The sequence below is a fragment of the Streptomyces sp. NPDC058195 genome (assembly GCF_042883525.1).
In the GTDB taxonomy this organism is placed as follows: domain Bacteria; phylum Actinomycetota; class Actinomycetes; order Streptomycetales; family Streptomycetaceae; genus Streptomyces.
In genome coordinates this window covers 55,848-112,769 of the sequence record NZ_JBHVVM010000009.1, presented here as the reverse complement: position 1 = coordinate 112,769, position 56,922 = coordinate 55,848, and the positions used below count along the sequence as shown (strand labels likewise).

48 protein-coding genes and 1 pseudogene (2 of these 49 running past the window's edge) are annotated in these 56,922 nt (G+C 71.4%); 28 read left to right on the top strand and 21 right to left on the bottom strand.

Features of this window, described 5'->3' with window-relative positions; translation table 11 throughout:
- A protein-coding gene (locus tag ACFVWY_RS14095; RefSeq protein ID WP_389871440.1) for a zinc ribbon domain-containing protein crosses the window boundary here: on the top strand, positions 1–1,278 show its 3' portion. It extends 60 nt beyond the left edge of the window; only the last 1,278 of its 1,338 coding nucleotides appear in the window; its start codon lies beyond the left edge, outside the window; the stop codon is at positions 1,276–1,278.
- A gap of 454 nt (positions 1,279–1,732) precedes the next feature.
- Here ACFVWY_RS14095 and ACFVWY_RS14090 read toward each other — a convergent pair whose 3' ends face one another.
- Positions 1,733–2,284: a GNAT family N-acetyltransferase gene (locus ACFVWY_RS14090; RefSeq protein ID WP_389871153.1), complete on the bottom strand. Its 552-nt coding sequence runs from the start codon at positions 2,282–2,284 to the stop codon at positions 1,733–1,735.
- A gap of 97 nt (positions 2,285–2,381) precedes the next feature.
- On the opposite strand from ACFVWY_RS14090, the gene ACFVWY_RS14085 reads away from it, so the two are divergent.
- Both ACFVWY_RS14085 and ACFVWY_RS14080 read left to right on the top strand, forming a co-directional pair.
- A complete protein-coding gene (locus ACFVWY_RS14085) occupies positions 2,382–3,668 on the top strand; it encodes a geranylgeranyl reductase family protein (RefSeq protein ID WP_389871150.1) in 1,287 nt (428 codons plus the stop codon).
- 131 nt (positions 3,669–3,799) lie between these two features.
- A pseudogene (locus ACFVWY_RS14080) lies at positions 3,800–4,183 on the top strand (serine hydrolase); the annotation flags it as partial.
- A gap of 57 nt (positions 4,184–4,240) precedes the next feature.
- On the opposite strand, the gene ACFVWY_RS14075 reads toward ACFVWY_RS14080, so the two are convergent.
- The 4 genes from ACFVWY_RS14075 to ACFVWY_RS14060 form a co-directional block, all read right to left on the bottom strand.
- On the bottom strand, positions 4,241–5,395 hold the full coding sequence (locus ACFVWY_RS14075) for an abortive phage infection protein (RefSeq protein ID WP_389871148.1): 1,155 nt from the start codon (positions 5,393–5,395) through the stop codon (positions 4,241–4,243).
- Between the two features lie 220 nt (positions 5,396–5,615).
- Positions 5,616–6,833 (bottom strand): MraY family glycosyltransferase, encoded by a 1,218-nt coding sequence (locus ACFVWY_RS14070; RefSeq protein ID WP_389871145.1) that lies wholly within the window; start codon positions 6,831–6,833, stop codon positions 5,616–5,618.
- An 86-nt stretch (positions 6,834–6,919) separates the two neighbouring features.
- Complete coding sequence (locus ACFVWY_RS14065; protein ID WP_389871143.1) at positions 6,920–8,392, bottom strand: acyltransferase; 1,473 nt, start codon at positions 8,390–8,392, stop codon at positions 6,920–6,922.
- Positions 8,393–8,583: 191 nt separating this feature from the next.
- A complete protein-coding gene (locus tag ACFVWY_RS14060) occupies positions 8,584–9,387 on the bottom strand; it encodes a C40 family peptidase (RefSeq protein ID WP_389871140.1) in 804 nt (267 codons plus the stop codon).
- Between the two features lie 824 nt (positions 9,388–10,211).
- On the opposite strand from ACFVWY_RS14060, the gene ACFVWY_RS14055 reads away from it, so the two are divergent.
- The 15 genes from ACFVWY_RS14055 to recQ all read left to right on the top strand — a co-directional run bounded on the left by ACFVWY_RS14055 (position 10,212) and on the right by recQ (position 28,444).
- Positions 10,212–10,571, top strand: coding sequence for an NADH-quinone oxidoreductase subunit A (locus tag ACFVWY_RS14055; protein ID WP_003967084.1), 360 nt, complete (start codon positions 10,212–10,214; stop codon positions 10,569–10,571).
- Positions 10,572–10,589: 18 nt separating this feature from the next.
- Entirely contained in the window at positions 10,590–11,144 is a 555-nt protein-coding gene (locus tag ACFVWY_RS14050) for an NADH-quinone oxidoreductase subunit B family protein (RefSeq protein ID WP_352276005.1), read from the top strand.
- Positions 11,141–11,866 (top strand): NADH-quinone oxidoreductase subunit C, encoded by a 726-nt coding sequence (locus tag ACFVWY_RS14045; protein ID WP_389871135.1) that lies wholly within the window; start codon positions 11,141–11,143, stop codon positions 11,864–11,866. The genes ACFVWY_RS14050 and ACFVWY_RS14045 overlap by 4 nt, the downstream gene beginning before the upstream one ends.
- On the top strand, positions 11,866–13,188 hold the full coding sequence (locus ACFVWY_RS14040) for an NADH-quinone oxidoreductase subunit D (protein WP_389871133.1): 1,323 nt from the start codon (positions 11,866–11,868) through the stop codon (positions 13,186–13,188). Before ACFVWY_RS14045 ends, ACFVWY_RS14040 begins: the two co-directional genes overlap by 1 nt.
- A gap of 29 nt (positions 13,189–13,217) precedes the next feature.
- Positions 13,218–13,940, top strand: coding sequence for an NADH-quinone oxidoreductase subunit NuoE (gene nuoE, locus ACFVWY_RS14035; protein ID WP_389871420.1), 723 nt, complete (start codon positions 13,218–13,220; stop codon positions 13,938–13,940).
- The gene (nuoF, locus tag ACFVWY_RS14030; RefSeq protein WP_389871130.1) at positions 13,940–15,316 is read left to right on the top strand and encodes an NADH-quinone oxidoreductase subunit NuoF; all 1,377 of its coding nucleotides are present in this window, start codon (positions 13,940–13,942) and stop codon (positions 15,314–15,316) included. The genes nuoE and nuoF overlap by 1 nt, the downstream gene beginning before the upstream one ends.
- A complete protein-coding gene (locus ACFVWY_RS14025; RefSeq protein ID WP_389871129.1) occupies positions 15,313–17,844 on the top strand; it encodes an NADH-quinone oxidoreductase subunit G in 2,532 nt (843 codons plus the stop codon). The genes nuoF and ACFVWY_RS14025 overlap by 4 nt, the downstream gene beginning before the upstream one ends.
- A complete protein-coding gene (gene nuoH / locus ACFVWY_RS14020; protein WP_389871126.1) occupies positions 17,841–19,244 on the top strand; it encodes an NADH-quinone oxidoreductase subunit NuoH in 1,404 nt (467 codons plus the stop codon). The genes ACFVWY_RS14025 and nuoH overlap by 4 nt, the downstream gene beginning before the upstream one ends.
- Positions 19,237–19,902, top strand: coding sequence for an NADH-quinone oxidoreductase subunit NuoI (gene nuoI, locus ACFVWY_RS14015; protein WP_389871123.1), 666 nt, complete (start codon positions 19,237–19,239; stop codon positions 19,900–19,902). Before nuoH ends, nuoI begins: the two co-directional genes overlap by 8 nt.
- Positions 19,899–20,726 (top strand): NADH-quinone oxidoreductase subunit J, encoded by an 828-nt coding sequence (locus ACFVWY_RS14010; protein WP_389871122.1) that lies wholly within the window; start codon positions 19,899–19,901, stop codon positions 20,724–20,726. The genes nuoI and ACFVWY_RS14010 overlap by 4 nt, the downstream gene beginning before the upstream one ends.
- Complete coding sequence (gene nuoK, locus ACFVWY_RS14005) at positions 20,723–21,022, top strand: NADH-quinone oxidoreductase subunit NuoK (RefSeq protein WP_389871120.1); 300 nt, start codon at positions 20,723–20,725, stop codon at positions 21,020–21,022. Before ACFVWY_RS14010 ends, nuoK begins: the two co-directional genes overlap by 4 nt.
- Before the next feature lie 14 nt (positions 21,023–21,036).
- Complete coding sequence (gene nuoL, locus ACFVWY_RS14000) at positions 21,037–22,932, top strand: NADH-quinone oxidoreductase subunit L (protein WP_389871118.1); 1,896 nt, start codon at positions 21,037–21,039, stop codon at positions 22,930–22,932.
- A 4-nt stretch (positions 22,933–22,936) separates the two neighbouring features.
- Positions 22,937–24,508, top strand: a complete 1,572-nt coding sequence (locus ACFVWY_RS13995; RefSeq protein WP_389871115.1) for an NADH-quinone oxidoreductase subunit M — start codon at positions 22,937–22,939, stop codon at positions 24,506–24,508.
- Complete coding sequence (gene nuoN, locus ACFVWY_RS13990; protein WP_389871112.1) at positions 24,505–26,208, top strand: NADH-quinone oxidoreductase subunit NuoN; 1,704 nt, start codon at positions 24,505–24,507, stop codon at positions 26,206–26,208. The genes ACFVWY_RS13995 and nuoN overlap by 4 nt, the downstream gene beginning before the upstream one ends.
- 172 nt (positions 26,209–26,380) lie before the next feature.
- Positions 26,381–28,444: a DNA helicase RecQ gene (gene recQ, locus ACFVWY_RS13985; RefSeq protein ID WP_389871417.1), complete on the top strand. Its 2,064-nt coding sequence runs from the start codon at positions 26,381–26,383 to the stop codon at positions 28,442–28,444.
- Positions 28,445–28,781: 337 nt separating this feature from the next.
- Here recQ and fahA read toward each other — a convergent pair whose 3' ends face one another.
- From fahA to ACFVWY_RS13970, 3 genes are all read right to left on the bottom strand, one after another.
- Positions 28,782–30,011 carry a fumarylacetoacetase gene (fahA, locus tag ACFVWY_RS13980; RefSeq protein WP_389871109.1) on the bottom strand — a complete coding sequence of 410 codons (1,230 nt, stop codon included), beginning with the start codon at positions 30,009–30,011 and terminating at the stop codon, positions 28,782–28,784.
- 260 nt (positions 30,012–30,271) lie between these two features.
- Positions 30,272–32,266, bottom strand: coding sequence for a CocE/NonD family hydrolase (locus ACFVWY_RS13975; protein ID WP_389871107.1), 1,995 nt, complete (start codon positions 32,264–32,266; stop codon positions 30,272–30,274).
- Positions 32,267–32,275: 9 nt separating this feature from the next.
- Positions 32,276–33,775 carry a peptide MFS transporter gene (locus tag ACFVWY_RS13970; protein ID WP_389871104.1) on the bottom strand — a complete coding sequence of 500 codons (1,500 nt, stop codon included), beginning with the start codon at positions 33,773–33,775 and terminating at the stop codon, positions 32,276–32,278.
- A gap of 156 nt (positions 33,776–33,931) precedes the next feature.
- Between ACFVWY_RS13970 and ACFVWY_RS13965 the strand changes: the two genes are divergently transcribed.
- From ACFVWY_RS13965 to ACFVWY_RS13940, 6 genes are all read left to right on the top strand, one after another.
- On the top strand, positions 33,932–34,942 hold the full coding sequence (locus tag ACFVWY_RS13965) for a polyprenyl synthetase family protein (RefSeq protein WP_389871103.1): 1,011 nt from the start codon (positions 33,932–33,934) through the stop codon (positions 34,940–34,942).
- A 264-nt stretch (positions 34,943–35,206) separates the two neighbouring features.
- Positions 35,207–36,493 (top strand): outer membrane lipoprotein carrier protein LolA, encoded by a 1,287-nt coding sequence (locus ACFVWY_RS13960; protein ID WP_389871100.1) that lies wholly within the window; start codon positions 35,207–35,209, stop codon positions 36,491–36,493.
- Between the two features lie 110 nt (positions 36,494–36,603).
- Positions 36,604–37,587 carry an ATP-binding cassette domain-containing protein gene (locus ACFVWY_RS13955; protein ID WP_389871097.1) on the top strand — a complete coding sequence of 328 codons (984 nt, stop codon included), beginning with the start codon at positions 36,604–36,606 and terminating at the stop codon, positions 37,585–37,587.
- Positions 37,574–38,488, top strand: coding sequence for an ABC transporter permease (locus ACFVWY_RS13950; protein ID WP_389871094.1), 915 nt, complete (start codon positions 37,574–37,576; stop codon positions 38,486–38,488). Before ACFVWY_RS13955 ends, ACFVWY_RS13950 begins: the two co-directional genes overlap by 14 nt.
- A gap of 194 nt (positions 38,489–38,682) precedes the next feature.
- Positions 38,683–39,276, top strand: a complete 594-nt coding sequence (locus ACFVWY_RS13945; RefSeq protein WP_389871093.1) for a TetR/AcrR family transcriptional regulator — start codon at positions 38,683–38,685, stop codon at positions 39,274–39,276.
- Between the two features lie 62 nt (positions 39,277–39,338).
- The gene (locus tag ACFVWY_RS13940; RefSeq protein ID WP_389871090.1) at positions 39,339–39,785 is read left to right on the top strand and encodes a hypothetical protein; all 447 of its coding nucleotides are present in this window, start codon (positions 39,339–39,341) and stop codon (positions 39,783–39,785) included.
- Positions 39,786–39,814: 29 nt separating this feature from the next.
- Here ACFVWY_RS13940 and ACFVWY_RS13935 read toward each other — a convergent pair whose 3' ends face one another.
- Positions 39,815–40,621: an HAD family hydrolase gene (locus tag ACFVWY_RS13935; RefSeq protein ID WP_389871089.1), complete on the bottom strand. Its 807-nt coding sequence runs from the start codon at positions 40,619–40,621 to the stop codon at positions 39,815–39,817.
- Between the two features lie 152 nt (positions 40,622–40,773).
- Between ACFVWY_RS13935 and ACFVWY_RS13930 the strand changes: the two genes are divergently transcribed.
- Positions 40,774–41,418, top strand: coding sequence for a dihydrofolate reductase family protein (locus tag ACFVWY_RS13930; protein WP_389871086.1), 645 nt, complete (start codon positions 40,774–40,776; stop codon positions 41,416–41,418).
- A gap of 92 nt (positions 41,419–41,510) precedes the next feature.
- On the top strand, positions 41,511–42,035 hold the full coding sequence (locus tag ACFVWY_RS13925) for a hypothetical protein (protein ID WP_389871084.1): 525 nt from the start codon (positions 41,511–41,513) through the stop codon (positions 42,033–42,035).
- 276 nt (positions 42,036–42,311) lie between these two features.
- On the opposite strand, the gene ACFVWY_RS13920 is transcribed toward ACFVWY_RS13925, so the two are convergent.
- Genes ACFVWY_RS13920 through ACFVWY_RS13910 form a run of 3 tightly spaced genes read right to left on the bottom strand, consistent with a single transcriptional unit; the run spans position 42,312 to position 43,780 of the window.
- A complete protein-coding gene (locus ACFVWY_RS13920; protein ID WP_389871081.1) occupies positions 42,312–42,773 on the bottom strand; it encodes a pyridoxamine 5'-phosphate oxidase family protein in 462 nt (153 codons plus the stop codon).
- A gap of 49 nt (positions 42,774–42,822) precedes the next feature.
- Positions 42,823–43,035, bottom strand: coding sequence for a hypothetical protein (locus tag ACFVWY_RS13915; protein ID WP_389871079.1), 213 nt, complete (start codon positions 43,033–43,035; stop codon positions 42,823–42,825).
- A 4-nt stretch (positions 43,036–43,039) separates the two neighbouring features.
- Positions 43,040–43,780, bottom strand: coding sequence for a hypothetical protein (locus tag ACFVWY_RS13910; RefSeq protein WP_389871077.1), 741 nt, complete (start codon positions 43,778–43,780; stop codon positions 43,040–43,042).
- 474 nt (positions 43,781–44,254) lie between these two features.
- On the opposite strand from ACFVWY_RS13910, the gene ACFVWY_RS13905 reads away from it, so the two are divergent.
- The gene (locus ACFVWY_RS13905; protein WP_389871074.1) at positions 44,255–44,554 is read left to right on the top strand and encodes a hypothetical protein; all 300 of its coding nucleotides are present in this window, start codon (positions 44,255–44,257) and stop codon (positions 44,552–44,554) included.
- A 28-nt stretch (positions 44,555–44,582) separates the two neighbouring features.
- Here ACFVWY_RS13905 and ACFVWY_RS13900 read toward each other — a convergent pair whose 3' ends face one another.
- The 3 genes from ACFVWY_RS13900 to ACFVWY_RS13890 form a co-directional block, all read right to left on the bottom strand.
- A complete protein-coding gene (locus ACFVWY_RS13900; RefSeq protein ID WP_389871071.1) occupies positions 44,583–46,166 on the bottom strand; it encodes an FAD-dependent monooxygenase in 1,584 nt (527 codons plus the stop codon).
- Positions 46,167–46,243: 77 nt separating this feature from the next.
- Positions 46,244–47,332: an EamA family transporter RarD gene (rarD, locus tag ACFVWY_RS13895; protein ID WP_389871069.1), complete on the bottom strand. Its 1,089-nt coding sequence runs from the start codon at positions 47,330–47,332 to the stop codon at positions 46,244–46,246.
- Between the two features lie 120 nt (positions 47,333–47,452).
- On the bottom strand, positions 47,453–48,316 hold the full coding sequence (locus ACFVWY_RS13890) for an SDR family oxidoreductase (protein WP_389871066.1): 864 nt from the start codon (positions 48,314–48,316) through the stop codon (positions 47,453–47,455).
- A 115-nt stretch (positions 48,317–48,431) separates the two neighbouring features.
- Between ACFVWY_RS13890 and ACFVWY_RS13885 the strand changes: the two genes are divergently transcribed.
- Positions 48,432–48,818: a winged helix-turn-helix transcriptional regulator gene (locus tag ACFVWY_RS13885; RefSeq protein WP_389871064.1), complete on the top strand. Its 387-nt coding sequence runs from the start codon at positions 48,432–48,434 to the stop codon at positions 48,816–48,818.
- A gap of 190 nt (positions 48,819–49,008) precedes the next feature.
- Here ACFVWY_RS13885 and ACFVWY_RS13880 read toward each other — a convergent pair whose 3' ends face one another.
- From ACFVWY_RS13880 to ACFVWY_RS13855, 6 genes are all read right to left on the bottom strand, one after another.
- Positions 49,009–50,964, bottom strand: coding sequence for an APC family permease (locus tag ACFVWY_RS13880; protein WP_389871061.1), 1,956 nt, complete (start codon positions 50,962–50,964; stop codon positions 49,009–49,011).
- Between the two features lie 102 nt (positions 50,965–51,066).
- Positions 51,067–52,134 (bottom strand): 2-oxoacid:ferredoxin oxidoreductase subunit beta, encoded by a 1,068-nt coding sequence (locus ACFVWY_RS13875; RefSeq protein WP_389871059.1) that lies wholly within the window; start codon positions 52,132–52,134, stop codon positions 51,067–51,069.
- Positions 52,127–54,082: a 2-oxoacid:acceptor oxidoreductase subunit alpha gene (locus ACFVWY_RS13870; RefSeq protein WP_389871057.1), complete on the bottom strand. Its 1,956-nt coding sequence runs from the start codon at positions 54,080–54,082 to the stop codon at positions 52,127–52,129. Before ACFVWY_RS13870 ends, ACFVWY_RS13875 begins: the two co-directional genes overlap by 8 nt.
- Before the next feature lie 422 nt (positions 54,083–54,504).
- Positions 54,505–55,179, bottom strand: a complete 675-nt coding sequence (locus ACFVWY_RS13865) for a LuxR C-terminal-related transcriptional regulator (protein WP_389871055.1) — start codon at positions 55,177–55,179, stop codon at positions 54,505–54,507.
- A gap of 135 nt (positions 55,180–55,314) precedes the next feature.
- Positions 55,315–56,670, bottom strand: a complete 1,356-nt coding sequence (locus ACFVWY_RS13860; protein WP_389871052.1) for a sensor histidine kinase — start codon at positions 56,668–56,670, stop codon at positions 55,315–55,317.
- A 55-nt stretch (positions 56,671–56,725) separates the two neighbouring features.
- Positions 56,726–56,922, bottom strand: partial view of a sensor histidine kinase gene (locus ACFVWY_RS13855; RefSeq protein ID WP_389871050.1) — the final stretch only. 1,012 nt of this gene lie beyond the right edge of the window; the window shows 197 of its 1,209 coding nt (coding positions 1,013–1,209); the start codon falls outside the window, past its right edge; the stop codon is at positions 56,726–56,728.

The following is a 56,922-nucleotide window of genomic DNA, read 5'->3' as shown; positions in this document are numbered from 1 at the left end:
GCACCGCCTGTTCCGGTCGGCCCCTCGCCGGTCGGCGCCTTCCTCGGCCGGACCTTCCGCGGCGACTGGGCGGGAGCGGTGAAGGCCGCCGCGTGGCCCAGCGGAGTGATCCTCGCCCTCGCGGTGGTCCTCTCCATCCCCTCGTACGGGCAGGGCGACGAGACCGTCGTCGGCTGGAGCGACCGGCTGCGGATCGCCCTCGCGCTGCTGCTCCAGGCCCTCGGCGGCGGCTTCGAACTGCGCCCCACGGACCCGGCCGACACCGGATACGGCTACGGCTACGGGGACGGGGGGTACGGCTACGACGGGGCCGCGCAGCAGGGCGGGGCCGCGCTCTCCATGGTCCCGCTGACCGTCACCGTGCTGTGGGTGGCGGCGCTGTACCTGGGCGCCCGCACGGTCCGCGCGCGGGGCGGCGGGGCGGAGGCGGCGGTGCGGATCGGCCTGCTGTCCTCGGCCGCCGTGCTGATCCTCGGGCTGTTCGCCCAGCCGGAGGTCGCGGGCGTGTCGGTCTCGTCCTCCCCGCTGCTCGCCGCGCTGGGCGCGCTGGTCGTCTCCCTGCTCGTCACCGGCGGGGTGCTGGGGAGCGCGGCCGGGGCCCGGTGGCTGGCGACGCGCCCCGCGGCGCTGATCGCGGTCCGGGCGGCGGGGACGGCGGTACGGGTGCTCGGCGCGGTGCTTCTGCTCTGCGGCGTGGTCGGCTACCTCGCGTACGCCGCCCTCGACGGCGTGGACGGCCAGGCGCTGCTGATCGCGCTGCCGCTGCTGCCGAACATCGGCCTGGCGGTGCTCGGGCTGAGCTGGGGCGCCCCGGTCGAGTACGACGTGCGCGGTGAGACGTTCTTCTTCGGCTCGGGTGTGGAGCGCGGTGCCTTCGGGCTGTCCGAGCTGGGCGAGGCCGTGAACGGCTGGGCGGTGACGGGCGCGGTGGTCCTCGGGATCGTCTGCGCGCTGGCCGTGGGAGCGGGGGCCGCGCGGCGTTCGGCGGGCCGGGGCGAACAGGCCCTGGCGGGTGCGCTGTTCCTCGTGCTGTTCCTGGTCCTGACCGGGATCGGCGGGGTGTCCACGGAACTGTCCGGCGGGGTCGAGGAGATGGGCGGCCGGGGCACGTTCGGACTCGCGACCGGCTTCGCGGACGCGCTGCTGTTCGGGCTGTTGTGGGTGGGCGGCGCGGTGCTCGTGGCGCCGCACCTGCCGCGCCTGCGGGGCCGGGGCGGGGCGACGCCCCCGGCACCGCCGGCTTCGCCTCCACGCCCCCCATGGTCCGGGACCGGCTGAGCGAGGAGGACCACCGGACCACCCGCCGCGGGCTCCACCGGCCGGGCCCGCGGCCGTCCCCGACGTCCCGAACACCGCGCAGGACGGCTCGTGCCGATGGAGCGCGCCGCCGACGCGGACCGGAAGAGCCGCCGACGGCCCCCCGACGGCCCCCGCCCGCCAGGGACGGCCGGGCGCGATCGGGGAGTGCACCGTCGCGGGCAGACGGGCAGACGGGCAGACGGGCAGACGGGCAGACGGGCAGACGGGCAGACGGGCAGGCAGGGCGGTGGGACGGCAGGGCGGTGGGACGGCCTCCGCGACGGAGCGCCGGAGCGCCGGAGCTCCGTCGCGGACGACGGCATCGCGTACGCCGTCCGCGCCTCCGCACGTGACAGGCCGGCCGGACACCCGGCGGGCCTGCGCCACCGTGCCGCCCGGCCGGGCCCTCAAAGGCCTCGGCCGGGCCCCGTGTTCACAGGGTCGGCGCCGACGCGGAGGCCGACGCCGTCAGCGCCAGCCGGAAGCAGACCACCTCCTGGCCCGGCACCGACGTCGTCAAGCGCTCCGCCCGCTCCATACCCAGCCGCCGGGCCACGGCGATCGACCGCTCGTTGCCCGCGTCGATCACCGCCACCACCCGCTCCACCCCGGCCGCGCGCAGCCGCTCCAGCGTGAGGCGCGCGGCGGCGGTGGCGTACCCCCGGCCCCAGGCGGCGCGGGCCAGCCGCCAGCCGATCTCGATCTCGCCGACCGGCCCGTAATCCGTCCGGGACCACGGCTGGGCACCGGTGAACCCGGCCACCGCGCCGTCCTCGCCGATCACCGTCCAGAGGCAGTAGCCGCGTTCGGCGTCGAGCCTGCGCTGCCGGGCGGTCCACTCCTCGTACAGCGAGAGTTCCTCCGATACACCGCCGAAGAACTCCATCACCTCGGGGTCATCGAAAGCGCGGTGCCAGGACAGCGCGTCCTCGTCGGTCGGGACACGCAGCTGTACGGAGGGAGCGCCGGGGAGCACGGTCGACATCGGGGAGCCCTTCGGGAAGTCGATCAGCCAACCCCCCTAGACTGCATGGGACAGGTGCCGCGCGGCACGCGAATTCGAGTCTTCGGGAGATCCGACCGTGACCGAGCAGCTCCTCTCCGAGCACAGCGCGGATGTGATCGTCGTCGGTGCGGGCCCGGCCGGTTCCACCACGGCGTACTACCTCGCCAAGGCGGGGCTGGACGTCCTTCTCCTGGAGAAGACGGCCTTCCCCCGGGAGAAGGTCTGCGGCGACGGCCTCACCCCGCGTGCCACCAAGCAGCTCGTCTCCATGGGCGTCGACATCTCCGAGGAAGCCGGCTGGCTGCGCAACCGGGGCCTGCGCATCATCGGTGGCGGCGTCCGTCTCGAACTGGACTGGCCCGACCTCGCCTCGTACCCGAACTACGGACTGGTCCGCAAGCGCGACGACTTCGACGAGCAGCTGGCCCGCCAGGCGCAGAAGGCGGGCGCCCGGCTGTACGAGCGCTGCAACGTCGGCGCCCCCGTGGTCGACGACCGCACCGGCCGCATCACCGGCGTCCACGCCAAGCTCGGCGAGGAGAAGACCCCGGTCACCTTCCACGCCCCGCTCGTCGTCGCCGCCGACGGCAACTCCACCCGGCTCTCCCTCGCCATGGGCCTGCACCGGCGCGAGGACCGCCCGATGGGCGTGGCCGTGCGTACGTACTTCACCTCGCCCCGCCACGACGACGACTACCTGGAGTCCTGGCTGGAGCTGTGGGACCGCCGCGGCCCCCAGGACCGGCTGCTGCCCGGTTACGGCTGGATCTTCCCGATGGGCGACGGCACGTCCAACGTCGGCCTCGGCATCCTCAACTCCTCCTCCGCCTTCAAGGAGCTGGACTGGCGCGAGGTCCTCAAGGCGTGGTGCGCCTCGATGCCCGAGGACTGGGGCTACACCCCGGAGAACATGACGCAGCCGATCCGCGGCGCAGCCCTCCCGATGGCCTTCAACCGCCAGCCGCACTACACCCGGGGCCTGCTGCTCGTCGGCGACGCGGGCGGCATGGTCAACCCGTTCAACGGCGAGGGCATCGCGTACGCCATGGAGTCGGGCCAGATCGCCGCCGACGTCATCGTCCAGGCCCACGCCCGCGCGACCCCCGCCCAGCGCGAACTGGCGCTGAACAACTACCCGAAGGTCCTCAAGGACACCTACGGCGGCTACTACACGATGGGCCGCGCCTTCGTGAAGCTGATCGGCAACCCGAAGGTCATGAAGATCGCCACCCAGCGCGGTCTGACGCACCCCCTGCTGATGAAGTTCACCCTCAAGATGCTCGCCAACCTCACCGATCCCACCGGCGGCGACGCGATGGACCGCATCATCAACGGCCTCTCCAAGGTGGCCCCGAACGCCTGAACGGGCGGTTCGTGCCCTCGCGGCCTTCGTGCCGGTCACCTGCCCCGCCTGCCGGGGCAGGTGACCGGCACGAAGACCGCGTTCACCGGCTCTGGCCCGTCGGCGGACCGGGATCCGGGCGCTGGCGGTGGCCGCACGTCGTGGCGCGGCTGAGCGCCCTCGACCCGGCCCGCTCCAGCCACAGCACCCCGCGGGACATGACCCGGTTGCTGCGTGCCATCTGGCGCGACGAGGCGTGCCTGCCCGGACACGGGGCCGCCATCCGGCGGATGACGGGTCTCCAGGTGTGGCCGCACCGGCTGGCCTCCGGCTTCCCGTTCGACGATGTGCACGTCGCGGGGAAGACCGGATCGCTGCCGACACTGCGCAACGAGGTGGGCGTCGTCGAGTACCCCGACGGCGGCCGGTACGCCATCGCCGTCTTCACCCGTACCGCCCGCACCGCGGCCACCCTCCCCGCGGCCGACGCCGTCATCGGCACGGCCGCCCGCACCGCCGTGGACGCGCTGCGCAGCCGGTGGCACGCCGCACACCGGCCGCCGCCTGCCACGCACCGCACCGGCCGCCGCCCGTCAGCGGCGGTGCCCCGCCCGCCCGTAGCACCGGGCCAGGGCGTGGAAGGCCTGCTTCGGCTCCCAGTGCCAGTCGGACGCCGGGTCGTCGAACCGGTCCTTGACCGGCTTCACCACGGCGTAGCTCGCCAGGTCCAGGTCGTAGCGCGGAACGGGTGAGTGCGGGGCGTCGGGGGTGACGAACTCGAAGGCCATCGCGGCGTACAGGCCCAGCTCCTCGAAGACGCCGAGGAGCTCGGTGAGGTACGCGGCCTGGGTGCGCTCACTGCGCACCAAGCCGCCCTTGACCTCCGCCGGCTGCTTGGAGTGATCGACCGTGTCCCAGCCCATCCCGCCCAGTTCGGGCGCCCCCGCGTACGTGCACGTGCCGAACTCCGTGATCGCCACCGGCTTGCCCCAGCGCAGGTACGAGCGCAGCTCGCGCAGGTAGTCCGCGCGGCCGGGGAAGTACGAGTAGTAGTCGATGCCCACGATGTCGAAGAGGTTCCAGTCGACCTCGTCGTCCTGGGCGGCCGCGTACGACAGCTTGCCGCCGAAGACCGACCGTCCGACCGCCGCGGCCCGTGCCGTGAACGCCGTCAGGCGGCGCATCATCTGTTCCGGGTCGACGTTCCCGTCCATCAGGTTGCGGATCCGCTCCTGTGCGTCGGCGCCGGGCACGATGCCCGGTACGAACAGCCAGAACTCGCACCCCACGCTCAGGTCGGCCCGCGCGCCCTGGCGCCGCAGCCGCTCCAGATGCCGTCCGGTCTCCGCGAGGTGGTCGAGGATCTCCGGGGCGGGGCGGTCGCCCAGGGTCGGCTGGAGCCAGACGTGCAGGCCGAGTTCGGCGGCCTCGGACGCGGTCGCGTTGAGGCGGTCGGCCCCGTCGCCCGTCACCTCGACCGATGTGGCGTGCAGTTCGTCCCTGATGGCCCGCAGATCCGCGCGCATGCGGGCGGTGCTCCAGGCGGTGCCGGGGGTCTCACCCGCGCCGACCGTGTAGCAGACCCCTCGGTGCGTCAGGCCCGTACGGGGCCTCTTCCGGCCGGCCGTGGCTGCCGAGGCGGGCGGACCGGCCAGGAACGACCCGGCCGCCGCCGCGGCCCCGGCCGCCCCCGCCCCGGCCAGGAACCCCGCCCGGCTGATTCCCCTGCTGCGCTCGTCGCGATGCACTCTGACTCCCCGGATGATCGGCGGTTCGTGTGGTGCCGCCAGTCTGCGGAGAGCGTGCGGGCGCGGGCGTCCGCCGAAAGTCTGCGGGGGCCCGCCGAAAGTCTGCGGGTGCGCGGCCGAAGGACGGACCGACGGGCCGGGCGTCCGGTACGGAGGCCCGGGAGTCATCCCGTGCGGTACGGCCGGGGGTTCGCGGTGCCGGACAGGCGGAGCGCCCCGGTCATCGGGTCGGCACCCGGTGCTCCTCCTCGGCCCCGGCGCGCTGTCCGCCGGAGGCGATCACGCGGCCCCTGGACCTGCGGGGCAGGAGCCGACGGGTGAGGCGGGCCTCGTAGCGGGGCTGGAGCAGCAGGAACAGGCCCAGGGCGCAGACGAACGCGATCCCGTACAGCATCCAGGACTTGGCGCCCCGGGCCGAGTAGGCCACGATCCCGAACGAGAACAGGGCCGACCAGAAGTACATGAGCAGCACGGCCCGGCGGTGGGAGTGGCCGAGCTGGAGCAGCCGGTGGTGGAGGTGGCCCTTGTCGGCGGCGAAGGGGGACATCCCGTTCCAGGTGCGCCGTACGACGGCCAGCACCAGGTCCGCGACGGGCAGCGCGATGACGGACAGCGGCAGCAGCAGCGGAATGTAGACCGGCACCATCGCGGCCGAGCCGGACGAGCCGTCCATCGACTGGTTGAGGAGGCTCGGGTCGACGTCCCCGGTGACGGAGACGGCGCATCCGGCGATGAGCAGACCGAGGAGCATGGAGCCCGAGTCACCCATGAAGATGCGCGCCGGGTGGGAGTTGTGGATCAGGAAGCCGAGGCACATGCCCGCGATGATCGCGGAGATCAGTGTGGTGGACGCGGCGGCCTCGATCCCGTAGCCGTACCAGAGCCGGTACGCGTACAGGAAGAACGCCGTGGCCGCGATGCCCATCGTGCCGGCGGCCAGTCCGTCGAGGCCGTCGACGAAGTTGACCGCGTTGATGGAGACGACGACGAGCCCGACGGTCAGCAGGGTGCTCTGCCAGTCGGAGAGGTAGATCCCGTCGGTGCCCGGCACCGGGAGCCAGGGGATGGTCAGCCCCTGGAAGACCATGACCCCGGCGGCGAGCACCTGCCCGCCGAGCTTGACCAGGGCGTCGACGCCCCATTTGTCGTCGAGCACGCCGAGCAGGCAGATCAGCGTCGCCCCGGACAGCAGGGCCCGGGGCGTGGAGCTCTGGGTGAAGATCTCTTCCAGCTGCGGCAGGTGCGAGGCGACCAGCAGACCGGCCAGCAGCCCGCCGAACATGGCCATTCCGCCCAGCCGGGGGGTGGGCTCGCGGTGGACGTCACGTGCCCGGACCTCGGGGACCACGCCGATCGCGATGGCGAACTTCCGTACCGGCGCGGTCAGGAGATGGGTCACTGCCGCGGTGACGAACAGCATCAGCAAGTAGTCCCGCACGGGCGGCCTCACATCCTGGCCCAACAGGCCGGTACCTCAACAGGCGCCCGGTTCGAGGCCCCTCATTGCACCCCGGCGAGCCTAGCTCATGCCGATTTCCGTGCGGCGGGGAGCGGCGCGGCCAGGACGGCGGCGGGGCGCGGGGCGGGGCGCGGGACCGGCAACCGTACGAGTGTTCCGTCCGCGGACGTCTTCACGGCGGGACTCTCCTGCACGGGACTCTCCTGCGCGGGCTTCTCCTGCGCGGGCTTCTCCTGCGCGGGACTCTCCTGCGCGGGCTCCTTCCGTACGGGCTTCTCCCGTGCGGCGAAGAGGGCCACCAGCACCAGCAGCACCCAGAGCACCGGGGTCGGGACGCTCCCGGGTGAGACGAACCCCTGGGCGGCCAGGCCGAGGAGACCGGCGGCGGAGAGCACCGCGGCGACGGCGACCCTGCCGGGGCTCGTGCGCGCCACCACACCGGAAACGGAGGGACGGCGCCGGAATTCGAACCGGCCGAATACCCGCGTGAAACACATCAGGAAGAACCCGGCGGTGCCGACCCATACCGGAGCCACCGCGAACCACATCGGGCTGCCGGGCGCCGGAGTCGCGAAACCGAATCCGACCACGGCGATTCCCGCCGTCATGACGAGGGCCGGCATGTGCCAGAGATACAGGGTCATGAAACGCGCCCCGCACCAGTGCAGAACGGCCGTGACGCGGGGGCGTCCGGCGCATCGCGTGATCAGCGGCCTGAGAGCCAGCCAGAGCCCGAGCTGTCCGGCGGCCAGCGAGAGCATCACCGCGGTCGGCGGGCTCATGTTGGAGACGGGGGCACCGGGCATTCCGATCATGGAGGCCGGATAGGGGCCGAAGAACACCGCGGCGGCGGTGAGCCCGAAACCGGCGGCGGCCAGGGCCGGGGCCGCCCAGCCGCGCCGCATGCGCAGACCGCCGTCGGCGTAGTGGAAGCCGAGCTGGTGGACGGCGAGCCAGACGAACAGGGCGTTCACGAAACCGACCGCGGGGCCCGCCTGGAACCGCAGCACATCGACGGCCACGGCACACGCGGCAAGGACCCCGAGCACCCGCCAGCCGTGGCGGCGGTACCACCGGAACATCAGCGGGGTGACCGCGACGACCAGCACGTAGACCGCGAGGAACCAGAGCAGTTGCCCCGCGATTTTGCCCGCCAGCATCACCGGCTGCCGGGGCACGCCCGCGCCGGTCAGCAGATGGGGCAGCAACAGCCAGACTCCGGCCAGCGGTACGACCGGCACCAGAAGACGCGCGATCCTGCTCCGGAGCCATTCGGGCACCGAGGTCACCGAGCGGAACGAGTAGAAATTCGCCGCGCCACCGGCGAAGAAGACCATCGGCATGACCTGGGTCAGCCAGGTGACGATCCACCAGCCGGGGCTGGCGAGTGCGTTGCCGGTGCTCAGTCGGCCGTTCTCATAGGCCAGGACCGGCATGAGCCAGTGCTGGGAAATCACGGCCAGCACGCACAGTGCTCTGATGATGTCTATGAACGGATCGCGGGCGCGACCGGGCGAATGAGCGGGCGTTGGCTGCATGAATTCATCGTGCTGTCAGCCATGGAGCCAGGCAGTAAAGCGGCCCCCCGAATAGTCCGGGGGGCCAGCACCGAGTCCGTGGTGGTGCTGTCCCCACCATCCGGCCGGACACGGCGAAGGGCCGCGGCTCCCGAGCGGGGGAGCGGCGGCCCTTCGCCTGCGACGCGGCGGTGTACCGGTGCGCGGGTGGATCAGAGAACGCGGACCGCGCCCGACGGCGGGTCGTAGGAGAGCGGACGCTGCACCACACCGGTGCCGGAGTTCTGCGCACCGACGAACTGGCCGCCGCCCACGTAGACACCGACGTGGTACGCGCTGCCCGCGCCGCCCCAGTACAGGATGTCGCCCGGCTGGAGGTTGTTCAGCGAGACCTGGGTGCCCACGGTGGACTGGGACTGCGAGACGCGCGGCAGGTCGACGTTGACGGTGCGGAACGCGGCCTGGACCAGGCTGGAGCAGTCCCACGAGTTGGGGCCGGTGCTGCCGAGCACGTACGCGTCGCCGACCTGGGCCTTGACGAAGGCGATGACGGACGCGGCGGAGCCGGTCGCGTTCGACGAGACGGAGGTGGAGCCCATGGACGCGCTGAGCGTTGTGCGCTCGGCGGTGCGGGAGGCGCGCTCGGCGGCCTCGGCCTTCGCCTTGGCGGCGGCCTCCGCCTTCTTCTTGGCCTCGGCCTTGCGGACCGCCTCGGCCTTGGCCTTCTTCGCGGCCTTCGCGGCGGTGGTCGCCGCGGCGTCCTCCTGGGCCTGCGTCTGCAGGTCCTGGGCCACCTGCTGGGTGGCCTCGGCCGACGCGGCGACAGCGGTGGAGAGCCCAGAGGTGAGGGTGGGCATCTCGATGGTCTGGGTCACCGGCTCGGCCTGAGCCGTTCCGGCGGTGCCCGCGACGGCGATGGTGCTGAGGACGCCACCGGCAACTCCGGCCCGCAGCGCCGTCTTCGGGGCGTTCCGGCGGGGCTTCCGGTGGCTGGGTATGTGAGCGGTGTGGGACATGAGTACTAGCGCTATCAGGGCTCCGGGCCTCCCATCAAGAAACGTGTGTTGCGACACAGTTACGTTCGGAATCTATGAATCCGCTTTCCGAGGGGCCTTATTGACGCCGTAACGGGCAAAACGGGCATGCTCGATCACCGCTGTGATCACGGACTTTCGGCAATACGCCCGAATTGCCCGCCACCTACCATCCGCTCGTACTGATGGCCAAGCCCGCTTTTGTCGCGGCTTCGGTGGTGTGATGCAGGTCACAGCGTGATCAGGGCAGGGGAGGCGGTTATGCGCCATGCGCCCAAGGTGGCTCCCGGTGCGGGGAGATGCTCTGTTCATCCGGAAGGACGTAAATGTTCGCGTACGTCCACTTCGCTCCTCGCGCCGCCACGGGCGGGTGAGATCCGGTGGCGCGGGTGACGGCTCCGGGGGCGGGGTGGTGAGGGGCCGGAGCGGACCGGGGGTGGCGGGTGGGTGCGGACAGGGTCTCTATCACCCCGTGTCGTCCATCGCCAATTTGCTTGGTATGGCCATCTCTTGATAGGGCGGCACCCGTTTGACCAGCGGTAACAGCCATGGATGTCACGTCTCGTGATCACTCGGCCGCTTCGCGTGTGAAGATCACCGCTCATCCGACTTCATGATCCTTCGTCAGGTGGTGGAGATCACAAAGACGTTGTCGCACCCCGTGTCGCAGATCACAGGATGGCAGGCATAGGATGCGGGGCAGTCGGGCTTGTGAACTGCCTCACATGAGCACGATCTTGGTGAGGCGGTGAGCCGGTCGCCCGATGCGGTCCAACGGTCAAGGACGACTGGAAGGAGCGAGGAGCGTGAATGCCTACGCGCCCATCCTCGTGCTCGGCGCCCTCGGGGCAGGGTTTGCGATCTTCTCCGTGGTCATGGCCACGCTTATCGGCCCCAAGCGGTACAACCGGGCAAAGCTCGAAGCGTACGAGTGCGGGATCGAACCGACCCCCACTCCGGCCGGAGGCGGCCGCTTTCCCATCAAGTACTACCTGACGGCGATGCTCTTCATCGTCTTCGACATCGAGATCGTCTTCCTCTATCCCTGGGCGGTCTCCTTCGACGCCTTGGGGATCTTCGGGCTCGTGGAGATGCTGCTCTTCGTGCTCACCGTCTTCGTCGCCTACGCCTATGTGTGGCGTCGCGGCGGCCTGGAATGGGACTGAGGGGCTGAGGGGCACACCATGGGACTCGAAGAGAAGCTGCCCAGCGGCTTCGTGCTGACCACTGTCGAACAGGCCGCCGGATGGGTGCGGAAGTCCTCCGTCTTCCCCGCCACCTTCGGCCTCGCCTGTTGCGCCATCGAGATGATGACGACCGGAGCCGGGCGGTACGACCTGGCCCGTTTCGGGATGGAGGTCTTCCGCGGATCGCCGCGGCAGGCGGATCTGATGATCGTGGCGGGACGGGTCAGCCAGAAGATGGCTCCCGTCCTGCGGCAGGTCTACGACCAGATGCCCAACCCCAAGTGGGTCATCTCGATGGGTGTTTGCGCGTCATCGGGCGGAATGTTCAACAATTACGCCATTGTGCAGGGTGTTGATCACATTGTTCCGGTTGACATCTATTTGCCGGGCTGTCCGCCCCGGCCCGAAATGCTGATGGACGCGATCCTCAAGCTCCACCAGAAGATCCAGGGCTCCAAGCTCGGGGTCAACGCACAGGAGGCCGCCCGCGAGGCGGAGGACGCCGCGCTCAAGGCCCTGCCCCTGATCGAGATGAAGGGGCTGCTGCGGTGAGCGAGAGCCGTAACCAGGACGAGCAGAACCAGAACGGCGTGCCCGCCCCCCGCGCGGACACCGGCGAGGTCATCGGCGTACGCAAGGGCATGTTCGGCGCCGCCAACGGCGGCGACACCTCCGGCTACGGCGGCCTCGTCCGCACCGTGACCCTGCCCGGCGCCGCCTCCCGCCCGTACGGCGGCTGGTTCGACGAGGTCGCCGACGAGCTCGAAGGCGCCCTGGAGGAGCAGGACCTCCTCCCCGGCAACGCCATCGAGAAGACCGTCGTCGACCGGGGCGAGCTCACCTTCCACATCGCCCGCGAACACCTGGTCCGGGTCGCCCGGACCCTGCGGGACGATCCGGCACTGCGCTTCGAGCTCTGCACGGGGGTGAGCGGCGTCCACTTCCCCGGCGACAAGGGCCGCGAACTGCACGCCGTCTACCACCTGCGCTCGCTCACGCACGGCCGGCTGATCCGGCTGGAGGTGTCGGTCCCGGACGAGGAACCGCATCTCCCGTCCCTCGTCGCGGTCTACCCGACCAATGACTGGCACGAGCGCGAGGCCTACGACTTCTTCGGGCTCGTCTTCGACGGGCATCCCGCCCTCACCCGGATCATGATGCCGGACGACTGGCAGGGCTTCCCGCAGCGCAAGGACTACCCGCTCGGCGGCATCGCCGTCGAGTACAAGGGCGCCCAGATCCCGGCTCCGGACCAGCGGAGGTCGTACTCCTGATGACCACTCCACACGCAACGCCCCGTGCCACGACCGAAGGCACCGTATACACGGTCACCGGCGGCGACTGGGACGAGGTCGTCGAATCCGCGGTCAAGTCCGACGACGAACGCATCATCGTCAACATGGGCCCCCAGCACCCCTCCACGCACGGAGTGCTGCGGCTGATCCTGGAGATCGACGGCGAGACCGTCACCGAGGCCCGCTGCGGCATCGGCTACCTCCACACCGGCATCGAGAAGAACCTCGAATACCGGAACTGGACCCAGGGCACCACCTTCGTCACGCGCATGGACTACCTGACGCCGTTCTTCAACGAGACGGCGTACTGCCTCGGCGTCGAGAAGCTCCTCGGCATCGAGGACCAGATCCCCGACCGGGCCACCGTCCTGCGCGTCCTGCTGATGGAGCTGAACCGGCTCTCCTCGCACCTGGTGTGCATCGCCACCGGCGGCATGGAGCTCGGCGCCACCACGATCATGATCTACGGCTTCCGCGATCGTGAACTGGTTCTCGATCTCTTCGAGCTGATCACCGGCCTGCGCATGAACCACGCGTTCGTCCGCCCCGGCGGACTCGCCCAGGACCTGCCGCCCGGCGCGATCGACCAGCTGCGCGAGTTCGTGAAGACCATGAAGAAGAACCTGCCGGAGTACGACAAGCTCGCCACCGGCAACCCCATCTTCAAGGCCCGCATGCAGGACGTCGGTTACCTCGACCTGACCGGCTGCATGGCCCTCGGCGCCACCGGTCCGATCCTGCGCTCGGCCGGACTCCCGCACGACCTGCGCAAGACCGACCCCTACTGCGGGTACGAGACCTACGACTTCGACGTCCCGACCGCCGACAGCTGCGACGCCTACGGCCGCTTCCTCATCCGGCTGGAGGAGATGCGCCAGTCGCTGCGGATCGTCGAGCAGTGCATCGACCGGCTCGCCCCCGGACCGGTGATGGTCGCCGACAAGAAGATCGCCTGGCCCGCGCAGCTCGCGCTCGGACCGGACGGACTGGGCAACTCGCTCGACCACATCAAGAAGATCATGGGCACCTCCATGGAGGCCCTGATCCACCACTTCAAGCTGGTGACCGAGGGCTTCCGGGTTCCGGCCGGACAGGCGTACACCGCCGTCGAGTCGCCCAAGGGCGAGCTCGGCGTGCACGTCGTCTCGGACGGCGGCACCCGCCCCTACCGGGTCCACTTCCGCGACCCGTCCTTCACCAACCTCCAGGCCATGGCGGCGATGTGCGAGGGCGGCCAGGTCGCCGACGTCATCGTCGCCGTCGCGTCCATCGACCCCGTGATGGGAGGCGTCGACCGGTGACCGAAGCACAGAGGGAAGTCAGTCTGGGGATGCCGCAGCTCCCCGCCCCCGCCTACCCGGCCGAGGTGCGCGCCAGGCTCGAAGCGGACGCGAAGGAGGTGGTCGCCCGCTACCCCGACAGCCGCTCCGCCCTGCTGCCCCTGCTCCACCTGGTGCAGTCCGAGGAGGGCTTCGTCTCCCGTACGGGCATGGCGTTCTGCGCCGACACGCTCGGCCTCACCACCGCCGAGGTCACCGCCGTCGCCACCTTCTACACGATGTACCGGCGCCGTCCCAGCGGCGACTACCAGGTCGGCGTCTGCACCAACACCCTGTGCGCGGTGATGGGCGGGGACGCCATCTTCGAACGGCTTCAGGAGCACCTCGGCGTCGGCAACGACGAGACGACCGAGGACGGGAAGATCACCCTCGAACACATCGAGTGCAACGCCGCCTGCGACTTCGCCCCCGTGGTGATGGTCAACTGGGAGTTCTTCGACAACCAGACGCCCGAGAGCGCGACCCGCATGGTCGACGACCTCATCGCCGGGCGCACCGTCGAACCCACCCGCGGCGCCCCGATCTGCTCGTACAAGGAGACCGCCCGCATCCTGGCCGGATTCCCCGACGAGCGCCCCGGCGCCGTCGAGGCCACCGGCGGCGCGGGCCCCGCCTCGCTGGTCGGCCTCCGGCTCGCCAAGGGCGAGGAGCCGCACGCGCGCGTCGTCGCCCCGCGCGGCGGCGAACGGCCGACAGCCGAGGAGGGGGAGTGATGACGTTGACGACCGAGATCAACGACAACGGAAACGGTAACGGGGACAGTCCGGAGAAGCTCCTCGCCCCCGTCCTCTCCGCCTTCTGGGACGCGCCGGAGTCCTGGACCCTGGAGACCTACCGGCGCCACGACGGATACGAGGGACTGCGCAAGGCCCTCGCCATGACGCCGGACGACCTCATCGCCTACGTCAAGGACTCCGGCCTGCGCGGCCGCGGCGGCGCGGGCTTCCCCACCGGGATGAAGTGGCAGTTCATCCCGCAGGGCGACGGCAAACCCCACTACCTGGTGGTCAACGCCGACGAGTCGGAGCCGGGCACCTGCAAGGACATCCCGCTCCTCTTCGCCAACCCGCACAGCCTCATCGAGGGCATCGTGATCGCCTGCTACGCGATCCGCTCCTCGCACGCCTTCATCTACCTGCGCGGCGAGGTCGTCCCCGTACTGCGGCGGCTCCACGAGGCCGTGCGCGAGGCGTACGCGGCGGGCTTCCTCGGCAAGGACGTCATGGGCTCCGGGCTCGACCTGGAACTCACCGTGCACGCGGGCGCGGGCGCGTACATCTGCGGTGAGGAGACCGCACTGCTCGACTCGCTGGAAGGACGACGCGGCCAGCCCCGGCTGCGGCCCCCCTTCCCCGCCGTCGAAGGTCTGTACGCCTGCCCCACCGTGGTGAACAACGTCGAGTCCATCGCCTCGGTTCCCGCGATCCTGAACCGGGGCAAGGAATGGTTCAAGTCGATGGGCAGCGAGAAGTCCCCCGGCTTCACCCTGTACTCGCTCAGCGGGCACGTCTCGACCCCGGGCCAGTACGAGGCGCCGCTCGGCATCACGCTGCGCCAGCTGCTCGACATGAGCGGCGGCATGCGCCCCGGCCACCGGCTGAAGTTCTGGACCCCGGGCGGCTCGTCCACCCCGATGTTCACCGACGAACACCTCGACGTACCCCTCGACTACGAGGGCGTCGGCGCCGCCGGTTCCATGCTCGGCACCAAGGCGCTCCAGTGCTTCGACGAGACCACCTGCGTCGTGCGCGCCGTCACCCGCTGGACCGAGTTCTACGCCCACGAGTCCTGCGGCAAGTGCACGCCCTGCCGCGAGGGCACGTACTGGCTCGTGCAGCTGCTCCGCGACATCGAGGCCGGCCAGGGAAAGATGTCCGACCTCGACAAGCTCCACGACATCGCCGACAACATCAACGGCAAGTCCTTCTGCGCCCTCGGCGACGGCGCCGCCTCGCCGATCTTCTCCTCGCTGAAGTACTTCCGCGAGGAGTACGAGCAGCACATCACGGGCAAGGGCTGCCCCTTCGACCCCGCCAGGTCCACCGTCTGGGCCGACGACAAGAACGCTCACCAGGAGGTGAACGCATGACAGTCACCACGAGTGCGCCCTCCGGGGGCGGCGAGGCGGCGCTCCCGCCCGAGGACCTGGTCACGCTGACCATCGACGGCATCGAGGTCAGCGTGCCCAAGGGCACCCTGGTCATCCGGGCCGCCGAACTCCTCGGCATCGAGATCCCGCGCTTCTGCGACCACCCGCTCCTCGACCCGGCCGGTGCCTGCCGCCAGTGCATCGTGGAGGTCGAGGGCCAGCGCAAGCCGATGGCGTCCTGCACCATCACCTGCACCGAGGGCATGGTGGTCCGCACGCAGCTCACCTCACCCGTCGCCGACAAGGCCCAGAAGGGTGTGATGGAGCTGCTGCTCATCAACCACCCGCTGGACTGCCCCGTCTGCGACAAGGGCGGCGAGTGCCCGCTGCAGAACCAGGCGATGTCGCACGGCGAGGCGGATTCCCGCTTCGAGGGCAAGAAGCGTACGTACGAGAAGCCCGTCCCGATCTCCACCCAGGTGCTGCTGGACCGCGAGCGGTGCGTGCTCTGCGCGCGCTGCACCCGGTTCTCCAACCAGGTGGCGGGCGACCCGATGATCGAGCTGATCGAGCGCGGCGCGCTCCAGCAGGTCGGCACCGGTGAGGGCGACCCCTTCGAGTCGTACTTCTCCGGGAACACCATCCAGATCTGCCCGGTCGGCGCGCTGACCTCGGCGGCGTACCGGTTCCGCTCCCGCCCCTTCGACCTGGTGTCCTCGCCGTCGGTCTGCGAGCACTGCGCGGGCGGCTGCGCCACCCGCACCGACCACCGGCGCGGCAAGGTCATGCGGCGGCTCGCCGCCAACGACCCCGAGGTCAACGAGGAGTGGGTCTGCGACAAGGGCCGCTTCGGCTTCCGTTACGCCCAGCAGCGCGACCGGCTCACCACCCCGCTGGTCCGCAACGCCGAGGGCGTCCTGGAACCGGCGAGCTGGCCCGAGGCGCTGGCCGCCGCCGCCACCGGACTGGCCGCCGCGCGCGGCCGGACGGGCGTGCTCACCGGCGGCCGCCTGACCGTCGAGGACGCCTACGCGTACGGCAAGTTCGCCCGGGTCGCGCTGGACACCAACGACGTCGACTTCCGGGCCCGCGTGCACAGCGGCGAGGAGGCCGACTTCCTGGCCGCCCGGGTCGCCGGCCGCGGCCGGGACCTGGACAACACGGGCGTCACGTACACCTCGCTGGAGCAGGCGCCGACGGTGCTGCTGGTCGGCTTCGAGTCGGAGGAGGAAGCCCCCGGCGTCTTCCTGCGGCTGCGCAAGGCCCACCGCAAGCACAAGCAGCGCACGTACGCGATCGCCTCGCACGCCACCCGCGGCCTCACCAAGGCGGGCGGCACACTGCTGCCCGCCGCCCCCGGCACCGAGACCGAGTGGCTGGACGCGATCGCCGGCGGCGTCGGACTCGACGGCGAGGGCGCGGCTGCCGCCGAGGCGCTGCGCGCCGGGGGCTCCGTGATCGTGGTCGGCGAGCGGCTGGCCGGGGTGCCGGGCGGGTACACCGCCGCGCTGCGGACGGCCACCGCGACCGGGGCGGCGCTGGTGTGGATCCCGCGCCGGGCCGGGGAACGCGGAGCGGTGGAGGCGGGCGCGCTCCCCTCGCTGCTGCCCGGCGGCCGTCCGGCGACCGACCCACGGGCCCGGGACGAGGTGGCGTCCGTCTGGGGCGTCGCCGAACTCCCCTCCCGCTTCGGCCGCGACACCGGCCAGATCATCGAGGCCGCCGCCACCGGCGAACTGGCCGCGCTGCTCGTCGCCGGGGTCGAGACCGCGGACCTGCCGGACCCGGCGCGGGCCCTGGAAGCCCTGGACCACGTGGGCTTCCTGGTCTCGCTGGAGCTGCGGCCGAGCGAGGTCACCGAGCGCGCCGACGTGGTGCTGCCGGTCGCCGCGGTGGCCGAGAAGCCCGGCACGTTCCTCAACTGGGAGGGCCGGGTGCGGATGTTCGACGCCGCGCTGAAGCCCGAGCAGATGACCCGTACGCTCGCCCCGGCCGATGCCCGGGTGCTGCACATGCTGGCCGACGCCATGGTCCGTACCGGGAACGTGGAGGCCGCCGCCCGCTTCGCCCTGCCGGACCTGAAGTCCGTACGCCGTGAGCTGGACCGGTTCGGCGGCTGGACCGGGGCGCACGGCACCGAGCCGGACGAACCGGCGCGCCCCCTGCCCCGTCCCGGCGACGGCGAGGCCGTCCTCGCGGGCCACCGGATGCTGCTCGACCGGGGCCGGCTCCAGGAGGGCGACGAGGCGCTGGCCGGTACGCGGCACGCCGCGGTCGCCCGGCTCTCCGCGGCCACCGCCGCCGAGACCGGGGTGAAGGACGGCGACCTGCTGGCCGTCACGGGCCCGGCGGGCAGCGTCACCTTCCCGCTGCAGGTCACCGACATGCCGGACCGGGTGGTCTGGGTGCCGCTGAACTCCGCCGGGCGGGGCGTGACGGCCGACACCGGCTCCCGGCCCGGGGGCCTGGTCCGGATCGGCCCCGCCGCGCCGGGGACTCCCGACGTCACACCGGAGGTGGGGGCGTGAGTGCCTTCGCACAACTGGCCGCGGCACCGCACAGTGCCGTGCTCGCCGCCGAGGACCTGTCGATGTTCGGCACCGACCCGTGGTGGCTCGTCGTCATCAAGGCGGTGTTCTGCTTCGCGTTCCTGATGGTGACCGTGCTCTTCTCGATCGTGTGGGAGCGCAAGGTCGTCGCCTGGATGCAGCTGCGCATCGGCCCCAACCGGCACGGTCCCTGGGGCATGCTCCAGTCGCTCGCCGACGGCATCAAGCTGATGCTGAAGGAGGACGTGATCGTCAAGCGCGCGGACAAGGTGGTCTACGTCCTCGCGCCGATCGTCGCCGCCATCCCGGCGTTCATGGCGATCGCGGTCATCCCGTTCGGCCCGTCCGGCAACGAGGTCTCGATCTTCGGGCAGCGCACCACGATGCAGCTGACCGACCTGCCGATCGCGATGCTCTACATCCTCGCGGTCGCCTCGGTCGGGATCTACGGCATCGTGCTCGCCGGCTGGTCGTCCGGATCGACGTACCCGCTCCTGGGCGGTCTGCGCTCCTGCGCGCAGATGATCAGCTACGAGATCGCGATGGGCGCCGCGTTCGCCTCGGTCTTCCTCTACTCCGGGTCGATGTCGACCTCGAAGATCGTGGAGGCGCAGCAGGACCGGTGGTTCATCATCCTGCTGCCGGTGTCGTTCCTCATCTACATCGTCACGATGGTCGGTGAGACCAACCGGGCCCCGTTCGACATGCCGGAGTCCGAGGGCGACCTGGTCGGCGGCTTCAACACCGAGTACTCGTCGATCAAGTTCGCGATGTTCATGCTCGCCGAGTACGTCAACATGGTCACCGTCTCGGCCGTCTCCACGACCCTGTTCCTGGGCGGCTGGAGGGCCCCGTACCCGATCAGCACCTTCTGGGAGGGCGCGAACCACGGCTGGTGGCCGATGCTCTGGTTCGTCATCAAGGTCCAGCTGCTGCTGTTCTTCTTCATCTGGCTGCGCGGCACGCTGCCCCGCGTCCGTTACGACCAGCTGATGAAGCTCGGCTGGAAGGTCCTGATCCCGGTCTCGGTGGTCTGGCTGATGCTGGTCGCCACCGTGCGCGCGCTGCGCAACGAGGGCTACGACTTCACGCGGATCGTGCTGTACGTGGCCGGGGCGGTGATCGCGATCCTGCTGATCTCCTTCGTCGCCGACATCTTCCGCGACAAGAAGGACCGGGCCGCCGAGGCGGACGCCGGACCGGAGCCGGCCTTCGACCCGATGGCGGGCGGGTTCCCGGTGCCGCCGCTGCCCGGACAGACCCTGCCGCCGGTGCCGCGCCGCAGGCGCAGGGACGAGCGGGAGCTCGTTGTCAGTGGCGGACCGGATACTCAGAGTGACGGAAACGCGAGTGACGGAAAGGAGGCCGACGGTGCCTGAGTCACCTAAATCCTCGGGGGCTTCGGGGGCTTCGGAATCCTCGGGGTCCTCGGAAGAGAAATTCCTGAACCCCGTCGCCGGCTTCGGCGTGACCTTCAAGGCCATGTTCAAGAAGCGGCTGACCGAGCAGTACCCGGAAACGCCGAAGGTGACGGCGCCGCGCTTCCACGGCCGGCACCAGCTCAACCGTCACCCGGACGGGCTGGAGAAGTGCGTCGGCTGCGAGCTGTGCGCCTGGGCCTGCCCGGCCGACGCGATCTACGTCGAGGGCGCGGACAACACCGACGAGGAGCGCTACTCCCCGGGTGAGCGCTACGGCCGCGTCTACCAGATCAACTACGCGCGCTGCATCCTGTGCGGACTGTGCATCGAGGCCTGCCCGACCCGGGCGCTGACGATGACCAACGAGTTCGAGCTCGCCAACACCACCCGCGAGAGCCTCATCTACACCAAGGACGAGCTGCTCGCGGGCCTGGAGGAGGGCATGGTCGACACCCCGCACGCGATCTTCCCGGGGATGGACGAGCAGGACTACTACCGGGGCCTGGTCACCGAGGCCGCCCCCGGCACGGAGCGTCAGGCCGCCGTCTCCAAGGGCGAGAAGCCGGACGACGCGCACCGCGGGAACAACGGCTCGGCGCAGGAGGTGGACGCATGACCGCCCTGGCCGCTGCGGCTTCCCAGACCTCGACCGGTGAGGCCGTCCAGTTCTGGGTGCTCGGCATCGTCGCCGTGATTGGCGCGCTGTCCACCGTACTGATGAAGAAGGCCGTGCACAGCGCGCTGAGCCTCGCCGGGACCATGATCGTCCTGGCGGTGTTCTACCTCGCCAACGGTGCGTACTTCCTGGGCGTCGTCCAGATCGTCGTCTACACCGGCGCGATCATGATGCTGTTCCTCTTCGTGGTCATGCTGGTCGGTGTCACCGCGGCGGACTCGTTGAAGGAGGCCCTGAAGGGCCAGCGATGGCTGGCCGCGGGCTGCGGGCTCGGCTTCGGTGTCCTGCTGATCGCGGGCATCGGGAACGCCTCGCTGAACAGCTTCAACGGGCTCGCCACCGCCAACACCGAGCACGGCGGAAACGTCGAGGGGCTCGCGAGCCTCATCTTCACCAAGTACGTCTTCGCCTTCGAGATCACCGGCGCCCTGCTGATCACGGCGACGGTCGGCGCGATGGTGCTCACCCACCGGGAGCGCACCGAGCGGGCCAAGACCCAGCGCGAGCTGTCCGAGGCCCGGGTGCGCGGTACGCAGCTCCCGCCGCTGCCCGCCCCCGGCGTCTACGCCCGGCACAACGCGGTGGACATCCCCGGTCTGCTCCCGGACGGCACGCCCTCCGAGCTCACCGTCATGGGAACCCTGCGCGACCGCGGCCAGATCCGCGACGTGTCGCACGAATCGCTGGACCGGCTCAAGGCGCTGGAGCAGCGCTCCGAGGAGCGGCTCGGCCGTGACAACGAAGAAGAGGAGGTCGCCAAGTGAACCCGGTCTACTACCTCTATCTCGCCGCCCTGCTGTTCACCATCGGCGCGTCCGGGGTGCTGATCCGGCGGAACGCGATCGTGCTGTTCATGTGCGTGGAGCTGATGCTCAACGCCTGCAACCTCGCGCTCGTGACCTTCTCCCGGATGCACGGCAATCTCGACGGCCAGGTCCTGGCGTTCTTCACGATGGTCGTCGCCGCCGCGGAGGTCGTGGTCGGGCTTGCGATCATCGTGTCGGTGTTCCGTTCCCGCCACTCGGCCTCGGTCGACGACGCCAGCCTGATGAAGCTGTAAGGGGACGTTGAATCGTGGAGAACCTGATCGCGCTGCTCGTGGCGGCGCCCCTGCTCGGAGCGGTGGTCCTGCTCTGCGGCGGCCGACGGCTGGACCGCGCCGGACACTGGCTCGGCACCCTGCTCGCCGCCGCGTCCTTCGTCATCGGTGCCGTGCTCTTCCTCGACATGGTCGGGAAGGGCGCGGAGGACCGGGCGCTGCACCAGAAGCTGTTCAGCTGGATCCCGGTCGAGGGCTTCCAGGCCGACGTGGCCTTCCAGCTCGACCAGCTGTCGATGACGTTCGTCCTGCTGATCACCGGTGTGGGCACCCTGATCCACATCTACTCGATCGGCTACATGGAGCACGACGAACGCCGCCGTCGCTTCTTCGCCTATCTGAACCTGTTCCTCGCGGCGATGCTGCTGCTGGTCCTCGCCGACAACTACCTTCTGCTGTACGCCGGGTGGGAGGGCGTAGGTCTGGCGTCGTACCTGCTCATCGGTTTCTGGCAGCACAAGCCCAGCGCGGCCACCGCCGCCAAGAAGGCGTTCCTGGTCAACCGGGTCGGCGACATGGGCCTGTCGATCGCGATCATGCTGATGTTCACCACCTTCGGCACCTTCGCCTTCGGCCCCGTCCTCGAAGCGGCCGGGGAGACCGGCGAGGGCAAGCTGACGGCGATCGGCCTGATGCTGCTCCTCGCGGCCTGCGGCAAGTCGGCCCAGGTGCCGCTGCAGTCCTGGCTCGGTGACGCGATGGAGGGCCCGACCCCGGTCTCGGCCCTCATCCACGCCGCGACCATGGTGACCGCGGGCGTCTACCTCATCGTCCGCTCCGGCGCGATCTTCAACGAGGCGCCGAACGCGCAGCTGGTCGTCGTGGTCGTCGGCGCGGTCACCCTGCTGTTCGGGGCGATCGTCGGTTGCGCGAAGGACGACATCAAGAAGGCCCTCGCCGGTTCGACGATGTCGCAGATCGGCTACATGATCCTGGCCGCCGGGCTCGGCCCGATCGGCTACGTCTTCGCGATCATGCACCTGGTGACGCACGGCTTCTTCAAGGCCGGGCTCTTCCTCGGCGCCGGTTCGGTCATGCACGGCATGAACGACGAGGTCGACATGCGGAAGTTCGGCGGCCTGCGGAAGTACATGCCGGTCACCTTCATCACCTTCGGCCTCGGCTATCTGGCGATCATCGGCTTCCCCGGCCTGTCCGGCTTCTTCTCCAAGGACAAGATCATCGAGGCGGCCTTCGCCAAGGGCGGCACCGAGGGCTGGATCCTCGGCTCGGTGGCCCTGCTGGGCGCCGGGATCACCGCGTTCTACATGACGCGCGTGATGCTGATGACGTTCTTCGGAGAGAAGCGCTGGCAGCCCGACGCGGAGGGCAACGAGCCGCACCCGCACGAGTCCCCGAAGTCGATGACCCTCCCCATGATCGTCCTCGCGTTCGGCTCGGTCTTCGCCGGATTCCTCTTCTCCTTCAACGACCGCTTCCTGAACTGGCTGGAGCCGGTCACCGCGCACAGCCACGGGCACGCACCCGTCAGCGCCACCACGGTCACCGCCGCCACCATGGTGGTGCTCGTCATCGGCGTCGCCATCGCCTGGGCGATGTACGGACGCAAGCCCGTGCCGGTCACCGCCCCGCGCGGCTCGCTGCTCACCCGGGCCGCCCGCCGCGACCTCCTCCAGGACGACTTCAACCATGTGGTCCTGGTCCGCGGCGGCGAGCACCTCACCCGCTCCCTGGTGTACGTCGACCACACCCTGGTCGACGGTGTCGTCAACGGCACCGCGGCCTCGGTGGGCGGTCTCTCCGGACGGCTGCGCAAGCTGCAGAACGGCTACGCCCGCTCCTACGCGGTCTCGATGTTCGGCGGTACGGCGGTTCTCATCGCCGCGACCCTGCTGATGAGGGCGGTCTGATCACATGTCCTTTCCCCTCCTGACAGCGACCGCGGCACTCCCGGCGATCGGCGCGATCGCCACCGCCGCCGTCCCGGCCGCGAAGCGCACCGTCGCGAAATGGACGGCGCTGGTCTTCGCGCTGGCCACGCTGGTCCTGGCGGGCCTCGCGCTCGCCCGCTTCGAGCCCGGCGGCGAGCGCTACCAGCTCACCGAATCGCACGCCTGGATCAAGGACTTCGGCGTCCGCTACGAGCTGGGCGTGGACGGCATCGGCGTGGCGCTCATGGCGCTCACCGCCCTGCTGATCCCCTTCGTCATCCTGGCCGGCTGGCACGACGCCGATCCCCTGGAGACGAAGTCCTCGCGCTGGCGCCCGACCCAGGGCTTCTTCGCCCTGATCCTGATGGTCGAGGCGATGGTGATCCTCTCCTTCGAGGCCACCGACGTCTTCCTCTTCTACATCCTCTTCGAAGCCATGCTCATCCCGATGTACTTCCTCATCGGCGGCTTCGGGGACCGGGCGCACGCCGGGAGCGACGAGAACGCGGCGGCGCAACGCTCGTACGCCGCGGTCAAGTTCCTCCTCTACAACCTGGCCGGCGGGCTCATCATGCTGGCCGCCGTGATCGGCCTCTACGTCGTCGCGGGGACGTTCTCGCTCTCCGAGATCGCCGAGGCCCGCGCGAACGGCTCGCTCTCCATGGCGACCGGTACCGAGCGCTGGCTCTTCCTCGGGTTCTTCTTCGCCTTCGCGGTGAAGGCCCCGCTGTGGCCGCTGCACACCTGGCTGCCGAACGCGATGGGTGAGGCGACCTCCCCGGTCGCCGTGCTGATCACCGCGGTCGTCGACAAGGTCGGCACCTTCGCGATGCTCCGCTTCTGCCTCCAGCTCTTCCCGGAGGCCAGCAAGTGGGCGACGCCGGTGATCGTCGTACTGGCGCTGATCAGCATCGTGTACGGGGCGCTGCTCGCCGTCGGCCAGCGCGACATCAAGCGCCTGATCGCCTACGCGTCGATCTCGCACTTCGGTTTCATCATCCTGGGCATCTTCGCGATGACCAGCCAGGGCCAGTCCGGCGCCACGCTCTACATGGTCAACCACGGCATCTCGACCGCCGCGCTGATGCTGGTGGCGGGCTTCCTGATCACCCGGCGCGGATCCCGGCTCATCGCCGATTACGGCGGGGTCCAGAAGGTGGCCCCGATCCTGGCCGGCACCTTCCTGATCGGCGGTCTGGCCACCCTGTCACTGCCCGGACTCGCGCCGTTCGTCAGTGAGTTCCTGGTCCTGGTCGGCGCGTTCAGCGCCTACCCGGCGGCGGGCATCATCGCCACGACCGGCATCGTGCTCGCCGCGCTCTACGTCCTCGTCCTCTACCAGCGGACGATGACGGGCCCGGTGAAGGCCGAGGTCCAGGGCATGGCGGACCTGAAGGTCCGGGAGCTGGTGGTGGTCGTGCCGCTGATCGGGCTGCTGCTCTTCCTGGGTGTCTATCCGAAGCCGCTGACCGAGATCGTCAACCCGGCGGTGCAGCACACCATGTCGGATGTCCAGAAGAAGGACCCCCAGCCTGAGGTGGAGGCCGCCAAGTGAGCGCAACAGCTGTCCACAGCTTGTGGACGACGGCGGGCGGGGTGACATCGGCCGCCCCCGTCGAGAGGTTCAAGGCGCCGGTCATCGAGTACACCCAGCTGATGCCGGTCCTCATTGTGATCGGTGTCGCCGTCGTGGGCGTACTCGTCGAGGCCTTCGTGCCGCGCCGGGCCCGCTACTTCACGCAGGTCTTCCTCACCGTCGTCGCGCTGGCCGCCGCGTTCGCCGCGGTGGTCGGCCTGGCGGCCAGCGGCTACGCGACGACGAAGGCGCACATCGCCGCGATGGGCGCCCTCGCGATCGACGGGCCGACGCTGTTCCTGCAGGGCACCATCCTGCTGACGTCCCTGGTCGCCGTCTTCACCTTCGCCGAGCGCAGGCTCGACCCCGCCCCGCATGGCGAGGGGGCATCCTCTGACCGGACGAAGCCGAGCGCTTGGGGCAGGGCCGACTCCTTCGCCGCCCAGGCCGCCTCGGTCCCCGGCAGCGACAGCGAGAAGGCCGCGGTCAAGGCCGGATTCACCACCACCGAGGTCTTCCCGCTGGTGCTGTTCTCGGTGGCCGGGATGCTGGTCTTCCCGGCGGCCAACGACCTGCTGACGCTCTTCGTGGCCCTGGAGGTCTTCTCCCTCCCGCTCTACCTCCTCTGCGCCCTCGCCCGCCGCAAGCGGCTGATGTCCCAGGAGGCCGCGGTGAAGTACTTCCTGCTCGGCGCCTTCTCCTCGGCGTTCCTGCTCTTCGGGATCGCCCTGCTCTACGGGTACGCGGGCTCCGTCTCGTACGCCCGGATCGCCCAGGTCGTCGACGGCTCGGTCGTCCAGATCGACCCGGCGCTCGCCGCCACCATGGGCAACGACGCGCTGCTGCTGACCGGCGGCGCGCTGATCCTCACCGGCCTGCTCTTCAAGGTCGGCGCGGTGCCCTTCCACATGTGGACCCCGGACGTCTACCAGGGCGCCCCGACCCCGGTCACCGGCTTCATGGCCGCGGCCACCAAGGTCGCCGCGTTCGGCGCCCTGCTGCGCCTGCTGTACGTGGTGCTGCCGGGCCTCGCCTGGGACTGGCGCCCGGTCCTGTGGGGCGTCGCGGTCCTCACGATGCTGGGCGGGGCGATCGTCGCGATCACCCAGACCGACATCAAGCGGCTGCTGGCCTACTCCTCGATCGCCCACGCCGGGTTCATCCTCGCCGGTGTGATCGCGACGACCCCGGACGGCGTCTCGTCGGTCCTCTTCTACCTTGGGGCGTACTCCTTCGTGACGGTCGGCGCCTTCGCCGTCGTCACCCTGGTGCGCGACGCGGGCGGCGAGGCCACGCACCTGTCGAAGTGGGCCGGGCTCGGCCGCCGCTCGCCGCTGGTCGCCGCGGTCTTCGCGGTGTTCCTGCTCGCCTTCGCCGGCATCCCGCTCACCTCCGGCTTCTCCGGGAAGTTCGCCGTGTTCAAGGCGGCGGCGGACGGCGGCGCGGGCGGACTGGTCGTGGTCGGTGTGATCTCCTCGGCGATCGCCGCGTTCTTCTACATCCGGGTCATCGTGCTGATGTTCTTCAGCGAGCCCAAGGCGGACGGCCCCACGGTCGCCGTCCCGTCCCCGCTGACGATGACGACGATCGCGGTGGGAGTCGCGGTCACCCTGGTGCTGGGCCTGGCCCCGCAGTACTTCCTGGACCTGGCGAGCCAGGCGGGAGTCTTCGTGAGGTAGCGCGGTGGCGCACCGCACACCCCGGCAACGACGGGTGGCGCACCGCACACCCCGGCAACGGCGCCGGACGGGCCCTGGAAGTCAAGCCCGTCCGGCGCTGTCGTATGCGGCGCCTATCGTGGCAGGGAGACGGCAACACGGAGCAGGCAGAGCGATGGGCACGGGCGGAACGATGGATGTGACCGAGAGCGACGCACGGCGGACGCTGCACAAGGTATTCGGCTACGAGGCGTTCCGCGGTGAGCAGGAAGCGATCGTCGACCATGTGGTGACGGGCGGCGACGCTGTCGTGCTCATGCCGACCGGTGGCGGCAAGTCCCTCTGCTACCAGATCCCGGCCCTGGTCAGAGCGGGTACGGGCGTGGTGGTCTCCCCGCTGATCGCCCTCATGCAGGACCAGGTCGACGCGCTGCGGGCGCTCGGCGTGCGCGCTGGGTTCATCAATTCGACGCAGGACGCCGACGAGCGCCGCTCGATGGAGGCGCAGTACGTCGCCGGTGAGCTCGATCTGCTCTACCTGGCCCCGGAGCGGCTCCGGCTGGACTCCACGCTCGCCCTGCTCTCGCGCGGCGAGGTCTCCGTCTTCGCGATCGACGAGGCGCACTGCGTCGCGCAGTGGGGCCACGACTTCCGCCCCGACTACCTGGCCCTCTCGGTCCTCGGGCAGCGCTGGCCCGGCGTACCGCGCATCGCGCTGACGGCGACCGCGACGGAGGCCACGCACCAGGAGATCACCGGCCGTCTGGGCATGCCCGACGCGAAGCACTTCGTCGCCGGCTTCGACCGGCCCAACATCCAGTACCGGATCGTGTCCAAGGCCGATCCGAAGAAGCAGTTGCTCACCTTCCTCAAGGACGAGCACGCCGGGGACGCGGGCATCGTCTACTGCCTCTCGCGCAACTCGACGGAGAAGACCGCCGAGTACCTCTGCCGCAACGGCATCGAGGCCGTCCCGTACCACGCGGGGCTCGACGCGGGCACCCGCGCCACCCACCAGTCCCGGTTTCTGCGCGAGGAGGGCCTGGTCGTCGTCGCGACGATCGCCTTCGGCATGGGCATCGACAAGCCGGACGTCCGTTTCGTCGCCCACCTGGACCTGCCGAAGTCGGTCGAGGGCTACTACCAGGAGACCGGCCGCGCGGGCCGTGACGGGCTGCCCTCCACGGCCTGGATGGCGTACGGGCTCCAGGACGTCGTCCAGCAGCGCAAGCTCATCCAGGGCGGCGAGGGCGACGAGGCCTTCCGCCGCCGCGCCGCCTCGCACCTCGACGCGATGCTGGCCCTGTGCGAGACGGTCCGGTGCCGCCGCGCCCAGCTGCTGACGTACTTCGGCCAGGTGCCCACCACGACGGACTGCGGCAACTGCGACACCTGCCTGACCCCGCCGGAGAGCTGGGACGGCACGGTGGCCGCGCAGAAGCTGCTGTCGACGGTGGTGCGGCTGAAGCGGGAGCGCGGGCAGAAGTTCGGCGCGGGCCAGATCATCGACATCCTGCTCGGCCGCCGCACCGCGAAGGTCATCCAGTTCGACCACGACCAGCTCTCGGTCTTCGGTATCGGCGGTGATCTGGGCGAGGCCGAATGGCGCGGTGTCGTACGGCAGCTGCTCGCCCAGGGGCTGATCGCCGTCGAGGGCGAGTACGGCACGCTGGTGCTGACCGAGGAGAGCGGCTCGGTGCTCGGACGGCAGCGCGAGGTGCTGCTGCGCAAGGAGGCCCCGAAGCCCGCGTCGCGGTCCACGAAGGCCGAGCGCAAACCGAAGTCGCAGACGGCCGTGGCGGAGCTCGCCCCCGAGGCCGTCCCGGTCTTCGAGGCGCTGCGGGCCTGGCGCGCCGACCAGGCCAAGGAGCAGGGCGTCCCGGCGTACGTCATCTTCCACGACGCGACCTTGCGCGAGATCGCCACGGCGCGGCCGGACTCGGTGTCCGGGCTGGGCGGCATCAGCGGCCTGGGCGAGAAGAAGCTGGCGACGTACGGGGAAGGGGTGCTGGAGGTGCTCGCCCCGTTCGGGCAGGGGGGCCCGGCGGCCCCCGCGGCGCCGGCCCCGGTCCGCGACGCCGCCCCGGTCCGCGACGCCGCCCCGGTCCGCGAAGCCGCGCCGGTTCACGAAGCCGCGCCGGTTCACGAAGCCGCGCCGGTCCGCGAAGCCGCACCGGTCCGCGAAGCCGCACCGGCCCCGGCGCCTGACGACGACCCCGAGTTCGGCTGGGGCGAGGAGCCTCCCGAGTACGAGTGAGCTCGGGCGCCGGGGCGCGGGCTCCGGCCCGGGGCCGTGGCCACGGGGCAGCGCAGAACGCCCCGCACCCCGAGGGGCGCGGGGCGCTGAGGAGGAGTCAGACCGGGCGGTCAACTGTGGTGATGGCCACGTGGCCACCCGCGCCGGGGCCGGACGGCGCCCGGTGTGGCCGGGGCGGTGCGGGACGGACGGGACGGCGGGAATCACCTGGCTGTGGAGGTGCCCCGCGGCCGGCCAGGGCGGCCCGGCCGTGATCCGCGCCGGGAGCTCCACCTCCCCGGGGCGCGCCGGGCCGCGGCGCGGCCCCGGGGGAGAGTGAGCTCCGGGGCGGCCGGGGTCAGGACGCGGGGACGATCCGTCCGGTGACCTCGCCGATGCCGATCCGGGTGCCGTCCGGCCCCGGCGCCCAGGCCGTCAGCGTCACCGTGTCGCCGTCCTCCAGGAAGGTGCGCTTGCCGTCCGGGAGATCCAGCGGCTCCTCGCCGTTCCAGGTCAGCTCCAGCAGGGAGCCGCGCTGTCCGGGCTCGGCGCCGCTGACCGTGCCGGAGCCGTACAGGTCGCCGGTGCGCAGCGAGGCGCCGTTCACCGTCATCTGGGCCAGCATCTGGGCGGCCGTCCAGTACATCGTGGAGAACGGCGGCTCCGCGACCGTCTGGCCGTTGATCGCGACGGAGATCCGCAGGTCGAGGCCGCCGGGCTCGTCGGCGTCGGCGTCCTCCAGGTAGGGGAGCAGCGGGACGTCGCGGGCCGGGGGCGCGATCCGGGCCGACTCCAGGGCCTCCAGCGGGGTCACCCAGGCCGATACGGAGGTGGCGAAGGACTTCCCGAGGAACGGGCCGAGCGGGACGTACTCCCACGCCTGGATGTCCCGCGCCGACCAGTCGTTGAGCAGGAAGAGCCCGAAGACGTGGTCGCGGAAGGAGCCGAGCGGGACCGGGGTGCCCTGCTCGGAGCCGACGCCGACGACGAAGCCGACCTCGGCCTCGATGTCCAGCTTGACGGAGGGGCCGAAGACCGGGGCCGCGTCGGCGGGGGCCTTGCGCTGGCCGGAGGGCCGGACCACGTCCGTGCCGGAGACGACGACGGTGCCGGAGCGGCCGTGGTAGCCGATCGGCAGGTGCTTCCAGTTGGGCGTCAGCGCGTCGGAGCCCGGCCGGAAGATCTTGCCGACGTTGGTGGCGTGGCACTCGCTGGCGTAGAAGTCGACGTAGTCGGCCACCTGGTACGGCAGGTGGAGCGTCACCGTGTCGAGCGGGTGCAGCAGCGGCTCGATGTCCGCGCGGTGCGCCGGGACGGTCACCCACGCGGTGAGGGCCCGCCGGACGTCCCGCCAGGCGGTGCGGCCCGCCGACAGCAGGGCGGTCAGGTCCGGCTGGGCGAGGAGCCGTGCGTAGGGGGAGCCGAGCGCGTGCGCCGCGGCTCCGGCGTCCAGGACGTGGCCGCCGATGCGGACGCCGACCCGGCGGTCCTCGGGGTGGTCGGGGGTGGAGAACACACCGTAGGGAAGGTTGTGCGGGCCGAAGGGGTCGCCCTCGGCCAGATCGAGCGGGCTGCTCTGCTCGGGCATGTGTTGCTGCCTCGCTTTCCAGGTCGCTTGGGGGACACGTTACGTCGGCGCCGCCCCGTCGCGGGAGTGTCCCAACTGCGGCTGATGCCCGGAAGGTTCCGCTGTGCCCCGGCCTACGCGGGGCACAGCGGAAGCCCCTCTGCCGTGCGTGGGCACAGCGGAGGGCCCTGTCCGCCGTGTGTGGGCACAGGGGACGGCCCTGTCCGCCGTGCGTGGGCACAGCGGAAGGCTCTCCGCCGGGCGCGGCACGGCGGAGGGACTCAGCCGGCCGTGCGCGGGATGCGCTTCTCCCAGGTGCGGTGGAAGACGACCTCGCCGCCCTCCGTGCAGACCACCTCGTCGGAGGTGACGAAGTCGGTGGCGTCCGCGCTGATCTCGGAGCGGGTCTCGATCCGCACGTCCCAGGCCAGCTCGGGCCGGTGCAGCCGGATCGTCCAGTCGGAGCGGGTGCGGGCCGAGAGCGGGTCGTCCTCCTGGATCGTGTACGTCTCCAGCGCGTCCTCGGTGAACTCCAGGCCGTCCGGATAGACCCGGGTGCCGCCGTAGCGGGGGTCGACCTCCAGCCGCCACTCGCCCTTGGCGACGTCCCGGACCACCAGCCGTTCCGGGCGCGGGGCGTCGAGGGTCGCCGGGTAGGCCACGCCGAGCGGCTCCGACTGCTCCGGCTCCTCGAACCGGATCCGCGGTTCCGCCGTGGCCCGGCGCACCGGCAGTTCGACCAGGCTGCCGTCGGCGTCCAGGGTGAAGCCCACCGACCCCGCCTGCGGCCAGATCCACGGCCAGTACGCGGAGGAGACCGCGAGCCGGATGCGGTGGCCGGGCGGGAAGGTGTGCCCGATCCCGTTCAGCTCGAAGGTGACGTTCTCGGTGGAGCCGGCCGGCCAGTCGTCCGCGCGGTCGCGGCCGTGGCGGGCGGACAGGTTCAGCGCGCCCCGGGTGACCAGGGTGGAGGAGCCGTCCGGTGCCACGTCGCAGAGCCGGGCGATCACCTGGCCGCGCGGCACGTCCATCCGGATGCGCAGCGTCACCCGGGGGCGGCCGAGGATCTCGATCGGGGTGCCTTCGACCGGGAACTCGAAGCAGACCGACTTGGCGTCCTCGTCGCGCTGGTCGGGCGGCAGGTCGGCGTCGTTGCCGAAGGGGAAGAAGCGTCCGGCGTCCAGCCCGGTCCGCTGCGGCGAGTCGACGGTCTGCGGGCCGCCGCCGAGCGCGTACGCGACGGGGGAGACGTTCGGGGACGGCCAGGCGTCGTCCCCGGCCCAGCGCCCCGGCAGCGTCTCGTACACCGTGGCGGGGCGGTGTGACGCGCTGATCCAGGACCGCAGCAGCGGCTCGGCCATGACGCCGGTGTCCTCGTCCTTCAGGTGCTGGTCCCACCAGCGCAGCGTCTCCTGGAGGAAGCCGATCGACGGCCCCGGCGGCAGCCCCCGGTCCGGGTACTGGTGCGACCAGGGCCCGATCAGCCCCCGCACCTGGTCCGCCGGAAGGTGCTCGACGAGCCGGAGCACGGTGTCGCGGTACGGGTCGTGCCAGCCGCCCACCGCGAGGACCTTCGCCCGGATCGCGGAGTAGTCCTCGCAGACGCTGCCGTGCTTCCAGTAGGCGTCGCGGGTCTGGTGGGCCAGCCAAGTGTGGATGAACGGCTCGACCTTCTCCAGCCGCTCCAGCCACATGTCCTTCCAGCCCGCGCCGACGTGCGCCGGGTCCGGCGGGCGGGCGACGAAGGCCAGCATGGTGGCCGCCCAGGCGTGCATGTCCACGCCGAGTACCGAGCCGCCCATGTAGTGGACGTCGTTGTCGTAGCGGTCGTCGGTGGAGCAGACGGTGACGACCGCCTTCAGCGGCTCGGGGGCCAGCGCGGCGATCTGGAGCGAGTTGAAGCCGCCCCAGGAGATGCCGAACATGCCGACCCGGCCCGAGCACCACTCCTGCTGGGCCAGCCAGTGGACGACGGCGACGCCGTCCGCCAGCTCCGTCGCGTCGTACTCGTCGCCCGGCATCCCCTCGCTGTTGCCGTGCCCGCGCACGTCCACCCGTACGGAGGCGTAGCCGTGGCCCGCGTACCAGGGGTGGCGCTGCCAGTCGCGCGGCGCGGTCCAGTCGCTCAGCCGGTAGGGCAGGTACTCCAGGAGCGCGGGCACCGGTTCCCCGGTGACCGGGCGCCAGATCCGGGCGTACAGCCGGGTGCCGTCCGGCAGGGGGATGCGGACGTCCTCACGGGTGGTCTCGTACGGGAATGTGGTGCGGATGTGCATGGTGGTACCTCAGTGGACGGGGTGCATGGTGCGCCTGAGCCAGGGGGCGGCGGCGATGACGGCCGCGCCGGCCACCACCGCGATCGCGCCGTTGACGCCGAAGTAGGCCGGGTTGGAGACCTGGCCGTACAGCTTCACGACCTGGGCCTGGATGCCGTTGGCGAGGGCCAGCGAGAGGAACCAGAGCGCCATCGTCTGGCTCGCGAAGGCCTTGGGGGCGAGTTTGGTGGTCGCGGACATGCCGGAGGTCTCCAGCAGGATGTCGCCGAGACCGAGCAGCAGATAGGAGCCGACGATCCACCAGGCGGCCATCTTGTACGTGTCGCCGGAGTGCCCCGAGGTGGGCAGCACCATCAGCAGGAACGACAGCCCGCCGAGGATCACTCCGATCGCGATCTTGTTGGAGGCGTGCGGCTGGCGCGGGCCCATCCGGGCCCAGACGGCGGCGACCACCGGGGCGAGCGCCACCTCGAAGGCGCCGAGCGCGGAGGCGTACCAGCTCGCCGGGAAGTGGAAGCCGAAGATCTCGGTACGGGCGTTGGTCGACGCGAGCAGCATCATCGTCGAGTACGCCTGGAACAGGATGAAGTTGAAGACCACCGAGGCCAGGAAGAGCACCACGTACGGGCGCAGTCTGCCGCGCTCCTCGGCGGTGACCCGCGGACTGCGGAACATCACCGCGAAGTAGACGGCCGGCGCGATCACCGAGACCAGGGTGAGCAGGTCGACGAAGCGGTCCATGGTGAGCCACCCCGCCAGGGACAGGGCGGTGGCGAGGACGGCGACCACCACGGCACCCGCCATGATCAGCCGCACGGCCCGCCGCATCGGCTCCGGGGCGAGCGGGAACTCGGCGGTGTGCTTTCGCCCGGCCAGGTGACGGCGGCCCAGTACGTACTGGATCAGGCCGAGGGTCATGCCGAAGGCGGCGGCCGAGAAGCCCCAGTGCCAGCTCGCGTGGTCGCCGAGCCAGCCGGTGACCAGCGGGCCGAGGAACGCGCCGATGTTGATGCCCATGTAGTAGAGCGCGAATCCGGCGTCGCGGCGCTCGTCGTCGGTGCGGTACAGCTTGCCGACCATGGTGGCCACATTGGGTTTGAGCAGGCCGGTTCCCGCGCTGATCAGCCCGAGGCCGGTCCAGGTCATCGCGTCGGCGGGCACCGCCATGGCGTAGTGCCCGCAGGCGATGAGGACACCGCCGTACAGGACGGCGCGGTACGAGCCCAGCATCCGGTCGGCCAGCCAGCCGCCCGCCACGGACACCAGGTAGACCAGCGTGCCGTAGGCGGCCGAGACCGAGGCCGCGGTGCCCACCGACATGCCCATCCCGCCGCGGGCCACCGTGTCCGCGAAGTAGAGGACCAGGATCGCCTGCATGCCCAGGAACGAGAAGCGCTCCCAGACCTCCAGGCCCGAGAGGGTCATCAGCCCCCGTGGCTGGCCGAAAAAGGCATGGTCGTCTGTGCGGGGCGGTTGAGTCGGCTGAGTGTCGGAGGCCGTGTGGGACAAAGGGAGAACTCCTGATCGTATGAGCTGATCCCGAACATACCGGCGGTGGCGGGAAGGCGCCCACGGTGATCCAAAGGGGACCGGATACGCTGACTTGAGTGATGACAGCGACACATCGACATTCCGTGTGATCGTCAGCAGACAGGAGATCCCCTCGTGACCGTCGTCGGGCCATTCGGGCTGAGCGTGCGGGACCAGGCACTTGAGGCCGGTGTCCAGACCGGGTTGGCCGCTGTCGAGTCCGGGCTGCTCGATGCCACCAAGAGCAGCGTGCCCTTCATCACGGAGGCCGCGCAGCATCTGATCCGCGCCGGGGGCAAGCGTTTCCGGCCGTTGCTGGCCATGCTGGCAGCCCAGTTCGGTGACCCGGACGCGCCGGGTGTCGTGCCCGCCGCCGTGGTCGTCGAGCTGACGCACCTCGCGACGCTCTACCACGACGACGTGATGGACGAGGCGGAGGTGCGCCGCGGCGTGCCCAGCGCCAACACCCGCTGGGGCAACTCGGTGGCCGTGCTGACCGGCGACTTCCTCTTCTCCCGGGCCTCGCACATACTGGCCGACCTCGGCCCGGAGGCCGTGCGCATCCAGGCGGAGGCGTTCGAGCGGCTGGTCACCGGCCAGATCCTGGAGACCGCGGGACCGGGCGAGGGTGCCGACCCGGTCGAGCACTACCTGGAGGTGCTGCGCGGCAAGACCGGCTCGCTGGTCGCGGTGGCCTGCCGCTTCGGCGCGATGACGGCCGGCGCGGACGAGTCGGCGATCGACGTGCTCACCCAGTACGGGGAGTGGCTCGGCGTCGCCTTCCAGCTCGCCGACGACGTACTCGACATCGCCTCCGACTCCCACGAGTCCGGGAAGACCCCGGGCACCGACCTCCGCGAGGGCATCGCGACGCTCCCCGTGCTCCATCTGCGGGCACGGGCCGCGGCCGAGGGACGGCCGGAGGACCTGGAGCTCGTCGAGCTGCTCGACGGCGACCTCAGCGACGACGCCCGGCACGCCGAGGCGCTGCGCGGGCTGCGCGCCCACCCGGCGCTGGAGCAGGCCAGGCGGGACAGCGTCCGGTACGCGGAGGAGGCGCGCGCCACGCTGACGCCGCTGCCCGACGGCTACGCGAAGACCGCGCTGGGCGAGCTGTGCGACGCGGTGGTGCACCGCGCGGGCTGAGCGGCCGTCAGGGTCCGCCGCCGGGGCGGTGCCGTCTCAGGGGCATCCCTGAGACCGCCCCCCACGGATCGCGGTACGGCCCGGCACGGTGTCATACCGTAGAGGTAGGCGGAGTTGCTCCCGCGGGCTGACGTTCCGGGACCGCTCGTTTGGTCAGATGGGAGAACAACCACTCCTGACCGGACCGGGCGAGAACGGCGGCGCGGAGTGGGCACGGAAACGTGCAACCGGACGGAAGCCGCCGACCACGGAGGTAGGGCACAGATGGCACCGAACGACAGCGCAGGGACCGACACCACGGCCACGGGCGGCAGCGGCGCCGGACGCCGGAAGGCGGCCCGCTACATCGTCCCGGTCGCGGTGGCCGGGGTGGCCGCCGCGACGATCGGGCTCGTCCCGGCACTCGCGAGCTCCGGCGACCCCGAACTGCCGAAGATCGGCGCGCAGGAACTCATCGAGAAGATCGCCGCCTCGGACACCCAGCGGCTCTCCGGCACGATGCGGATCAGCACGGACCTCGGCATCCCGTCGCTCGGCGGCCTGGCCGGTGCCGTCGCCGGAGGCGGCCAGGACGGGCCGGGCGGCCGGGGCGGTGCGAGCGCCGACCCGAAGGACCGGATGACGGAGCTCGCGTCGGGTACGCACACCCTCCGGGTGGCCGCGGACGGGCCGGGCAAACAGCGGCTGTCCATCCTGGACGACGCGGCCGAGTACAGCCTGATCCACAACGGCGGCCAGGTCTGGGCCTACGACAGCGAGTCCGACACGGCCTACCACGCCACCGAGGCCCGGGCCGGGAAGCACGCGGACAAGGGCGCCGGGAAGGACGCGGGGAGGAAGTCCGCCCCCGAGGGCGTGCCCACCACCCCGAAGGCCCTCGCCGAGCAGGTCCTGAAGGCCGCCGGACCGACCACCTCGGTGACGGTCGACGGCACCGCGCAGGTCGCCGGGCGCGACGCGTACCGGCTGGTGATCAAGCCGAAGCAGAGCGGCTCCACGATCGCCTCGGCCACCATCGCGGTCGACGCCGAGAACGGCGTACCGCTGAAGTTCACGCTGCTGCCGAGCGCGGGCGGCAAGGCGATCGTCGACGCCGGGTTCACCCAGGTGGACTTCGCGAAGCCGGACCCCTCGCTGTTCACCTTCACCCCGCCCAAGGGCACCGAGGTGACCGAGGCCGGCCAGGACGGCAAGGCCGACGACGCGAAGGCGGGGCCCGGGGGCCTGGGTGACCTGATCCCGGGTGCCGGGCAGCTGGGCGCCGGGGACCAGGGCGTCAAGGAGTCCCGGGTCATCGGCGAGGGCTGGAGCGCCGTCGCCGAGATCAAGGTCCCGGGCGCCGCCGGTCTCCCCGCGAAGGCCCCGGAGGACGCCCCGGCGGAGGTCCGGCAGTTCCTGGACGCGCTGGGCGACAAGGTCAGCGGGAAGTTCGGCTCGGGCACGGTCTTCAAGACCCGTGTGGTCAACACCCTGATGACCGACGACGGCCGGGTCTACGTCGGCGCGGTCACCAAGGACAAGCTGGTCGAGGTGGCGAACGACGCCTCCTGACGCGGCGGCACACTCTGTACCGCTTGCCGCGTACGCATCACGCACTGCCCGGCCGCCCCGCCGTACGCTCCGTACGGCGGGGCGGCCCTGTCCGACCCAGGGGAGTACGCATGACACAAACCGCGACGGCCGCGACGGCCACCGCCACCGCCGCCTCAGGCCCCGTGATCGAGACCCGGGGCCTCACCAAGCGGTACCGCGGTGGCCAGCTCGCCGTGGACGGCCTGGACCTCACCGTTCCCGGCGGCAGCGTCTTCGGCTTCCTCGGCCCCAACGGCTCGGGCAAGACCACCACCATCCGGATGCTGATGGGCCTGATCGCCCCGACCTCCGGCACCGCGCGGCTCCTCGGCCATCCCATGCCGGACGCCGCCCGCACCGTGCTCCCGCAGGTCGGCACGCTGATCGAGGGGCCCGCGCCGTACGGCTTCCTGAGCGGCCGGGACAACCTGCTGCGGTACGACTCCGCCGACCCGACGGCCGATCCGCGCACCCGCCGGGCCCGGGTGGCGCAGGCCCTGGACCGGGTCGGGCTGGCCACCGCGTCCGGCAAGAAGGCCAGGGCGTACTCCCTCGGCATGAAGCAGCGCCTCGGCCTCGCCGCCGCCCTGCTCCGGCCCCGCCGCCTGCTGGTCCTCGACGAACCGACCAACGGCCTGGACCCGCAGGGCATGCGGGAGATCCGCACCCTGGTCCGGGAACTGGCGGCGGACGGCACCACCGTCTTCCTCTCCTCGCACCTCCTCGACGAGATCGAACAGGTCTGCACGCACGCCGCGGTGATGGCCCGGGGACGGCTGATCACCCAGGGCCCGGTCGCCGAACTGGCCGCGGGCGCCCGCGGCCGGCTGACCGTCACCACTCCCGACCCGGGCGACGCCGCCCGCGTCCTGGGCGAGCTGGGCATCACCGGGATCACCGTCGACGGCGACCGGGTCGGCGCCGAGGCCCCGCCGGCCGGTACCGAACTCGCCGACCTCAGCTCCGCCCTGGTCCATGCCGGTGTACGCCTGCGGTCCTTCGGGATCGAGCGGGCCTCGCTGGAGGACGCCTTCGTCGCACTCACCGGAGAGGGTTTCGATGTCGCAGGCTGAAACCACTTCTGATACCGCGCCTTCCGTGCCCGTGCCCGTTCCCCGGGCGCGCAATCCGCTGTGGACCTTGGGAATCCTCCGTTCCGAACTGACCCTCACCCTCCTGCGCTGGCGCACCCTGGCCCTGCTCGGGGTGCTGGCCGCGGTGCCGGTGCTGATCGGCATCGCCGTACGGCTCGAAACCGGCCACAGTGCCTCGCCCGGCCCGGACGGGGGCGGCGGAGCGGGCGGCCCGGCCTTCCTCTCCCAGGTCACCAACAACGGCCTCTTCCTGGTCTTCGCCGCCCTCGCCGCGACGCTCCCGGTCTTCCTGCCGATGGCCGTCGGCGTGGTCGCGGGCGACGCGGTCGCGGGAGAGGCCTCCGCCGGAACGCTGCGCTACCTGCTGGTCGCCCCGGCGGGCCGGACCCGGCTGCTGCTGACGAAGTACGCCTCGGTGCTGGTGTTCTGCCTGCTCGCGACCCTGGTCGTGGCGGTGTCCGCGCTGGTCGTCGGCGTCCTGCTCTTCCCGGTCGGTGAGGTCACCACCATCTCCGGCACGCGGATCGGCTTCGGTGAGGGGCTGGCGCGGGCCGGGCTGATCGCGGTGATCGTCGCCGCCTCGCTGACCGGCTTCGCCGCCGTCGGCCTGTTCGTCTCGACGCTCACCGGCAGCGGCATCGCCGCCATGGCCGCCACCGTCGGGCTGCTGATCACCGTGCAGATCGTGGACGGCATCCCGCAGTTGAACGCGGTCCACCCGTATCTCTTCCCGCACTACTGGATGTCGTACGCGGACCTGCTGCGCGCCCCCCTCTACTGGGACGAGGTGGTCAAGAACCTGGGGCTCCAGGGGCTGTACGCGGCGGTCTTCGGCTCGGCGGCCTGGGCGCGGTTCACGGCGAAGGACATCACCGCCTGAGCGGCGTGCGGGCCCGTCGCGCCGTCGGCCGGGCGAGCCGTCCCCCGATCGGCTCGTCGCGGCACGAACGGCACGAACGGTGCGGTTCACCGGAACGACACGACACGGCACGTTCCGTTTCCGCTTCGATATTGTTCGACCTGTGGCGACAGCCTGTCAATAAGGCCCTGCCCGGACACGCCTATGCTCACCGAATGATCACATCGCCGATTTCAGAGCGCCGTAGCGAGCGATCACGGAGGGCCACGCTGGAAGCAGCCCTCGAACTGTGCACGGAGAAGGGGTACGGGCGGGTCACCGTCGAGGCCATCGCGGCCCGCGCGGGGGTCAGCAAGAAGACGATCTACCGCTGGTGGCCGTCGAAGAGCGCGGTGCTCCTCGAAGCGTTCGCCGAGGGCCTGGTCGACACGATGACGTATCAGGACACCGGGGACATCGCCGCCGACCTGCGGGCCACGCTGGAGAGCGCCTCGCGGCTCGTCTCCACCCCGCCCCTCGGCCCCGCGTTCGCCGGAATCCTCTCCGAGATGCACCACGACGAGGAGCTCACCCGGACGGTACGCGGGAAGCTGCTCGACCCCCGCTTCGAGGAGGCGGTCGACCGTCTGCGCCGGGCCCAGGAGCAGGGCCAGATCCCTCCGGACGCCAACCTGCGGCTGGCCATGGAGATGCTGATCGGACCGCTGTACTTCCGCCATGTGCTGCGCAAGCCGATGCAGGACGAGGCGGAGATCGCCGCCCTGGTCGCGCAGGTGCTCCGGGCGATCGGGGCACCGCCCGAACCCTGAGGAGGAGACTTCGCGCGGAGAGGCCGGCCTGACTGTCAGACCCGCGTGCCAGCATGCGAGGCATGGGGAACTTCTACGAGTACTTCAGCGCGCCGGACGACGCGGCGGCGCTGGACGCCTTCGAACGGGGCCTTGAGGAGTCCGGCCGTCCGCTGCTCCCGGTCAGGGGCATCGAGCCTTACGTACAGTTGGGCCGGGCCGAGAGCGAGCTGACCGGCACGCCGTACGACGACGTCACCTCGCTCCCGCGCTTCAACCGGCTCCTCAGTTCCCCGGAGGACGAGGCCCGCTGGCTGGTCACGCTCACGGACGAGCTGCGCGACGCGCTCGCGGCGGCGAGAGGCGGCGGGTTCGCGGCGGTGGCCGGGACCTGGGCGCGGACCGAGGAGTCCGGGGGAGCTGTCCCGCCCGAGGAACTGGCCGGATTCCTGGATGACCTGGCGCAGTTGGCCGAGTCCGCGTGCGCCCGCCCCGAGCCGCACCGGCTCTACTGCCTCATGTCCCTCTGACCCGTGCTGAACCCGCGTCGGCCGCGCTCTCAGCCGTACAGCCGCTCCAGCACCTCCGCGACCCCGTCACGCTCGTTCGACGAGGTCACCTCGTCCGCGACGGCCCGCAGGTCCGGATGGGCGTTGGCCATGGCCACGCCGTACCCGGCGGTGTGGAACATCGGCAGGTCGTTGGGCATGTCCCCGAAGGCGATCGCCGAGCCCGGGTCCACCCCGAGGTGCGCGGCGGCCAGCGCCAGCCCGGTGCCCTTGTCGACGCCGTACGGCTGGAGCTCGACCGTGCCGGGGCCGGAGTGGGTGACGGTGGCGAGGCCCCCGACGGCCTCGCGGGCCGCCGTGGCCAGCGCGTCGTCGGTGAGCTCCGGGTGCCGGACGAGCACTTTCATCACGGGCGCCGACCACAACTCGTGGCGGCTGCGGGTCCGTTGGGCCGGGAGCGTCGGGTGGGGCATCAGGAAGCCCGGCTCGATCAGGGTCCGCCCCTCGGTTCCCTCCTGGTCCACGGCGGCGAAGACCGGCCCCACCTGGGCCTCGATCTTGCCGAGCGCGGTGCCGGCCGCCTCCCGGTCCAGGGTGAGCGCGTGCACCAGCCGCCCCGACCCGGCGTCGTACAGCTGGGTTCCCTGTCCGCACACGGCGGGCCCGCGGTACCCCAGCTCGTCCAGCAGCCCGCGTATGGCGGGCACCGGCCTCCCCGTGACCACGAGATGCCGGGCCCCGGCGCGCGCGGCCAGGGCGAGCGCGGCGCGGGTGCGGGGGCTCACGGTGTCGTCGCTGCGCAGCAGGGTGCCGTCCAGATCCGTGGCGACCAGGGCGTACGCGGGAGAGAGGGGCATGACGACCAGCGTAGGAGAACGCGCCCGGCCCGGACCGATCAGTTCTCGGGCTCCGCACAGTCCCCACATACACCGGTACGCACCGGCGCACATACCGGCGCACACACCGAAGCCGTACTGACCGACTCCGTTCGACACACAGAAAGAGACCCATGGCACAGCTGCTGAAGGTTCAGAACTTCAACGTATCGAGCGACGGCTACGGGGCGGGTGAGGGCCGGAGCGTGGAGAAGCCCTTCGGGCACGCCGACCCCGGGGCCATGCTCTCCTGGGCCGGGGCCACCGCGAGCTGGCCCAACCGCACCGAGCCCGGTGGCAGCCGCGGTCTCGACGACTACCTCACCCGGGACTTCCACCACAACATCGGCGCGGAGATCATGGGCCGCCTCAAGTTCAGCCCGCAGGGAGGCCCCTGGGAGAACCACGACTGGCTCGGCTGGTGGGGCGACGAGCCCCCGTTCCACACCCCGGTGTTCGTGATGACCCATCACACCCGCCCGTCGTTCACACTCTCCGACACGACGTTCCACTTCGTCGACGACGACCCGGCCACGGTCCTCGAACAGGCGCGCGAGGCCGCGCAGGGCAAGGACGTGCGCCTGGGTGGTGGGGCCACCATCATCCGGGCGTTCCTCGAAGCCGACCTGGTCGACACCCTGCACGTGGCGGTGTCGCCGGTGAAGCTCGGTGCCGGTGCGCGGCTCTGGGAGTCCCCGGACGAGCTGCGCGACCGCTTCCACGTCGATGTCGTCCCCAGCCCCAGCGGAGTGACGCACCACCTGTTCTGGCGCAAGTAGTCCGGCGCACGCTCCGTGTCACGCCCCGCGGCGCATCCCCCGGATCGCGTACCGGGGCGTGACCCGGGCCGGAAGCGTTCGTTCCCTCCGGCATGAAGAAGATTCCGGCCGCCGCGGCGCTGGCCGTCCTGAGCCTCGCCCTCACCGCGCCCACCCACGCCGCGCCCCCGGCCACCCCGTCCCCGGAAGCCGCCGCGCCGGACGCGTACGTGATCCACAACGTGGCTTCCGAGCCCGGGTCGGGCCTGGGCATCGGGCCCGTCCCGCTGGTCTACCCGCCGGTGGACGTCCCGCTGCGGTACTTCGGCGGCCAGTTCGTCGAACGGTGGACGGTGAAGGAGGTCGCCCCCGACCGGTACACGATCAGCGCGGGTCCGGCCCAGCCCGGCCGCTACGCCTTCGTCCGGAAGGAGGACGCGGTCTTCGTCTCGGCCACGAAGAAGCCCGGCGAGTGGACCATCGAGTCGGCGGGCAACGGCAGGTTCACCCTCGGTGTCCCCGGCGCCGACCGGGTCGCCACGCTGGACCGGGACGAGGTCCCGCAGGTCACCCTGGCCCCACGCCACGGATCGCCCACGCAGCTGTGGGAGTTCGAGCGCGTCGACCTGGAGGACTAGGGCCTCTCGTTTGGATCATGCCGGGCTCGCGGGGGCCGGCACGCACATCTGCCGCGTCGTCGTCAGTCACCGACGCTCCGCGTCGGCTCCTTCCTCCGCCTTGCAGCTGCACGCACCAGCCCCCGCTCCCTGATCCAGCCTGATCCAAACGAAAGACCCTAGGCGCAAGCGCCCCGGCCGGGCAGAGGCGTTCCGCCGCCGGGAGGGGCGTTCCGTCGCCGGGGAGGGGCGCGGTGCCCCGCTCCGGTCACTCCAGAGCGGGGTGCCCCGCTCCGGTCACTCCAGCCACGTCCCGTCGCGCATGATGACCCTGCCGCGCAGCTCCGGCTCGCCGCGCCAGGCGCGTACCGTCCTCGGCACCACCCGCACGTACAGGAAGGAACCCTCCTCCGTGCGCGGATCCCACCCGAACTTCGCGGTGTAGGCGTCCGCCGCCTCCCCGGGCACGTCCCGGTCCGGGAAGCACTCCGCCTCGCCCTGGAGAAGCACCACGTCGGAGGTGTCCGGCAGGGCCAGGCGCACGAGGGGCTCCGCGCGGACGTTCCGCGCGGTCGCGGACGCGGCACCGGTGCACATCCAGACCGCGCGGCCGTCCCACAGGAACCACAGGGGTACCTGGTGCGGCCCGTGGCCGGGGTGCGCCGTCGCCACCCATACATCGTGTTCGGCGGCGAGCCGTTCCAGTGTGTCGCGCCTGCGCTCTTCCGTCCGGCGCCGGACGTTTCCGGTGGTCTGCATGAGTGCCGACCTTAGACAGCGGGGCCGCGGCGCGCATGGGGCGCGGGTCCTACTCCCGGCGACCGACGGCCTCCTCGGTACGGGGCGCGAGTCCGGCGACCAGGCCCTCCGCCGGAAGCCTGATCCGGTCCCGGACCGCGCGGACGGCGGCGGCCGTCTGCGAACGGCCCGCGTTGCGGGCGCGGACGAACAACGCGGACGAACAGCGGGAACGAACAGCGCGGGCGTCGGCTCCGGGCGGGCGGGCGTGGGGCGGGTCCAACGGCTCAGCAGTGACAGAGCAGGTCGAGGACGACGGCCTCGGGGTCGAGGCCGTCGAGATAGCGGTTGGCCCGGTCCCAGTAGTCCTCCGTGTCCGCGTCCGTCCACGTGCCCTCCAGGGTGACCAGGGCGAAGCCGGGGACGGCGCACCTCACCGCCCCCAGCCGGGTCTCCTCGAATTCCCGTGCGAAGTAGGCGACCGGGTCGTTGAGCAGGAACGACATGCCGAAGTGCGGGTCTCCCGCGACGGCCCGCTGAGCCACGTCCTGCACCAGCGGCTGGGCCAGATGCTCCTCCCTGGCGTCCGCCGGGGAGTACCCGTCGGGATCGGACTCGTGCCGGGCGAGGAAGTCCGTGAGCGGGCGGGCAGGCGGGTGTATCGCGGTCAGCTCGGTCCATGCGGCGAGCAGGGCGTCCTGCGTACGCGAGGCCCGCTTGCGCATGGCGTCGAAGTCGAGCAGTCCCCGAGGCCCGCCGTAGCATTCCAACGGCCCCAGGTCAGCGAGCGCGGCCTTTCTGCGTGGCACGGTCGAGGCCGTGATCAGTCTGCGGTCACCTTCGTGCGGCGGACGTACGAGATAGGCGTTGCCCGTGCCGCCGCGGATGGTCCACCAGTCCCAGTGGCCCTCAGGATTCCCCTCCTGGGCACGGTTGATGTCGTAGGGCGCCATGGCGGCGGCCACCGCCTTCGGGATCTTCCGGGGAGCGGTCGGCGGCAGGCACACGGTGGCGACGAATTTGGTCATGGCCGGGAGCGTAAGCCCTGGCTCACATGGCCCGTACACCTGCCAGGGCCTGCCGGAATCCGCCGGGCGGCCGTTCGTCCCGGACGGGCAAAGAGGAGGGCACGCGCGGCCGGTGGCCGTCGGTGAGCCCCAACTCCACGGCGGGCGCGCGGTCCTGGCCTCTCCCCTCAGGCCTCCGAACGGCCCGCTCGCCGTGCCGTTCCCCGTGCCGTTCGGAGGCGTAGGAGGAGGCCGCAACACGCCGGATTCCGGCCAACATCCTCTACGCGGCGGGGCCGTTGCCGTGCCGGACCGGCCGTGCCCGTGGACACGGCCGGTGGTCTGCGCGCCGCTGGCGGAACGGTTCGCTCCTGGCCCGAACACGCTCACTCGTTCGTAGGCGCGTCGCATGGATGCGGCCCGCCCGGTCCAGGATCTGGCCGCGGCCGCCCCCGACAGCGGCCACGGCCAGATCCGACACAGGAGGCACCGACCATGAGCATGATCCAGACCGGGAAGCTGCAGCTGCGTACCGACCAGCCGCAGGCCAGGACGGGCGGGGACGTGTCCACGTTCACGCAGGTCGACTTCCCGACGCCGTTCCCCGACGGAACCGCGGTGATCGTGGTGCCCATGACCCAGACGTTCAACGGCCCCGAGACGCCCGGCATCCGCATCGCCGACGTCACCGTGAAGGGATTCAAGATCCGGTTCAACGAGGTCCGGATGGGCGCGGAGGGAAGCGACGGCCGTCACGTCGAGGAGACGGTCGGCTGGATCGCCAGCACGGTCTGAACCGCCGCGCGGCCCGCCCGGGGCCCGTTCAGTGCGGCGTGGGGGCGCCGGTCAGCCGGTCGAGATAGGCGGTGACCGCGTGGGCCCTGGCGGTGGGGGCGATCAGGGCCACGTGGTTGTCCGGGCGGATCAGGACGAGGGTGCCGGGGGCGGGGGGCCGGGCGATGCCGTAGGCGGTGCGGGCGTGGCCGGCGTCGTCGCCGAGATCGCGCGCGGCGCCCGCGTCCACGCCGTACGCGCGCACGGCGGAGCCGTACGCCGCCTCCGTCGCCCGGAGCGGCTCCGCCGTGTCGGGGCCGAAGCCCAGCAGCGTGAAGTGCGGGCCCGCGAACGCCTCGAAGAGGCGGGCCGGGCGGCCCGTCGCGGTGTCGCGGCAGGGGGCGTCCGGGGCCCGGTCGCCGGTCCGCAGCCGGGAGGTGGAGCCGGTGCCCGCGAGCGACGACCACGGGTAGCCGACGCCCAGACCGGTCGTGTCGCCGGAGACGGCCGTGTCCAGGCCACCGCCCGGAAGACGGATCGCCTCCAGGGTCGCGCGGAGCCGGTCCGCCGTGACGTCCAGGGTCCAGGCGGCCACCGGCAGCCGCTCCTCCTCGTACGTGTCCAGCAGGCGCGGGTCCGCTCCGCCGTCGATGACCAGGGCGAGTTTCCAGCCCAGGTTGAACGCGTCCTGGATGCCGGTGTTCATGCCCAGCCCGCCCGCGATGGAATGCACATGCGCCGCGTCCCCGGCGAGCAGCACGCGGCCCACCTGGAAGCGGTCGGCCAGGCGCTCGTTGACCCGGTACGCGGACAGCAGCGTGGCCTTGGTGAGGCGGTCGGCCGGGAGCCGGGTGTGCTGGGCGAACAGCCGCCGGAAGCTTTCCAGGGAGGGCGGCACGGGCGCGCCCGCCGCGTCCCGCTCCGGCCCCGCCTGGAACCACCAGCCCGCCCGCGTACCGGGGATCGGGCAGAGCATCACGGCGCCGTCCTCGTCGAACCACTGGTGCCAGATGTTCCGGTCCAGGCCCTCCGCCTCCACGTCCCCGCAGACCATCGCCTGCTCCTCGGAGGTCTTCCCCTCGAACGGCACCCCGAGCAGCTTGCGCACCCGGCTGTGGGCGCCGTCGCAGCCCACCACGTACCGGGCGTCGATGCTCCGGCCGTCCGCGAGGGCGACGGTCACCAGGCCGTGCGCCTCCGACAGCCCGACCGCCTCCGCGCCCAGCTCCACCCGCACCCCGAACTCCGCGAGGCGCTCCCGGAGGATCTCCTCCAGCTGCCACTGGGCGATCAGGCGGCCATGGGCGTACGGGGCGGCGGGCGTCGGGCGCAGGGAAGCGGCCGGGTCGGCGTCGGCGACCGGCACCCCGTCGCGGTACTTGCGCATCGGCAGCGGCGCCGAGCCCGCGGCCAGGACCCGGTCGGCGACGCCCAGATCCGCCAGTACCTCCAGGGACCGGGGGTTCGGGCCCTTCGCCCGGGAGCTGCGCGGGAAGCCGGGCGAGCGGTCGATGATCCGCACGGCCACGGAGCGGCGCGCCAGATCGCAGGCGAGGGTCAGGCCGGTCGGACCGGAGCCGACGATCAGTACGGAGACGGGGGGTGCGGGGGCGGGGGGTACGGAGGCGGGCATGCGGGCTCCTCGGTCGCGGTTCCGTGGAGGACCAGGAAAACGCAACCGAGTTAAAAATGCAACCAGGTAACGCTAAATTAGGGATGGGTGGAGGGGGCGGGCTCCCCGGACGCCAGGAGAACCGTCGGGCCGGGCTCCGGGCAGGACTCTGGGCCGGGCTCGTGCCCGGGTCGCGCCGCGAGCCGCGGCTGGGGCTGGCGCCCGGGGTGCGGGCCGGGGTGCGGCGCGGGGTGTACCCCCTCGCGTGCCGCCGTCTCGCGCGCCGCGCGCACCTGCATCCGGGTCCGCCGCGCCGTCCGGAGCGCGTCCCAGGTCAGCAGGGCCAGCGCCAGCCACACCAGGCCGAACCCGGCCCACCGCTCCGGCGGCATCGCCTCGTGGAAGTAGACGATGCCGAGGGCGAACTGGAACACCGGCGCCAGGTACTGCACCAGGCCCAGAGTGGAGAGCGGCACCCGGATCGCCGCCGCCCCGAACAGGATCAGCGGAACGGCCGTGACGAGCCCCGCCGAGGCCAGGAGCGCGGAGTGGCCGAGCCCCCCGGAGGCGAAGGTCGACTCGCCCCGGGCCCCCAGCCACAGCAGATAGCCGAGCGCGGGCAGGAACATCACGGCGGTCTCGGCGGTGAGCGACTCCAGGCCGCCCATGTTGATCTTCTTCTTCACCAGGCCGTAGGCGCCGAAGGAGAACGCCAGGGTCAGTGAGATCCACGGCGGACGCCCGTAGCCGATCGCCAGCACCAGCACCGCCGCGAAGCCCGTACCGACCGCCACCCACTGCGCGGGGCGCAGCCGCTCACCGAGGAAGAGGACGCCCAGGGCGATGGTGACCAGGGGATTGATGAAGTAGCCGAGCGACGCCTCCACCACGTGGCCGTTGTTCACGGACCAGATGTACAGGCCCCAGTTGACCGTGATGGTCGCGGCGGCCACCGTGACCAGGCCGAGCTTGCGCGGCTGCCGCGCCAGCTCGCCGATCCAGGACCAGCGGCGCAGCGCCGCCAGCGCGAGAAGGACGAAGCCGAGGGGCCAGGTCATGCGGTGGGCGAGGATCTCGATCGCGTCGGCGGGTTTCAGCAGCGGCCAGAAGAGCGGGACGAGTCCCCACACGGCGTAGGCGCCGAAGCCGGACAGGAGGCCCGCCCGCTGTTCGTTGATCCCCTTCACGGGCCCTCCAGGCGTATCTGTGTCACCGCACGAAGGTAGCGTCGCGAGGAGTCCGGTGTCATGTCCGTATCGGGATACGGTCATGACACGCGGGGTCCTTGGGGAGCGGGGAGATCCGCGTTACGCGAGGGCCGCCGCGGCGGCGGCCACCGTCTCGGCGAGCGGAGTCGTCGGGCGGCCGATCAGCCGGGCCAGGTCGCCGCTCGTGGTGGCGAGCCGCCCGCGCGCGATCGCCTCGTCGACGTCGACGAGGATCGCCGCGAAGAACTCCGGCACCCCGGCGCCGGTCAGGATCTCCTGGTGCGCCGCGGCCGGGACGTTCTGGTACGCGATCTCCCTGCCGGTGGCGGCGGAGACGACGGCCGCGTACTCGGCGAGCGACCAGGCGGCATCGCCGCTCAGCTCGTAGGCGGTGCCGAGGTGGCCCTCGCCGGTCAGGACGGCGGCGGCCGCGGCGGCGTAGTCGGCCCGGGTGGCGGAGGCGATCCGCCCGTCACCGGCGTTGGCGACGACGGCTCCGTGCGCCAGGACCAGCGGCAGGCTGGCCGTGTAGTTCTCGGTGTACCAGCCGTTGCGCAGGAAGGTGTACGGCAGGCCGGACCCGAGGATCAGCCGCTCGGTGGCCTTGTGCTCGTCGGCCAGCCGGAAATCGGCGTCGGGGCCGCCCAGGACGCCGGTGTACGCGAACTGGGCCACACCCGCGGACCGGGCCGCGTCGATCACCGCGGTGTGCTGCGGCACCCGTCGGCCGACCTCGCTGCCGGAGATCAGCAGGACCCGGTCACCGGGCCGGAAGGCGTCCTCCAGGGACCGCGGCCGGTCGTAGTCCGCGACCCGGAGCCCGATGCCCCGGGCGGCCAGCGGCGCCGCCTTCCCCTCGTCGCGGACGACCGCGGCGATCCCGTCGGCGGGCACGGTGGCCAGCAGCTCCTCGACGACCAGACGGCCGAGTTCTCCGGTGGCTCCGGCGACGACGATGCTCATGGGTGGTTCCTCCTGGGTGGTACGCGGGCCGGGGCTCGATCCGTCGGCCCGTACCGCTCACCGTAGGACGGGTACTCACTATTCGTAAGTACCCACTCCTACGTAAGGTACTGGTATGAACGTAAGTGCACTGGGTCCGCGCCCCGATGTGAACCGGCCGATGTGCCCCGCCCGGCCGGTGCTCGAACATGTCACCAGCCGCTGGGGCGTCCTGGTCCTGATCGCCCTGGTGGAGCGCTCGTACCGGTTCAGCGAGCTGCGCCGGGAAGTGGGCGGGGTCAGCGAGAAGATGCTGGCCCAGACCCTCCAGACCCTGGAGCGTGACGGTTTCGTGCACCGGGACGCCAAGCCGGTGATCCCGCCGCGGGTCGACTACACCCTCACCGCCCTGGGCCGCGAGGCGGCCGAGCAGGTGTGGGCGCTGGCCTGCTGGGCCGACCGCAGCGTGGGCGCGGTGCAGGCGGCCCGCGAGGCGTACGACGCGCGCAGGGCCACGCCCTAGGGCCTCTCGTTTGGATCATGCCGGGCTCGCGGGGGCCGGCACGCACATCTGCCGCGTTGTCGTCAGTCACCGACGCTCCGCGCCGGCTCCTTCCTCCGCCTTGCAGCTGCACGCACCAGCCCCCGCTCCCTGATCCAGCCTGATCCAAACGAAAGACCCTAGCCGTACTGCCCGGTGACCGGGGCCGTGGTCAGTCCGGATCCGGGGCGCGCCCTTCCTCCAGGGCCCGCAGCGCGCGCGAGACGTCGAACGGCAGGATCGTCACCGCCACGTGCGGGAGCTGGCCCAGCACCTTCGCCATCTGCTCGCCGGTGCCCCGGTGCAGCAGCTTGCCGAGCATGTTGGAGTACATCCGGCGCGGCACCAGAACGGTCAGCGCGGTCCGGCCGTCCTCGGTGGTGCGGGTGGCCAGCTCCCTCATCGCGTGGCGCAGCCGCCGGTCCGGGCACGCCACCAGGTCGAGGGGCACGGAGGTGGCGGCGGTCGCCTCCCAGCGGGCGGCCAGCCGTCTGCCGTGCGCCTCGTCGATCGCGAAGTGCACGGCCCGGATCTCGTCCGGGCGCAGCTCATGGGCGTATCGCAGCGCCTTGAGCGTCGCCAGGTCCAGGCGCTCGACCAGGACGAACACCAGATGGCGCAGGTCGCGGGGGCGGTCGGCGCCCGGCGCCTGGACGGTCTGGAGCGCGGCGGCCTCGCGCCGGTACTCGCGGTTGATCCGGGTCAGCCCCCACACACCGAGCGGGAAGATCACCACGACCAGCCAGGCGCCCTCGGTGAACTTGGTGACCGCGAAGATCAGCACGACGGCGGCCGAGATCACCGAGGCGAGCGCGTTGACCGCGATCTTGATCCGGCGGTGCGGTTCGCGCCGCCGCAGGTGGTACGCGGTGAGACCGGCCCCGGCCATGGTGAACGCGGTGAACACGCCGATCGCGTACAGCGCCACCAGCCGGTCCACACTGGCCCCGGTGGCCAGCAGCAGGGCCAGCGAGACCACGGCCAGCGAGAGGATGCCGTTGGAGAACGCGAGCCGGTGCCCGCGCCGGGTCAGCACCCTCGGCAGGAACCGGTCCTCGGCCACGAAGCTGGCCAGGAACGGGAAGCCGGTGAACGGCGTGTTGGCGCCCGTGTAGAGCACCAGCGCGGTCGCCAGCTGCACGAAGACCAGCCCGGCCGTGCCGAGCGCCCCGCCGCCGAAGGCGAAGTGCGCCTCCTGCGCGATGACCGTCGGGGTGCCGTCGGCGTACGGGACGGCGTGGGTGAAGTGGGCCAGCGTGGAGACGCCGAGAACCAGCACGCCGAGCACGCAGCTCATCGCGATCAGGGTGCGGCGGGCGTTGCGGCCCTGCGGCTCGCGGAAGGCGGAGATGCCGTTGGAGATCGCTTCGAGGCCGGTCAGGGAGGAGCCGCCGTTGGCGAAGGACCGCAGCACGATGAAGAGCGAGGCGCCGTAGAGCCAGCCGTCTCCCGGGGTGCCGAGCGGTACGACGCCCGGGGCGTGCAGATCGGCGTGCGGCAGCTCGCCGGTGATCCCGCGCACCGCGGCGGCGACGAGCACCAGCCCGACCGCGGCCATGAACAGATAGGCGGGCAGCGCGAACGCCCTCCCCGCCTCGCGGATGCCGCGCAGGTTCCCGTACGCGAGCAGCACGATCACGGCGGCGGAGACGGGGAGCTGGAGGTGGTCGAGGCCGGTGAAGCCGTTCCCGGCCAGATGGGCGAGCGAGATCAGCGCGTTGGTACCGGCCGAGACCTGGACGGCGACGGTCACGATGTAGTCGACGAGCAGGGCCACGGCGGCGATCTGCGCGATGTTCGGCCCGAAGTTCTCCCGCGCGACGACGTACGAACCGCCCGCCCGGGTGTAGATCATGACGACATCGCTGTAACAGAGCGTCAGAAGCAGCAGGACCAGCAGGATCGCGCCGGTCACCGGCATCAGCAGGGTGAACGCCGCGGCGCCGATCACCGGCACCAGGACCCGGAGCATCTCCTCGGAGCCGTACGCGGACGAACTGACGCAGTCGGAGGCGAGCACCCCGAGCGCCGTCCGGTTGTCGAGCTTCTCCTCGCTGATGCGCTCGGTGGTGAGCGGTCTGCCGAGCAGCAGCCGTTTGACGCGGTACGCGGGACGGTCCAGGGTCATGGCCCCATCGTGCGCGGTGACCGGCCGCCGTCCCGGGACGCCGTCGCCGGACGGGCCGAAGTTCAGCCCGTCCGGCGACGGCGGTGCGTACGGGTGGCAGGGTCAGCCGACGACCGTCCAGTGGTCGTTCCCGGCGAGGAGGGCACCGAGGTCGCCCTTGCCGCGCTGCTCGACGGCGGTGTCGAGCTGCTCCGCCATGAGCGTGTCGTACACCGGGCGTTCGACGTTCCGCAGGACACCGATCGGGGTGCGGTGCAGGGTGTCCGGGTCCGCCAGCCGGGAGAGCGCGAACGCGGTGGTCGGGGACGCGCTGCGGGCGTCGTGGACCAGGACGTCGGACTCGTTCTCCGCGGTGACGTCGATGACCTGGAGGTCGCCGGTGGCCGGGTCGCGGACGACACCCTTGGCGTTGTCCGCGCCGAAGCGGATGGGCTGCCCGTGCTCCAGGCGGATCACCGCCTCCTGCGCCTGGTCCTTGTCCTTGAGCGCCTCGAAGGCGCCGTCGTTGAAGATGTTGCAGTTCTGGTAGATCTCCACGAGCGCCGTGCCCGGGTGGTCGGCCGCCGCGCGCAGCACGCTCGTGAGGTGCTTGCGGTCGGAGTCGATGGTGCGGGCGACGAAGGACGCCTCCGCGCCGATCGCCAGGGACACCGGGTTGAACGGGGCGTCGAGCGAGCCCATCGGCGTGGACTTGGTGATCTTCCCGACCTCGGAGGTGGGGGAGTACTGGCCCTTGGTGAGGCCGTAGATCCGGTTGTTGAACAGCAGGATCTTCAGGTTCACATTGCGGCGCAGCGCGTGGATGAGGTGGTTGCCGCCGATGGACAGGGCGTCGCCGTCGCCCGTGACGACCCAGACCGACAGGTCGCGGCGGGAGGTGGCGAGCCCGGTCGCGATGGCGGGGGCCCGGCCGTGGATGGAGTGCATCCCGTACGTGTTCATGTAGTACGGGAAGCGGGAGGAGCAGCCGATCCCGGAGACGAAGACGATGTTCTCCTTCGCCAGGCCCAGTTCGGGCATGAAGCCCTGGACGGCGGCCAGCACCGCGTAGTCACCGCAGCCGGGGCACCAGCGGACCTCCTGGTCCGACTTGAAGTCCTTCATGGACTGCTTGGCCTCGGCCCTGGGCACCAGCTCCAGGAGCTGGTTGGCGACGTGGGTGTCAGGCATCGATGGCCTCCTTGAGTGCCGTCGCGAGCTGTTCGGCCTTGAACGGCATGCCGTTGACCTGGTTGTAACTGCGGGCGTCGACCAGGTACTTGGCCCGGATGAGGGTGGCGAGCTGGCCCAGGTTCATCTCGGGGATGATCACCTTGTCGTAGCGCTCCAGGACCTCGCCGAGATTCTTCGGGAAGGGGTTCAGGTGGCGCAGGTGGGCCTGGGCGATGGGCTGTCCGGCGCTGCGCAGGCGGCGGACGGCGGCGGTGACGGGGCCGTAGGTGGAGCCCCAGGCGAGGACCAGGGTGCGGGCGCCGTCCGGGTCGTCGACCTCCAGGTCGGGGACGGTGACGCCGTCGATCTTGGCCTGGCGGGTGCGGACCATGAAGTCGTGGTTGGCCGGGTCGTAGGAGATGTTGCCGCTGCCGTCCTGCTTCTCGATGCCGCCGATGCGGTGTTCGAGGCCGGGGGTGCCGGGCAGGGCCCAGGGACGGGCCAGGGTCTGCGGGTCGCGCTTGTAGGGCCAGAACACCTCGGTGCCGTCGGCCAGTTCGTGGTTGGTGGCGGTGGCGAACTGGACGCGCAGATCGGGCAGCTCCGCGACTTCGGGGACCTTCCACGGCTCGGAGCCGTTGGCGAGGTACCCGTCGGAGAGGAGGAAGACCGGGGTGCGGTAGGTCAGGGCGATCCGGGCGGCGTCGAGCGCGGCGTCGAAGCAGTCCGCCGGGGTCCTGGGGGCCACCACGGGCACGGGGGCCTCGCCGTTGCGCCCGTACATCGCCTGGAGCAGGTCGGCCTGCTCGGTCTTGGTCGGCATGCCGGTGGACGGGCCGCCGCGCTGGATGTCGATGACGAGCAGCGGCAGTTCGAGGGAGACGGCCAGCCCGATCGTCTCCGACTTGAGGGCCACGCCGGGGCCGGAGGTGGTGGTGACGGCGAGCGAACCGCCGAAGGCGGCGCCCAGCGCCGCGCCGATCCCGGCGATCTCGTCCTCGGCCTGGAAGGTCCGCACACCGAAGTTCTTGTGCTTGGACAGCTCGTGCAGGATGTCGGAGGCCGGGGTGATGGGGTACGAGCCCAGGTACAGCGGCAGGTCCGCCTGCCGGGCGGCGGCGATCAGCCCGTACGACAGGGCCAGGTTCCCCGAGATGTTGCGGTACGTGCCCGGCGGGAAGGCCTGGGTGGCGGGCGCCACCTCGTAGGAGACGGCGAAGTCCTCCGTCGTCTCCCCGAAGTTCCAGCCAGCCCTGAACGCGGTGACGTTGGCCTCGGCGATCTGCGGCTTCTTCGCGAACTTCGTCCGCAGGAACGCCTCGGTGCCCTCGGTCGGCCGGTGGTACATCCACGACAGCAGACCCAGCGCGAACATGTTCTTGCTCCGCTCGGCCTCCTTGCGGGACAGGCCGAACTCCTTCAGCGCCTCGACCGTCAGCGTCGTCAGCGGCACCGGGTGGACGTGGAAGCCGTCCAGCGAACCGTCCTCCAGCGGACTGGTCGCGTACCCCACCTTCGCCATCGGGCGTTTGGTGAACTCGTCGGTGTTCACGATGATTTCCGCGCCGCGCGGCACGTCGCCGATGTTCGCCTTCAGCGCCGCCGGGTTCATCGCGACCAGCACGTCCGGCGCGTCCCCGGGGGTGAGGATGTCGTGGTCCGCGAAATGCAGCTGGAACGACGAAACCCCCGGCAGGGTTCCTGCGGGGGCGCGGATCTCGGCGGGGAAGTTCGGCAGCGTCGACAGGTCGTTGCCGAACGACGCGGTCTCCGAGGTGAAACGGTCTCCGGTGAGCTGCATGCCGTCTCCGGAGTCACCCGCGAAACGGATGATCACCCGGTCCAGACGGCGGATCTCCTTCTCGCCTGCCCCCGTGTCATCGGGGCGGGGGGCGCGCTGGCCCCCGACGAGCGCCTCGCTGGCCTCATCGGCCTGTCCGGCTGGGCTACTGACCTGGCTGGTCACTGAACTGGACCTCCCTAGCGGCGGCGGCTCGGGGCCCTCCGGTGTGCCGACGGTCCCCAGGTCCACCCTACTTCTGTAAGGGGTGCCTTACCCGGACCGATCACATGATGGACGTGTTTTCGGGACGCGAATCGATCTCATTTTGTCGCGTTCCGCGCCCCTCCCGGGCACCCGGCGGGGGTCCGGGAGGGGGCACATTATCTGACGAGGTGTCAGCTTTCCAGTGCCGTCGCGGGCAGGCCAGCAGGTCAGGGCGGCAGGCCGTCAGGCTGCGACGCCGTGAAGCCGGCTGCCCGGCTGCCTGGCCGGCCGTCCGGCGGCGAGAGCGGCGGCGGGGGCGGCGGCTCAGGCGCGCCGGTGGTTCCGGTGGGTCCGGAGTTCAAGTGTGCCGAGCGTTCGAGTGCGTCCGGAGTTCGGATATGTCAGGAGTTCAGATAGGTCAGGACGGCCAGGACGCGCCGGTGGTCCCCCTCGCTCGGGGACAGCCCCAGCTTCAGGAAGATGTTGCTGACGTGCTTCTCCACCGCGCCGTCGCTCACCACCAGCTGCTTGGCCACCGCGGAGTTCGTCCGGCCCTCCGCCATCAGCCCGAGCACCTCGCGCTCGCGCGGCGTCAGCCTGGCCAGGACGTCCTGCTTACGGCTCCGGCCCAGCAGCTGCGCCACCACCTCGGGGTCCAGCGCCGTCCCGCCCTGCGCCACCCGGACCACCGCGTCCACGAACTCCCGGACCTCGGCGACCCGGTCCTTGAGCAGGTAGCCCACGCCCCGGCTGGACCCGGCCAGCAGCTCGGTCGCGTACTGCTCCTCCACGTACTGCGAGAGGACCAGCACCCCAATCCCCGGGTAGTCCTTCCGCAGCCGCACCGCCGCCCGCACGCCTTCGTCGGTGTGGGTCGGGGGCATCCGCACATCGGCGACCACCACATCGGGCAGCGCGTCCCGCGCCGCCAGCTCGCCCACCGTGGTGATCAGGGCCTCGCCGTCACCCACTCCGGCGACGACGTCATGCCCCAGATCGGTCAGCAGCCGGGTGAGCCCTTCCCGGAGCAGTACCGAATCCTCGGCGATGACCACACGCACCCTGTCCTCCACCATGAAGCCGCATCCCCCACTGGTCTGTCTCTGCTGTTCGGTCCCGTTCGTACGGTCCCCAGCATTCCAGCTTTCCAGCATCGGTGAAGCGGTGCCCTTTTCGTCCGGTTGCTGTCCTGCGCTGCCGCACGGCCCCGCTCAGCCGCGCCAGGGCAGCTCGGCGGTGATCTGGGTCGGGCCGCCCTGCGGGGAGTCCACGGCCAGGACGCCGTCCACCGCGTCCAGCCGTTCGGCCAGTCCCGCCAGTCCGCTGCCCGACGAGAGGTCGGCGCCGCCCCGGCCGTTGTCGGTGACCTGGAGCATCAGCCGGTTGCCGGTGCGCCAGACCTCGACGGTCGCTGAGCGGGCCGCGCTGTGTTTGCTCACGTTCTGGAGGAGTTCGGAGACGGTGAAGTACGCGATGCCTTCGATGGCCTGGGCCGGGCGTTCGGTCAGGTCCACCTGGACGGTGACGGGGACGGTGCAGCGGGAGGCGATGGCGGAGAGGGCGGCGTCGAGTCCGCGGTCGGTGAGGACGGCGGGGTGGATGCCGCGGGCCAGGTCGCGGAGTTCCTGGAGGGCGATCTTGACCTCGCCGTGGGCTTCGTCCACCATCCGTGCCGCCGCGTCGGGGTCGGCGGTCAGTTTCTCCTTCGCCAGCCCCAGATCCATGGCGAGGGCGACGAGGCGGGCCTGGGCGCCGTCGTGGAGGTCGCGTTCGATGCGGCGCAGGTCGGCGGCGGCGGTGTCCACCACCACCCCCCGGTCCGACTCCAGCTCCGAGACCCGGGACGCCAGCCGGGACGGCCCGAGCAGCCCGCGCACCAGCGCCCGGTCCACGTACACCAGCCCCCGGACCACCCACGCCGTGACCAGCACGAGCACCAAGCCGGTCAGGAAGGACAGCAGCAGTCCCACCGGGGTGTCGACGTACACCGTGCGGTCCGCGTCGGCGTACAGCTGGATGCCGTCGCGACTCAGACCCGCGGGGACGAACCAGTACCACAGGGGATAGGTGAGGACGGTCCAGCCGCACATCCAGAGCGGCACCCCGAGGGAGAAGGAGATCAGCGCCCAGGGAAAGTAGAGCAGCGAGTAGAGCAGATGCCGCCAGGACGCCCCGCTCTTCAGCGACGCGCCCATCCAGGACATCAGGCCACCGGTCGCCCCGCGCACCGGCGCCGGGGCCGCCACGTCCACCCCGAGCAGCACCCGCGCCCGCGCCCGCTCCATCGCGCCGAAGCCCCGGCACAGGGCCAGCGTGCCGGCCAGGACGGGAACCCCGAGGAACGTGATCAGCAAGCCCACGCCCAGTGATGTCAGGGTGATCGAGAAACCGAACAGGACCAGGCCGATCGGTACGCCCAGCGCCAGATGCGTGAGCTCACGCCAGGTCCTGCCCTCGAACGGGGCCCGCAGTACGGCGGGCAGCGGATGCTTCAGCGGGGAGCCGTCCCCGAGACCGGCTCCGGACCGCCGAGGGTCCTGCGTGTCCGGTCCGTATGCCGTGGCCATGGGGGTATCCGTTTCCTCTCGGTTCTGCTGCTGCTCGGGGGTGGTGCGCGGGCGCTCAGCCGCGCTGGAGACGCTCGGTTCTGGCCTTCTTCGGCAGTTCGCGGTCGCGCCAGGGAAGCTCGGCGGTGACCGTGGTGGGCCCGCCGGCCGGGGAGTCCAGGACGAACAGCCCGTCCACGGCACCCAGCCGTTCGGCCAGTCCCGCCATCCCCGTACCGCCGTCCATTCTGGCGCCGCCCCGGCCGTTGTCGG

What these genes read in the sequence shown, in the direction of transcription:
- ACFVWY_RS14090 (WP_389871153.1), bottom strand. Translation starts at nt 2,284, where the DNA reads ATGTCGACCGTGCTCCCCGGCGCTCCCTCCGTACAGCTGCGTGTCCCG.
- ACFVWY_RS14065 (WP_389871143.1), bottom strand. Translation starts at nt 8,392, where the DNA reads ATGCAGCCAACGCCCGCTCATTCGCCCGGTCGCGCCCGCGATCCGTTC.
- ACFVWY_RS14060 (WP_389871140.1), bottom strand. Translation starts at nt 9,387, where the DNA reads ATGTCCCACACCGCTCACATACCCAGCCACCGGAAGCCCCGCCGGAAC.
- ACFVWY_RS14050 (WP_352276005.1), top strand. Translation starts at nt 10,590, where the DNA reads ATGGGACTCGAAGAGAAGCTGCCCAGCGGCTTCGTGCTGACCACTGTC.
- ACFVWY_RS14040 (WP_389871133.1), top strand. Translation starts at nt 11,866, where the DNA reads ATGACCACTCCACACGCAACGCCCCGTGCCACGACCGAAGGCACCGTA.
- nuoE (WP_389871420.1), top strand. Translation starts at nt 13,218, where the DNA reads ATGCCGCAGCTCCCCGCCCCCGCCTACCCGGCCGAGGTGCGCGCCAGG.
- nuoF (WP_389871130.1), top strand. Translation starts at nt 13,940, where the DNA reads ATGACGTTGACGACCGAGATCAACGACAACGGAAACGGTAACGGGGAC.
- ACFVWY_RS14025 (WP_389871129.1), top strand. Translation starts at nt 15,313, where the DNA reads ATGACAGTCACCACGAGTGCGCCCTCCGGGGGCGGCGAGGCGGCGCTC.
- ACFVWY_RS14010 (WP_389871122.1), top strand. Translation starts at nt 19,899, where the DNA reads ATGACCGCCCTGGCCGCTGCGGCTTCCCAGACCTCGACCGGTGAGGCC.
- ACFVWY_RS13995 (WP_389871115.1), top strand. Translation starts at nt 22,937, where the DNA reads ATGTCCTTTCCCCTCCTGACAGCGACCGCGGCACTCCCGGCGATCGGC.
- recQ (WP_389871417.1), top strand. Translation starts at nt 26,381, where the DNA reads ATGGATGTGACCGAGAGCGACGCACGGCGGACGCTGCACAAGGTATTC.
- fahA (WP_389871109.1), bottom strand. Translation starts at nt 30,011, where the DNA reads ATGCCCGAGCAGAGCAGCCCGCTCGATCTGGCCGAGGGCGACCCCTTC.
- ACFVWY_RS13975 (WP_389871107.1), bottom strand. Translation starts at nt 32,266, where the DNA reads ATGCACATCCGCACCACATTCCCGTACGAGACCACCCGTGAGGACGTC.
- ACFVWY_RS13960 (WP_389871100.1), top strand. Translation starts at nt 35,207, where the DNA reads ATGGCACCGAACGACAGCGCAGGGACCGACACCACGGCCACGGGCGGC.
- ACFVWY_RS13955 (WP_389871097.1), top strand. Translation starts at nt 36,604, where the DNA reads ATGACACAAACCGCGACGGCCGCGACGGCCACCGCCACCGCCGCCTCA.
- ACFVWY_RS13950 (WP_389871094.1), top strand. Translation starts at nt 37,574, where the DNA reads ATGTCGCAGGCTGAAACCACTTCTGATACCGCGCCTTCCGTGCCCGTG.
- ACFVWY_RS13945 (WP_389871093.1), top strand. Translation starts at nt 38,683, where the DNA reads ATGATCACATCGCCGATTTCAGAGCGCCGTAGCGAGCGATCACGGAGG.
- ACFVWY_RS13940 (WP_389871090.1), top strand. Translation starts at nt 39,339, where the DNA reads ATGGGGAACTTCTACGAGTACTTCAGCGCGCCGGACGACGCGGCGGCG.
- ACFVWY_RS13935 (WP_389871089.1), bottom strand. Translation starts at nt 40,621, where the DNA reads ATGCCCCTCTCTCCCGCGTACGCCCTGGTCGCCACGGATCTGGACGGC.
- ACFVWY_RS13930 (WP_389871086.1), top strand. Translation starts at nt 40,774, where the DNA reads ATGGCACAGCTGCTGAAGGTTCAGAACTTCAACGTATCGAGCGACGGC.
- ACFVWY_RS13925 (WP_389871084.1), top strand. Translation starts at nt 41,511, where the DNA reads ATGAAGAAGATTCCGGCCGCCGCGGCGCTGGCCGTCCTGAGCCTCGCC.
- ACFVWY_RS13920 (WP_389871081.1), bottom strand. Translation starts at nt 42,773, where the DNA reads ATGCAGACCACCGGAAACGTCCGGCGCCGGACGGAAGAGCGCAGGCGC.
- ACFVWY_RS13910 (WP_389871077.1), bottom strand. Translation starts at nt 43,780, where the DNA reads ATGACCAAATTCGTCGCCACCGTGTGCCTGCCGCCGACCGCTCCCCGG.
- ACFVWY_RS13905 (WP_389871074.1), top strand. Translation starts at nt 44,255, where the DNA reads ATGAGCATGATCCAGACCGGGAAGCTGCAGCTGCGTACCGACCAGCCG.
- ACFVWY_RS13900 (WP_389871071.1), bottom strand. Translation starts at nt 46,166, where the DNA reads ATGCCCGCCTCCGTACCCCCCGCCCCCGCACCCCCCGTCTCCGTACTG.
- ACFVWY_RS13890 (WP_389871066.1), bottom strand. Translation starts at nt 48,316, where the DNA reads ATGAGCATCGTCGTCGCCGGAGCCACCGGAGAACTCGGCCGTCTGGTC.
- ACFVWY_RS13885 (WP_389871064.1), top strand. Translation starts at nt 48,432, where the DNA reads ATGAACGTAAGTGCACTGGGTCCGCGCCCCGATGTGAACCGGCCGATG.
- ACFVWY_RS13880 (WP_389871061.1), bottom strand. Translation starts at nt 50,964, where the DNA reads ATGACCCTGGACCGTCCCGCGTACCGCGTCAAACGGCTGCTGCTCGGC.
- ACFVWY_RS13875 (WP_389871059.1), bottom strand. Translation starts at nt 52,134, where the DNA reads ATGCCTGACACCCACGTCGCCAACCAGCTCCTGGAGCTGGTGCCCAGG.
- ACFVWY_RS13865 (WP_389871055.1), bottom strand. Translation starts at nt 55,179, where the DNA reads ATGGTGGAGGACAGGGTGCGTGTGGTCATCGCCGAGGATTCGGTACTG.
- ACFVWY_RS13860 (WP_389871052.1), bottom strand. Translation starts at nt 56,670, where the DNA reads ATGGCCACGGCATACGGACCGGACACGCAGGACCCTCGGCGGTCCGGA.